Below are 57,671 nucleotides of genomic sequence, written 5' to 3' on the forward strand. Positions count from 1 at the left end.
ACCTTGGAAAGCAAATTATATTGTAGATCAAATTCATTATTTTAATAACAAAAACAAAGAATATCCTATATTTCTTGTTATTGGCTACTCTCCAGGAGGATATGAAACGGCGGGATGCAATATTTTACAAGCTATAGAGTATAGTAAAGCACCTGTTTACGTAGTCGTAAAATCATTCGCTGCTTCTATGGCCGCTTTGATTACTACATTAGCGCCTAAATCTTACGCTTATCCAAATGCTATAATTTTACATCATCATCCTGCTAGCTTTCTTTGTGGTAATTTTAATCTAAGGGCAACAAAAGAAGCTTATACGAATCTAGATAAAACATGGAAACGCTTAGGGGGAAGAGTAGCTAAAAAAATGGGCATATCTCTTGAAAGATTCAATAAAAAGCTCTATGAAAAGTCTATGTATGGAGATTGGGAAGAGTATGGTGATCAGGCCAAAAAGCTTAAATGGGTCGACTATGTAATCAATAGTATTCAAAATAGTGCCATTAGTAGTTTACCTGATTCAGCTGAGTATACTTTTGAACAATTCATAAAGCACTATTATAATGCTAATCCAACAAAAACAATAGAACTATCTGCAGAAGAGATAGCATACAATAAACTTGCTCCTCACGATGTAAACTATTCCTACAGACCTGATCACAAAGCTCAAATGATGGGTAAATAATAAATTTTATCGGTATGTATGATGGGATGGCTATTATTTAGTAACTAATTTACCATCACTAAATACCTCTTACAGTTTATATATTTTGCCAATGTAAAAACCAAATCTAATAAGCTAAAGCTATAAACCATCAAATAATTAAAATTACAAATAATATTATTTTCTAGGAGTATATCTATCGTTTTATTTAAATAATCCTAGCTGCATATAATATTTGAATTTTACTATCGTAGCTATCTGTGTATTATTTGTATAGTTTATTTTGTATATTATACTAGGTTTTCTAGTAATTTATTACACATGCACAATGCCATTCTATGCATTTTTTCTTATAGCATTATCCGTTTTACTATTCGTTTTAGTAATTGCTTTCTATTTGCATCTACCTGCTACTCCATTAGAGGCAGACCATTTAGATAGTACGCAATTTCCACATGAAATTAAAGCGATTCAACAAGCTATTAAAAGTAAAAAAGCATACATAAAAAATGTATTAAAGTTTATTTCTGTAAAAGAAAAATTAGCTAAACTGATACCAAGTGATGCGGTAATTGGATTGACAGGATGTTATGTTGTACTTACCACCGTATTAGATTGCATCAGTGGGAAGACTATTATTTACTGGTATATATTACAGTTTATTGTAGGTACCGGCCTTCTAAGCTATGCAATAGCGCCAAAAAGCAAAATACTACCTTGGAAAATTGGTGCGCTTTGGCTAGCATGCGCTGTTTTTTGCCTTCCTATAAATGTATTATGGCATTGGACAAAGCTGCAAGACCCTCAATTTGCACTAACTCTATCTATAGCACATTTATCCACAACTTTATTTGTATTGCCCCTTTATATAAGCATAAAGTTACTAGCTGGTGTATTGTGCATAATTTCTTATGAAATGTATAAAATAGGTCTAAATAACCTATTATCATTAAATGATCCTTTACTATCTCTACTAGGGTTTGGCCTAATAGTTTTTAATATTATCATTTACCATAAGCGCCAAATAACTTCTTATAAAATTTACAACCGTTACTTTAAAAACCAGCTAACTCGAGAAGAAAAAAAGCAAGGCAACTCCATAGCACCTAATCTAAATATTAGCTCAGAATCCAGTCATAAAAACATAAAAAAGGTTGAATCTTTTGTAGAAAAAGGGATGCAAGATGCCACTGAACTTATTTCATATTTAGATAATCGACCGTTTTACAAGCAAGATCTTCAAAGTATTATTAATAACTTCATCACTTTTACTACTTTTTTAAAACAACGTGCCAGATATGTAGAGCACATATTATTAACTCCAAACGAAATTTCTATAGATGAATTGATTGCTAAGCTAGAAGCTGTGCTAGCAACTAAAACATCACCAACTCCAAAACTAGCGATAGAAATAAAAGATAATACCATTCCTACAAGCATTACATGTGATATCAATCATATGATTCAATCATTAGTGCCCACTGTTTTACGTACTGCTAACCTAGATGGTTCAAAAAGTGAACGTATAAGAATTCAATTATATACTACTCAATTAAAATATGTGCAAAAGAACACACAAACAGGCGGATACCACTCGGAAATAAGCTTTCCAGCTATAGCAATGGTAATCAGCAACGCTACTACTCCTTTAATCATGTTGCCCAAGATTAAAAATTATTATGAAGATATTACAGAAGGTAGAGATCTTCAGTGGCACAGTAGTCATACAGATACAGAACGTATACATCTCGAAAAACGTATAATAGAACGAGCCATTCGTGCGCACTATGGCTACCTACGCTTTCCCATTGCTAAAAAAAGACCTATGTTAATGGTAGTACCTTGTAATGTAGTAAACGTTAGAGACGCAATGATTTCTAATCTACACCTTTTAAATGCCTCCATAACCCAACAAGAAATTGATCAATCCATAGAGGTTTTTATTAAATCTTACAACCAAATATTAGATATATCTGAAGCGCGTAGAGCAGTAATCGATGAAATAATCCTATTAACAAGGCGATGCTATGGTTTTCAGCGCCATCCATCTGGGCAACTATTGTATGTCCGTTCGATAGGTATTGCACAATTGGTTGCAGAATGGATCCGGTTTTATCCAGAACCTGTTTATGTTGCTTTACTATATGGTTTAGTGCATTATGCAGATTTACCTCTTTCTTATATTAAAGCCAATTATGATCTGAATATATACTCTTTTGTAGAAAGTGTTTTAGCAGTAAATGACCGGCAAAGCATGGAACCATGTGGGCTTTATATCAAGAATGCCTTTAAACAAGTAATCAATCGAGAACAACTTTTTATACTTTGTATTAAACTAGCTGAACGACTTTATGACCTACGCCATGCTAAAAGCTATATGTATTTAGATGAATTAAAATGCATGGCTGAAGAAACCCTTGCCATAGATATTGAACTCGCAAAAAAATATTTGAATGCTAAAATCGTAGAAGCATTAACAACCGCAGCAGAGCAGGCTATAGAGATTTGCGAAGAAAATAATGGTTAGCTAGTGGATTGTTGAAAATTTGCTTAAAAAAGATACTTTTAATCGGCTCAAATATCAATTTTGTTGAATATAATCGCGGACAAGCTCCTGAATACCGGCTTTCAACTGAATAGTTGGTGTCCAGCCTAATGTTTCTTTAATTTTTCTAGCATCAAGTGCATAACGTTTATCTTGTCCTATTCTTTCAGAAGTGAAATAAATAAGGGAAGTATAAGATCTTCCATATAATGGTTTCAATTGATCCAGTATTTGGCAAATCATTGACGCGATTTGAAGATTAGTTTGCTCTTCATGGCTACCAATATTATAAGATTGACCACTCTGGCCTTTATGAAAAAGGCAATCAATAGCTTTACAATGGTCTTCCACATGTAGCCAATCTCGAATACTACTTCCATCTCCGTGCAATGGAATAGACTGCGTTTGTAATGCATTTTTCAACACCATCGGAATCAGTTTTTCTGGATGTTGATACCGCCCATAATTATTGGTTGATCGAGTAATAACTGTATGAAGTCCATAAGTATGGTTATAAGACTTTACCAAGCATTCTGCTGCTGCTTTACTAGCACTGTAGGGATTACTTGGTGCGAGCGTAGCAGCTTCTGTAAACGGTCTATTATGTGCATCTAATGAACCATAAACTTCATCTGTAGAAACATATACAAACCTATGATTGGGATGTTGTGACTGCCTTGGTGCTTTAAACCAATGGTTATAAGCTGCATGTAACAGCACACCTGTTCCTTCTATATTGGTCTTTACAAAAAGAAGCGGATCGACAATCGATCTATCTACATGCGATTCAGCAGCGAAATGAATCACACCATCAAAGTTAAATTTTTGAAACAACGCTTCAACCAATAAAAAATTAGCAATATTTCCCTCTACAAAATAATAATTTGGTTTTTGTTGAAGTGCAAAAGATGTACGGGCTGCGTAGGTCAACTTATCTAGATTAACAATATAATAATTAGGATATTTTTTCAAAAACAATTGAATACAGTGTGCACCTATAAAACCAGCTCCACCCGTTATTAATAACTTTTGCATAGATATGGATACTTTCAAGGTAATACAATAGCTAGGTATACCCATATAAAACTATGCTTTAAAGGGCATACATAGGAATATAAAAATGATTTATTAGGTAAAAACTAACGAAAATAGTAGCGGCTCTATATAATTAAGCCAAAAGCGGAGTAGGAGGGATTCGAACCCCCGGTACCTCACGGTACATCCGTTTTCGAGACGAATACCTTCAACCACTCAGACACTACTCCAACAACCATATGAATAAAGTAATGAAAGGATTTTTTGGCTTATTTAGTTGACTATGATTTTAGCAAATTGTATCACTGCATGCAAGACAGAAGGATGTTCAAGCATGGCTTTATACTTTGGAACCGGTAGGTCCAAAACATGCGTACTATGAAAGGCGTCTTTGATCAAAATCCTTTTGAAATTGTACTTGCTTTTAGGGAGCATATTAAGCGCATGTTGGCTATAAAGGGGAATTTGCATATCATGGTACTGGTTAAGATGTTTTTTACCCACTACAAAAAAAGTATACATATCATTTAAAGCTTTGAAACGATGGCGCTTTCGCTTGGTTAGCAGCGCACTAAAATCAGTTTGTCCACCTCCTATGGCCAGTATAGGAACAGGTACATTGGGAAGTGATTGTTTCACCTCAGATAAAAAAGCACTACCTTCTATCAAGTCTTTAGCACCAGGACAAAGACATACTGCTTGATTGACTTGTACATTTAAGATAAGTTTCTTTTCAAGATCTGTTTCAGCATAACCAAGATCGACCGAAAGCTTACGTAAATCATTCAAAACAGGAACTGTCAAATGGTGGGAAAGCATTTCGGAATCTACCCTAGCTCCAGGAATGCCCTCCCATGGTGTAGCTAGGGCCACCAACCCTTTTATATTAAGGTGTCCATATTTTTTGAGGAAAGAATATGCACGGAGACCACCCTGACTATGACCTATCAGGATCATAGACTTCTGGTCTAAGTCTTTTACTTTAGCAGAAAGCTCTTCAAAATTAATTACAGTTTGTTCTTCTATAGAAGCGCTTATACTTTTCGTACCTTCCGTACTGGCCAAAGCCACCACAGAGGCAGTAGGAAAAGCTTGCTCAAGCTTCTTTTTCATCGTATTAAAAGAGGCCGCACGATTGCCCAACCCATGAAATAAGAGGATTAATGTATTCGACTGACTTTTTTCCAATTTTCCTTGAACAAAACTTGGAAAAAATAATAAAAAAAAGAGAACTGACTGAAATCTATAAAAAATGTAAGACATACGTTGATCAAAATTAATTTATAAATGGCAAATTACCCTAACAAAAATAAATTTAAAAAATAATAGGCATAATCAATAACAACAAATGCTCCTGTTTATTTTGTGCTTTAGGGAATATTAAAACTGCTTTATTAGCCCCCCAGAAAAAGAATTCAACTTCCTCTGTGGCGATACTAGCCAGCATATCTAGTAAAAGCTTTGCATTAAATCCTATTTCTAGCGGTAACCCTTCATATATACAAATAAGATTTTCTTGTGCTTCATTAGAGAAATCCAAATCTTCTGCTGAAATAGTCAATTCATTGGTGATAAGGGTCAATTTTACTTGATGGGTGGCTTTATTGGCATAAATAGCAACCCGCTTCAGGGCACTTACCAATGCAGGTTTATTTACAGTAAGCTTACTAGTATGCTCCTTAGGTATCACGTTTTCATAGTCTGGATATCTTTCATCCACTAACCTAGTGACCACACTAATATTATCGATACTAAATTGGATTTTATGCCGATCAAAAGTAAAACCCACCTGCTTATCTCTACTACTTATTAGCCCATTTAAAAGCATCAATGCTTTTTTAGGTACAATAATTGGACTTTGTGCAGATACAGTTACATCTTCACGAATATAACGAACCAACCGATGACCATCCGTAGCCACAAAAGTAGCCATAGCCTGTGTGAAGTCGATATATACACCCGACATAGCAGGTTTTAATTCATCATTACTAGTTGCAAATATAGTTTTTTGCAAAATATTTTTCAATACATCCACCTCTACCTCTAAAGCTATACCATCCTCTAAAGTAGTTAGCAGGGGAAAATCATTCGCACTTTCCCCTGCCAATTTATACTGCCCATTATCTGATTTAATAGAAACTGTGTAAGAATTAGGATTAATTTCTAACTTAATAGGCTGTTCTGACAAATTTTTAACTGTATCAAGCAACATACGAGCAGGTATGGCCACGCTTACTTGGGCATCCGATTGAATCGCTAAAGCAGCACTAATAGAGGTTTGTAAATCTGATGCTGTAACGACTAAATGATTATGCGTTATCTGAAAAAGAAAATTTTCTAAAATTGGAACAATTGGATTACGGGTGATAACCCCACTAATGGCCGTTAGCTGCTGTGAAAGCAAAGCTGATGATACCGTGAACTCCATAATTACTTTTTTATTTTTTTGATTTAAACATAGGAATCATGCTGGTATCTAAAGAGACCTTTACACACTTTTTAAAAATTTTATCTGTTTGCCCAATGGCGAAATCTATGTAGATATCTAAAGTTATAGACAAAAACTTCTGTTTCTGTATTTCAGAAATATTATTTAATAATATCTTAACTAGATTAAAACTAATCCTAGTGCAATTTAATAAAAAAACTTAAAAGGTTGTATTTTTGTTTATTCATTAAGAAATAATGGCTATTTGGTTTAATCCATATTACAAGAATAAAGATTTATCGTATTGTTTCTTTTTCTAATAGAATAAATTCATAATCATAAGGGTTTTTATGATCTGCTTTAAAAGAACCGATGGTACGTTCGACCCATTCGTCCCCTATCAAAGGGAAATAGGTATCTCCTGATACCATCAGATGGATTCTTGTCAGGTAAATTTTATGGGCTAAAGCTAACGTTTGTTCGTAAATTTTTTCCCCTCCAATGACAAACAATTCCGACGCGCCTTGCTCTTTTGCTAAGCTTATCGCCTCCTCAATACTGCGTACTACATGATAACCCACAACAGACCGATCCATTTTTGTACTAACTACTATACTAATCCGACCGGGTAAAATAGACCCAATGGAACGAAAAGTATGGCTACCCATTAGCAAATGATGTCCTAATGTTTTTTTTTTAAACTCTTTCAAATCAGCAGGAAGATGCCAAGGAAGCTTATTTTTCTTGCCAATCACCCTATTTAAAGACATCGCGACAATAATAGATATAATCATAATGTATCACAAAGAAATATACTTCAATAAAAAAAAGGATTTATTTTGACTTATTCAATAAACACTACTATATTTGTGTACAAAATACACTATCTCTAATAATAACTTAAAAAGAAGGGGGATTAGCTCAGCTGGCTAGAGCACTTGCTTTGCACGCAAGGGGTCATCGGTTCGAATCCGATATTCTCCACTTATTGAGGGGCTGTCATATTTCATCAGTTTACAAGAAAATGCTAAATCATGCACTCAAAATGCTATTAAGCGCTACACCGATATAAGCATATCTAGCTATCAATCAGAATAATAAAGCTTCAAAACAATTTTGAGCCAAGTTGGCCCAAAATTTGACTCTGACCGCTAGTCATGCTAAATTATGCTATATGATAAAAGTACGATCGCATATTGAACGAAAGCTGCTACAACAAGCAGGCCATATTGTGGCACTTTGCCATGATGTTTTAAAAAATACCGTCCAACCAGGTATTAGTGGTCTAGCGTTAGACGCCATAGTAGAGGAAATCATTCGAAGCAACGACGCAGATCCTATATTTAAAGGGTATTGTGGCTTTCCAAATGCTACTTGTATCTCTATTAACCATGGCGTGGTACATGGCATACCCAGCAATCAACTATTGGAAGAAGGCGATATTGTTGCCATAGATATAGGTGTAAAATATAAAGGATATGTTGGAGATAGTGCTTGGACCTATCCTGTAGGCAATATTGCTGATGAGAAAAAAAAATTATTGGTCCACACTGAAAAAGCTTTATGGGAAGGATTACGCGTCATTAAAGCAGGCATTCATCTATCTAACATTTCTCATGCCATAGGTCAATATACTACACAGCATAAGCTAAGCATTGTAAAAGAATTGGGTGGACATGGCGTAGGCACCACGCTTCACGAACCACCTGAAATTCCAAACTATGGTAAACCTAACCAGGGGCCCATTTTAAAAGCTGGTATGATATTGGCTATAGAACCGATATGCAATTTGGGCCATTCAGCTATTAAAACTTTACAAGATGGTTGGACCATTGTTACCAAAGATGGAAAAGATTCAGCACACTTTGAACATACCATTGCTGTTGAAGAAGAAGGATATACTATTTTAACTACCTTAATGCAAGACGCTTTTTAACACGTTACAAGTTTTAAGGTGGACAACCAAGCTTTCACCCTTACTAATCGGGTATATCCATGCCAACTAGTTGGCCCAATATGAGTCGATCGGTTGAACCATTCTTTTGAATGGTTGCTTAACCGTATCTATTTAAGCGTTATGCGCACTAAATAAAATTATGAGGCAGAAGCGCAAGCGTTTCGAGGCAAACAAATGGTTGAAACATCTTATAGAACCAGCACAACCGATTTATAATACTATTAAAGGTCAGTGGAATGATTTATATTTTCAAAACAATCATCCTATTACCGTAGAAATGGGTTGTGGACATGGTGCTTATACCATAGGATTGGCTAAAATATTTCCAGAAAAAAATTTTATAGGGATTGATATTAAAGGAGATCGGTTGTGGAAAGGTGCAGAAGAGGCCAAAACGTATGGCTTAAAAAATGTTGCCTTTCTACGTACGCAAGTAACCCACCTTTTGGATTTTTTTGCAGAGAATGAAGTGGCTGAGATTTGGATTACTTTTCCAGATCCTAGACCTAAAACTAGGGATATAAAACGTAGACTGACCAGTATTCGTTTTTTAAAACTATATGAAGTCATACTTACACAAGGTGGACTTATTCATTTAAAAACAGATAGCAACTTGCTGTTTAAGCACACATTAGATTGCCTACAAGAAAAGGGGATAGAACCCCTTCACTACACGACAAATCTATATAATTCTTCATTAATAGATCACCATTTTGGTATTCAAACTACTTATGAAAAGCGATTCATAGCACAAGGGATGCAGATCTATTATATATGTTTTACGCTAAAAAAGAAAACTATAAGTTGGACCAGCAGGCGTGCATGAACAGGAAGTTACGGTTTAAATTTGTGATCATACTTAGTCGGCCCTGGAATACCATATAATTATTTGTTAATCAGTAAATAATATGAATATTTTATTATCACTTCCTTTTTTTCATGATAGACACACCATGCGACAAAATCAAAATTATAGCAATTAGCTATAGGCAATCAATGTAGGGTTAAGCGTTTTTTTATTCTTAAAGTGACCAATAGAAAGCTGAACCGATGGTACTATCTTCCCTAATAAAGGGCTATATCCTATTGTACATGCTACTGTCGGCCATGACATACGGACATGTTCTAATTGTACGCCTACGCCATAGTTGTCTACCCAAGTCTCGTTCAATAGCTGATTGCTTTGATTGTATAGCCCAATAAAATGGGTAAAGCCAAGACAAACAAAACGGATAGTTTGTATGACAATTGGCTTATGCAAGGTGCTCTGTAACTGCACATTAAGCCGTCCATAAATAGGTTCTTGCAAACGGTTATCTTGTTCAAGTGGTGCCAATAATTCAGGGTCACGGGGCCGAATGCCTAGTACGCGTTCCTGAGGCATCCAGTAACCTATTATATAGTTTATGGCTACAAATTGGCGCGCCCCATTACAGGTTCGTATGGGTGGACCTGAATAGGCCAATATAAATTTAAGTATGGCTTCTTCTACTGTTTTTTTATATATAAAAGCTCCTGATTCAAAGCTTAAATGCAAATATCTGAAGGTAGGATGGACAATATTTTTAATCCCATTGATGCCTACATAGTGCCTGTTATTGCATGCGCCATTTTGGTAGCCATATAGGACTTCTATAGACCCACCGTTGGGTAGCTTTTCTAACACATTCAGTTGGTGCACACCTCTTATAGTCGTGTACCCATCCGCTACCCATCCTACCTTACCCAAAATAAGTCTATAATTATGGTAAGGATTATGGAGCGTATCCGAAACAGATGGAGATGCGCTAAATTGTTTTATATAGCCACTTAGTCCAGTGATCCAATAGTAAGGCAAAGAGGATGTCTTTGCTCGTATAGCGCATAACTTGCCCATCCATAGATTCCTGTAATTAAATCCATAGGTATCTTCTACCTGATCGTAAAACTGACCTCCCAAAAAATAATTTCCATGCAGCTTAGGTAATTCATATGTGCATCCGTATCCCCATCTTTTTTTTAGAAAAAACTCCTGGGTTAAACCATGTCCATGGCCCCATGCATTATGATGGGTTATGGTAAGCAAAGGTCCCTCATTTAGGTTTAAGTCAAAGATTATAGGAAATCGATCCTTGGTTTGTATGATTAGGTCCGATAAATGGCTGTTTCCGTTTGCATCAACCACTTTAGGGATAATAGATACAGTTGAAAAGTAAGGCAGTTCCATTAACCGTTTTTCGATAGATAATAGCATTTTCCGATCAAAAATCGCTCCTGCTTCCAAGTTGATCGCTCTATAAATTAATGAAGCATCAGTAGTAGGAGTAAGCCATTTAACCAAACGTAAGCAAGAATATGGCTTAGCACTTATTGGGTCTATAGCACCTGTAGATAAGATGGTTATGGTTCTAACGGCATAAGAAACAGGGGTAAAATCGCTGGCCTCTACCTTATATAGTACAGAAAAAGCAAGTGCCAGTCTAACGGTTAAACTTATATATTGACTTCTATATTTTTTACCCATCGATAGAACCCATTTAAAATATTATTGCCCTGTATGTACAGTGGTCGATATAAATCAAATCTAGGCTAAGAGGTTATGTACAGCATAACACCTTATTACCTAGAAATGACTACCACAATCACCTAAAATCGGTAAGATATTGATCAATATTCATCTTCATTAAAAATGAAATCATCACCCGTTGGATAGTCGGGCCATATTTCTTCAATAGATGTATATGGATAATCGTCGTCATCCAATTCCTCTAGATTTCTAATGACTTCAAAAGGGGCGCCTGACCGTTTGGCATAGTCTATTAATTCATCCTTAGTGGCTGGCCAAGGGGCGTCTTCTAAATGCGATACCAGTTCAAGTGTCCAATACATAATACAAAAAATAAAAAATAAATTAAATTTAAGCAGCATTGGTAGGTTTTAAACCAAGCTTTAAGCAGCCAAAAATAGAGTAATTTCTAAATTTATACAAGCAACTTTCTCTATGATCGCTGTTGCTATTTATTATTTAATTTTTGTTATCTTAATTTTAAGGCTAAAGCATTGAATTATATAATATAAATTATTGATTTTAGATGCAAATTTCTTTTTTTATTGCCAAACGTTACGTTAAAAAACAGAGCAAAATCACACTAATATATAGGTTATCCAGACTTGCTTGTTACAGCATGGTATTGAGTACGGCTATTTTATTACTCGTATTAGCTACTATGAACGGCATGCAAAAGCTATTATCCGCTTTATTTTATACCTATACACCTGCATTAAAAATAGAATGCCAAACAGGAAAAACATTTTTATCTAATAAAGAGTTAAAAAAACAAATTATGGATGTTGCTGGTGTAACCGATATAGTAGAAGTATTAGAAGTGACTGCACTCATGCGTTTGCTTGATCACCAAGCTATTGTAACCATTAAAGGCGTTTCGAATAATTTTACAATAAGTGATTTTTATAAAAATTCCAAGCGTATGGATGGGGTTGCTTTCTTAGGAGATGATAGGGCTAAAGCTATCGCAGGCATAGGCGTTGCTCAATTTGTACAATGGACTACTCATAACAATAAGGTAGAGGTTTTTTATCCAAATCAGAATGGCCACCATCTTAATAAGCCCTATAAGCGTACCACTTTAGAGATAGATGGCCTCTTCTCTATAGCGCCTTCAATAGATTGCAAATATATCATTGCGCCTATTCGCTTCGTGGAAGGATTGACCAATGGCTTAAAGAAACGTACGCATTGGGAAGTGGTCATAGAAGCTACATCTGAGGTTCAAAATATGCAAATAAACATAGAAAAACTACTGCCAAATGGCTATAAAGTAACCAATCAAACTGAACAAAATGCAACACGACGTAGGGCTATTTTCATTGAACGGCTTTCCGTTTGCTTTATTTTTGCTTTGGTATTGCTTTTAGCTTCACTGCATATTTTCTTTATGCTATGCATGTCCATACTACAAAAGCAAAAAAACATTGCAATACTTGTTTCATTAGGCGCTACGCCACGAGAAATAGGTAAAATTTTTTTCTACAATGGAATGCTAGTAGCCTTGAAGGGTATCCTATACGGCCTTATGCTTGGTTGGGGATTAAGCTTTTTGCAGCAAAAGTTTGGGATCGTTACTTTCACTAAAACAAGCCATAGGGTGGCTTACCCTGTAGAAATCCATGCGTTCGATTGCGTATACACCACTATTGTAACCATTTTATTTAGTTTATTGGCTACGCTTTGGCCGGTCAAACGAGCCATACAATTAGCGAAAAAATCACTAGATGGCATCCCTGCAGTCCAATAAATTGTTCTGTCGCGTTGTGTGTCGTAGATAGACATAGTGGAATGATTTTTACTGTCTGTAAGATCAAATCTTGACTTCTATAATCTATGGTTGCTATAGAAACCCTTTATCAGAAATATCTAACAGCGCGGTCTGTCACCACAGATAGCCGCTATTTTGCACCAGGTGCACTTTTTTTTGCCATTCGGGGCCCTCACTTTAATGGGAATGCTTTTGCTGCAGAAGCGCTAGCAAAAGGCGCCTGTTATGTAATTATAGATGATCCTGCCTATGCGAAGCCATCATCTGCTTATATCTTAGTTAAGGATAGTCTTGCTACGCTTATCCAATTGGCTGGTTACCATAGGGCTCAATATAGTCCTCTTTTTCCAGTTATAGCCATAACGGGCTCTTACGGTAAAACCACTACCAAAGAGCTTATCTATCACACCTTGCGGACCACTTACAGAACAGTAGCCACCAAAGGCAACTTAAATACCGCTATTGGAGTCGCTTTAACGATTTTGTCCCTACAACAGAATACACAAATAGCAGTTATAGAAATGGGTGCTACCCAATTAGGTGATATTACTTTATGTTGCAACCTAGCACGACCTACACATGGTATGATTACCGCTATTGGAGCTGCTCATCTTGAAGGATTTGGGAGTATAAAAGGTGTTATCCAAGGCAAAGGCGAGTTATATGATTATCTATATAATACAGGTGGTACTGTTTTTTTGAACACCTTAATGCCTCTATTGTCTAGAATAAGCAGACCATTTAATCAACCAATTACCTATCCCCAACCCAGTGACTTTGCACCACTGGAGTTGGTTGGTGAGAAGCCCTACCTACATTGTAAAACCTCAGAAGGGGAGATTTTTGCGACCCATTTATTGGGGAAAGCCCATATACACAATATAGCAGCAGCGCTCTGTGTAGCCAAATACTTTAATGTACCTACTGCAACAGCCCACGCAGCCATTCAAGCTTATGTTCCTACCAATCAACGGATGCAATTAGTGATTAAAGGAAGCAATCAATTAATTATAGATAGCTACAATGCCAGTCCTGCTTCTGTTCAAACGGCTCTTGATGCATTGTTGCAATTAAAGGTACCATACCGTATCGTTATATTAGGTGATATGACTGATTTAGGCAGTCAGACTACTGCTTGGCATAACAAAGTGGTTGAACAGCTTTGCCAACCCCATTATGATCGCGTACTACTATGTGGTCCTTTTTTAACCCTTGCAGCCCACCAACGACCCCATACGAAAATGTACTGTTTTCCCAATAAAGAAACATTGGCGGTCTATTTAGATAGACATACCTTTGAACATAGTGGTATTTTATTAAAAGCAGCCCATAATCTAGCTATGCATACACTGGCAGAACGGTTAAAAGAGCCATAGACCACTTAAAATTATCTTATATCGAATTCAGGCTATTTTTTATAAATTACATGCACGTTTTTACTATAATTTCACTAAATTTACTTAGTTTAATAGGTAAGGCGCTATAGGGATAGGTGGGTGAGTGGCTTAAACCAGCAGTTTGCTAAACTGCGGTATGGATTATTCTGTACCGGGGGTTCGAATCCCCCCCTATCCGCTTTTTATTTCGCTTGTAGATTCGGGGCGTAGCGTAGCTCGGTTATCGCGTCTGCTTTGGGAGCAGAAGGTCGCAGGTTCGAATCCTGCCGCCCCGACTGACAAGTCTAAATATCAACTAACTTCATGTAGCTTCTTTTTCATTTAGCTGCTATCTGTTTAGTACGGGAACGTTGCCAAGTAACTAAACTAAATAAATACATTTTAGGTTCCGTAGCTCAATGGATAGAGCAACTGCCTTCTAAGCAGTAGGGTGAAGGTTCGAGTCCTTCCGGTACCACTCTGTAAGGTTTTGGCTTTGTAGCGTCTGTATTTAATTTTGTATAGTTGTCTCCCTTGTCTTGAATTTTGGATATTATTCGGCCATAAGTTTAGCAAAGTTCTCAAAAGTAGATACCTGTTTTTTAGATCCGATTAATTGTCCTTTTTGAATGATTCTAATATTTTCTATTCCTGTAATGGTAATGTTAGCTGAATGGAAACTTTTAAATCCCAACATAGGTTTTATCCGTTTTTTGATAAACCTATGATCTTGTTCGACTCTATTGTTCAAATATTTATTTTGAAATATTTGAATCTTGTGACCTTGATCTATTTCTGTATTTAAAGCACCAAGCGCAGATTTATTACTACCGCTTTTGTCAATTACCACTTTGTATGGAGTGTTATTATCTTTGATAGCCTTACGAAAAAAAGAAAGAGCTAAAGACTTATCTCTACGTTCACTTAGAAAAAAATCAACTGTATCTCCATAACGATCTACTGCTCTATATAAATAAATCCACTTACCATTTAGTTTGACGTAAGTTTCATCCATTCTCCAGCTACTACCAACTGGGCGTTTTCTTTTTCTTACTTCTTGATCTATGAGTAGAATGAACTTAATGACCCACCTTTGTAAAGTAGAATGGTCAATCTTTGCGCCTCTCATATGCATCATTTCTTCCAAGTCTCTATAGCTTAAAGAAAAACGACATTTCATATATACAAAACATTTTAGTCAATTTTTGACCAAAATTAAATAACCGCTCCCTTAAAACAAACGCGACAGAACCAAGCCGAAGAGGTTAAACAGATGATGAATTGAAAAAATCCTTTGAAAGTTTTATATTTAGGATTTGTTGCTAACCCCGTTGCAAAATGCACATAGCATTTCCCCTTAATAAATGATCGTTCGCATACAACGCAGCAACTAAATACAAGGTTAGGTTATATACCTAAAAAATATATCTATTTGTATCGTGATACATTAGATATATAGATCAACTTTAATCCAAATTATCTATATCATTTATGGCTATGCAGCATAATACACTTTTATATCACTTTTTTTTTGATCCACTTGCACATGGTATAGTCTGCATGATGGTAGCTTATCTAGTAGCACCTGCCCAATTTATAAAAGTAGTCCACCAAGAAACGGGCGAATCCTATACCTCTATTATTAATAGATGTATACATAGTAGAAACATTAAATTGTTTTTTTCAGGTGCCCATATTTATGCATTTCGACAGGTTATAGCCGCTTTATCCTTTGGACTTTCCCAATGGCTCTTCCTTTGCTCTATTAACTATTATCCAATAACCTATTGTACCTTATTAGTTAGCTGGGAATCCTTCTTAGCGGGAATAGTTGAAACAATTGTCACTGTATACAGCGAAACAAAAGAAATTGCTGCCAATAAAGGTGATTTTATCAAACGAAAAGAAAGGATTATGGATATTTTTACGCCTGTTCTTTTAAGAAATATAATAAGTGCCTCACCATGTATATTAGCTTATGCGCTTACAAAGCATATAAGCGGAATAGGCATCAATATAATGGTGAATACTTTATTGGGTATAGCTGCATCTGCTTTAACCATTCCTTTTGATCTAATCGCCACACAAAATTGTGGTGCAGAGGTGCGTATGACTTGGATAGGTCGCTTAAAACATAACATTACAGTAGAAAAGAACTTTTTTGCCATCTTTAATGGATTAAGCATGCGCATTTTGCAAATCGTTCCCTATTCTATTGCCCACGGTCTTGTAATGCTTTTATTGAGCAAATTTTAGAGATTACCGTCCATCTGCGACACCAAGATTTTAATCTGTGCAATACATTTAAAAACCTAAAAATCAATATGAAAGAAGCAATCGCCTTATTAAAAAATTCGTATGCTACGCGCTGGCCTATTAAAAGCAGTAGGCTAAAAAAAAATTTTTCTATGGCCATCTTAATGTTTCTTATTCTACTGAATCAAAATTTAATTCGTGGCATAAAAGACAGTCTTGTCGTTACCTTAATAGGAGCAGAGGTATTGAGTTTTATCAAACTATTTATTGAAATGCCTGCAGGGATGGTATTTGTAGTGATTTATACTCTCTTATGTAATAAGACAACCACAGAAAAGATCTTTAGAGGGATTATACTTTTTTTTCTCTTTTTTTTCATCCTATTTGGCTTTTTTTTATTCCCTTATCAAGCGCTATTACACCCTGATCCTTGTATGGTAGATGGTTATATTAAGCTCCATCCCCATTTTAAATGGTTTTTTATGATGTGGGGAAAATGGACCTTGGTACTTTTCTATGTAATGGGTGAACTTTGGCCTATGATTGTTTTTACTTTATTATATTGGCAGCTGGCCAATACCATAACTAAAACAGAAGAAGCAAACCGGGTTTACTTTTTTTGGAATTTGGTTGGACAAGCTAATCTACTTATTTCCAGCAGTATTATGGTTTACTTTTCTCGTAGTGATCATGTTTTATTGCCCTTTCTAAGGGTACGTAAAACAGAAATAGAACTGAAAATAGCTGCTCTTATGGTGGTTATTATGCTCTTGTGTCTCTTTATACTATTTGTACACAAATATATTGAAAAGCATATCATCTATGGTAAAGCGGTGCCCCTTCGCATAAAGACCAAACTACAATTGGGTCTCTATGAAAGTTTTAAAGTAGTGGCCAAGTCTAAATACCTCGGCTTAATCTGTATATTGATGATTTCTTACTCCACAGTGGTTCATTTAATAGAAGGACTCTGGCTCCATGAAACCAGTCTTTTTTATAAAAAAAACCCTACAAATTTTATTAATTATCAAGGAAAAGTTTTATTCTGGACAGGCATTTGCACGCTTACTTGTTCTTGCTTCGGCAATACAATTATTCGGAAACTAAGTTGGCTAGGTGCATCACTGGTTACACCTATTACAACACTGGCAGTGGGCAGCTTGTTTTTCCTTTTTACAATAGCGACGAATTTGAATTTTTTACCAGAGACTATAATCGGTATATCCACTTTAACCATTATTATAGCTATAGGTGGTCTACAAAATGTATTGGCTAAAGGGGCTAAATATGCTTTGTTTGATGCAACCAAAGAGATGTTATACATTCCTTTAGACCGTGAGATGGGTACAAAAGGCAAAGCAGCAGTGGATATACTAGGTAGCAAAATAGGAAAATCTGTAGGTGCGATTGTACAAGTCATTAGTTATACCATTTTTGCTACGGCACAACCCAATCAACTGGCACCATTTTCAATGGTATTATTTATCTTAATTTGCATCACTTGGATTGCAGCAGTAGCCATGCTCTCAAAAAAATACCATAGACTAATAAAAAAGTCCGATTACCCTACTTTTAACTAAGTGGAGGATATAGTCGATTAACTATGAAGCAGTTGATTAAAGCAAAACTAAAAGGAGATCCCATTATATGGGGCATTGCTTTTATATTCTCCCACCTGAGTATTCTAGCGGTTTATAGCGCTTCTAGTTCTTTAGCCTATAGACAAATGCACCACAATACGGAATATTATTTGATAAGGCAGGCACTGCTTATAGGTGGCGGATTAGCTGCAATGTGGTTAAGTCACCGGATTGATTACCGCTACTATGCCGCTATCGCTAAAGTTGCACTTTGGATGTCTATTCCACTCTTGCTTGTAACCTGGCAGTATGGACTGAAATTAAATGAAGCTTCTCGTTGGCTGAATATCCCTTTTATCAACAAATCTTTTCAACCATCTGACCTAGCACAACTTTCCCTTATTATACGGATCGCCCATATGCTAGCCAAACAACAAAAAAATATTACTTGCTTTAGAGCTGCCTGTTTGCCTATGTTAATCTGGTCTGGCCTGATTAGTGGGTTAATTGCTTTAACCAATTTTTCTTGTGCGATTTTATTATTTGCCACCTGCTTGACCCTTATGTTCATTGGTAGAATCCCTATTAAGTATTTACTCATTATTGTACTTACTGGTATATTAGTTGGAGGCGGCGGATTAATCTGGGGCCAACGTGGGAGAACAGCCCTTAAACGAATAGAGGGATTTATCAAAGGTACTGTCTCCTTTCAAGCTGAACAATCTTACATTGCTATTGCAACAGGTGGACTTTTGGGTAAAGGACCTGGTAATAGCACCCAACGCAACTTCTTACCCCATCCCTATTCAGACTTTATTTATGCCATCTTAATTGAAGAGTATGGCCTTATAGGCGGTATATTTATCCTAGTGCTCTATTTGCTTTTACTATATAGATCGATTGCTTTATTGCCTACAGCTTCTAGTTATTATGGGGGAATTTTAGCTACAGGTATAAGCCTTTTAATTGTATTTCAAGCTTTATTGAATATGTCAATTGCAGTAGGTCTCGGCCCTGTTACAGGCCTTCCTTTACCATTTGTGAGTATGGGTGGCACTTCCGTTTTATTTACGGGTATTGCATTAGGCATTCTATTAAGCATTGGTCAAGGTGTAATCGATACAGAACTGATACATTTACAAAAAGCAGTGGCCGGCATTCGCTATAATAGATACAAAAAAAATGGCGGAGATGAATAGCTGATTTAAAGTTTATTTTACTATTTCTAAAAGAAGCTAAAAGGGTTTAGAGATATTTTTTTGTATATTGTGTGGGGTTGGATCTTACCGCTGTAAACTGGCATTATGTTAAAAAAATATAATTTTGTTGTGTAGGTTGCTACATGGTATCTATTTAGGATTAGATTTTTAGTTTAGGATTAGATTTTTAGTTACAGTAATATAAATTTATTATTTTTAATCCCCAGCATACATTATAATAACCTTTAATAAAAAAGTAAAACGCGTAACCTAGTTTTAGCCCTGGTAAAGCAATTTGTGTTGCAGAGGTGCGGTGTATGCTGCTTTTTGTGCATATTTTACCTTGATACGTGCTTATGTTTAGTGACACATGGATAATAATAAATTAGTAGAGTCATTTGCAGAATTTGCCAAATCTAAAAATATTGATCGCCCCACCGTCATACGTATTTTAGAAGATGTATTGCGTGCAGTTATGCTTAGCAAATTTGGGAATAGTGATAATTTTGATATCATCATCAACCTTGATAAAGGAGACCTCCAGATATGGCGTTTTCGTGAAGTAGTAACAGATGATGCAGCAGATAGATGCGCCCCTGATAAAATACCCCTTTCAGAGGCTAGAAAAATAGAGGCCGATTTTGAACTAGGAGAAGAACTATCTGAAGAAATTAAAATTTCCGATTTTGGCAGAAGGCTGATTCTGACTGCCAAGCAAATGCTGGTACAAAAAGTTCGAGAACTGGAAAAAGAATCGCTCTATAATAAATATGAACAACTGGTGGGTTGCCTAATTACAGCTGAAGTCAATCAAATTTTAAGCAAAGAAATTATTTTATTAGATGACGAATGGAATGAACTTTTCTTACCAAAATCAGAACAAATACCTAAGGATCAGTTTAAAAAAGGGGAGCATGTTCGTGCCGTTATCTCCAAGGTAGGGATTCATAATGCAATACCTCGAGTGATACTTTCTAGGACATCACCTATTTTTTTAGAAAAATTATTTGAAAATGAGATTCCTGAAATCCAAGATGGACTTATTGCCATAAAAAAAATCGTACGGGATCCCGGTGCGCGTGCAAAGGTGGCTGTTGAAACTTTTGACGACAGAATCGATCCAGTTGGCGCTTGTGTAGGTATCAAAGGGTCTCGCATACACGGTATCGTCAAAGAAGTTCAGTACGAAAACATTGACATTATTAATTATACTGATAATTTAGAATTGTATATTACACGTGCCCTGAGCCCTGCATGTATCAATCGAATCGAACAAAGAAATGATAGGATCTCTGTCTACTTGGATCCCAATCAAGTAGCACTAGCAATTGGGAAAGGAGGCCAAAATATTAAACTAGCGAGTCGGCTAATTGGCAAAGAACTAGATGTGTATAGGGATCTGCCCAGCCATTTAGAACAGCATGATATTCCACTTTCGGAGTTTAATGAGACCATTGAACCTTGGATTTTGGAGGAACTGTATAAAATTGGGTTAGACTCTGCTAGAAGTGTTTTAACCTTGTCCAAAACAACCCTTGAGGAACGTATAGATTTAGAACAAGAAACAATAGACGAAATCTATGCCATATTAGATCAAGCGCTTAATCGTTGACCTAAATAGATCCGCTAGGTAGCGTAATACACCCTATGAATCAAGAAAAAAACATGCGACTTAGCCAAGTGGCTCGAAAATTAAATGTAGGAACAGAGACCCTTGCTTCTTTTTTAGCTCAAAAAGGATTTGTGGTAGATAACAAGCCCAACGCTAAAATAACGATCGAACAATTTAACCTATTGGCTACTGAATTCGTCTCAGCTGGTATGGATAAAGAAGAAGCTGCACATGTAACCATTGGTAAAACCTATCTAAACATCGTTGCCCCATCTGAAGCGCCCCCTACTCCACCTGCTCATTATGAAGCTTCTGTTCCAGTTTTACCTGGGTTAAAAACAATTGGAAAAATTGACTTAACTACTGAAAAAACGAAAGCTAAAGTTCCTTCTATGGTTCCCTCTACTCCGGCTGAGACGGCAGAAATACACCCACCCATAACGGAAGCCGATGCGAAGGCAGATCAAGAAAGCGTCAAACCAGCCCCTCTTAAGCCAGATAAAATATCTTTCTCAGAACCCCTTAAAAGGCCTACCATCGTAGGTAAAATGACGCTATCTGAACCTACTTTTAGAAAGCACCACCAGAACAGTGGTACGCTATCCCAAAAATCCAACGGTGGCATCGGTACATCTAAAACAGGGCGTACAAAAGTACAAAATAGGTTCAAAAAGGGTATAGATAACGCTGCTACAGCTAGACCTATACATGGTAAAAAAATAGGATTATCTAATTTTAATGCACACCCAAATGATTTTCGAAAAGATCCCAAATTAAGCCCAAAAGAACAAGAAGGCGTATCCTCCCAAGAAATAGAAAGTCAAATCAAAAGAACCTTAGCAAAATTAAACCAAGGTACCGGCGATGGAACGCGCGCTAAATATAAAAAAGACAGGCGTACTGCCCACCTAAAAGCTGAAGAAAAACGTCAAAATCAAGAAAAAAAAGCAGAAAAAATCCTAAAAATCACGGAATTTATTTCAGCTAGTGAACTTGCCTCTTTTATGGACACTACGGTCAATGAAGTACTTTCTACTTGTATGTCCTTAGGTATGATTATATCCATCAACCAACGTCTGGATGCAGAAGCCATCACAGTAGTTGCGGATGAGTTTGGCTATAGTGTAGAATTTGTTGCCATACAAGAAGAAGAGGTCTATCAAGATATAGAAGAGGCCAGTGGTCCACTAGTAGAACGTCCTCCTATTGTAACCATTATGGGACACGTAGACCATGGCAAAACTTCATTATTAGATTACATTCGTACTACAAAAGTAGCTGCGAAAGAAGCTGGCGGTATTACCCAGCACATTGGAGCCTATGCCATTACGACCGATCAAAACAAAAAAATTGTCTTTTTAGATACACCTGGCCATGAAGCTTTCACAGCCATGCGTACCAGGGGTGCACAGGTAACCGATATTATTGTAATCTTGATCGCTGCAGATGATAGCATCATGAACCAAACTAAAGAGTCCATTAGCCACGCGCAAGTAGCAGGTTGTCCTATTATTATTGCCATCAATAAAATGGATAAACCACAAGCCAACCCAGAGAAGGTTAAACAAGATTTGGCCAATCTTAACATCTTAGTGGAGGATTGGGGTGGAAAATACCAGTGCCAAGAAATATCAGCTAAAACAGGGCAAGGCGTCAACGAACTGCTGGAAAAAATTCTGCTAGAAGCTGCTCTATTAAACTTACAAGCCACACCCTCTAGAAAGTCCAAGGGGACCATTATTGAGTCTTTTTTAGATCCCGGTAGGGGATATATATCTACTGCCATTGTACAAGATGGCACCTTACGGGTAGGCGATATTATACTAGCAGGTGTCTACTATGGAAAGGTTAAAGCGATGTTAAACCACCAAAACATAGCGCAAAAAATAGCGCCTCCCGGTACAGCTGTGCAAGTATTGGGATTAAATGGTCCCCCCAGAGCAGGAGATACTTTTCGTGTGATGGATACTATAAAAGAAGTAGGCGAATTGGCCCAAAAAAAGCAACAGCTGTTGCGCGAGCAGGGATTGCGCACAAAATCTCAACTTACCCTAGATGAAATTGGACGTCGTTTAGCGGTAGGGAACTTCAAGGAGCTTAATATTATCATTAAAGGGGATATGGATGGTTCCATTGAAGCATTGGCCGATGCACTGCTTAGCCTATCCCATGAAGAAGTAGGCGTCAATATTTTACACAAGTGTGTAGGAGCCGTCTCAGAGTCCGACGTGCTCCTTGCGGCTGCTTCTGAAGCTATTATCATTGCTTTTCATATTAAACCATCTGCACAAGCTAAAAAATTGGCTGAAAGAGAAGGGGTAGAGATTAAACACTATTCCATTATTTATAGTGTTATAGATGACGTACGCAATGCAGTACAGGGACTTTTGGTGCCCACTATCGAAGAAGTACCTACCGGTCGAGCAGAGGTTAAAAAGATCTTTACTTTTTCAAAAATCGGTAATATTGCAGGATGTCAAGTGCAAGCAGGTTTTATCAAACAATCTAACCCCATACGTGTCATTCGGAAAGAGGAAGTTGTATTTACAGGTCCCATTCAGACTATAAAGCATGGACTAGAAGAGATCAAACAAGTAAAATCTGTCTCTGAATGCGGTATACATATTAAAAATTTTGACGAAATTGAAGTAGGGGATATTATAGAGGGTTTTGAGCGAAAAGAAATCAAACGACAGCTTTAATAAGCGCCTTAGCGCTACTTTGTGGTGGATAAAAAGCCTATATTGCGCTTTTTATAGTAAATTGATCCATTACAGCTTCGTACGCAATACATTTTTGTTTATTTGTAAGGTCAACCAATGGATTTTTATACATTTCTATCTAAAGCAGCCTTTAAGATTCTTATAATTTTAATCTTTTCGGGTATCCGATGGCTCTATACCCATCGGAGGGATTCAGATAATACAATGTCCCATAACGAAAAATATGATTATGATGAAGAGGAAGAAGAGGACGATTATGATGAAGAGCAGGCCAAGCAGGAGGTAACGCATCAAGCCATCTCTTCTACTATAGCCAAGCCAGTGGTGCACAAAAAGCCTCAAGCGACACCTTTGCCGCAAGCAGCAGCCGCGCATCCTAGCTTATCCAAACCTAGCCCCAGCGTAGATCGAAAAGCCCACCTAGTCGGCAAACGAAAATTATTTAAAAATGGATTGCTGATGGATGCACTTATGAAACGAAAGGACTATGTAATATGATCCTAGCTATAGCAGATTGCACCAAGCCATTTTTCTCTTATACATGAAACCAGATCGCCCATTTCAAAGGCTTTTAAAGGCCCATCTAATGACCGTTACAAACGAAAATTGTAACTTGCGTATAGACAAATTTTTATCAGACTTTTTAAATATAAGTCGCCATAAAGTCCAATCAGCCATTGCACAGGAATGGGTTTCCGTTAATGGTCAGCCTATAAAATCCAATTATAAGGTTCAGCCTAAAGATGCAATCATAGCCCATATACCTACCGCCACGGAGGCAGCTACGCTGACGCCAGAAGCGATACCATTAGATATTGTATATGAAGATGACCACTTACTGGTTGTCCACAAACCAGCCCAGATGGTAGTCCATCCAGATACCGCCCATCAAACCGGAACATTGGCCCATGGGCTGCTCCATCGCTATAAAAATTTACCTTTAAAAGACGATATGCCGACCCGGCCTGGCTTGGTACATCGGATTGATAAAGATACATCTGGTCTATTGGTAGTCGCCAAAACAGCAGAAAGTTTGGCCCATTTGTCCCGTCAATTTTACAACCATACGGTCAAACGGATTTACCATGCATTGGTTTGGGGCAACCCTGAAAATGGATGCGGCACCATCGATTTAAATATTGGGAAAAGCCGCCGCCATCAAAAAAGCTTAGCTTTCCCAGATGGGAAAAAGGCTGTTACCCATTATCAGGTCATCAAGCCACTACAGCAGGTTGCCCTTGTAGCCTGTAGATTAGAAACAGGGCGTACCCATCAGATTCGCGTCCATATGCAACAGATCGGTCACCCCGTCTTCGGTGATCCGCAATATGGTGGTGATGCAATCGTTAAGGGTCAACGCTATGCTTCCTATAAGGCGTTTATACGCAACTGCTTTAAACTAATGCCTTACCAGGCACTCCATGCAGCCGTATTGGGCTTTAACCACCCGGTTACTGGCGCACCACTCTCCTTTGAAGCGGCTTTACCAGAAAATTTTGTTAAACTCATAGAGCAATGGGAAAAATACAACACCGCTCGTATGGACCATGTTGCGCAAGATAAAACATTTGATCAAACAAGTCTTCCACTTTTCCAATAGGGAAAGCAATAGCTTACTAGCTATGGTTACCTTTATGCTAGTGGCCGTTATAGCCCCTAAAGTAGTACAGCTATACTACAGCTATAAACCAGACCATGGTGCAGACACCGCGTTATTGGAAAAACAGCTGGCCTTATTGCAAGCCAATAGGGATAGATTGGTCCCATTGGATATAAACAGCACTACGGCAGAACCACTACTAGTCATAGAGGGGATAACCCAACCACTTGCCCTTAGAATCCTACGGTATAGAGACAAATTGGGTGGGTTTGTTTCCGTTGACCAATACAAAGAAGTATATGGCTTATCTGGCCGTCTGCGCGCCAAACTCATCCAGCGCACCACTATACAAACAGGCTATCAACCTAAAAAAGTATCCTTAAACCGGGCAACCCGTAAGCAGTTGGCTGCACATCCCTATATTTCATATGGTATGGCCCAAGCCATTATAGATTACAGAAAACGCGAAGGAAAATTTACTACCTTACATGCCATTCAAACACTACCGGGCTACCACCCAGATTGGGGAAAAAAAGTAATGCCCTATCTCTCCCTTTAACCATCCTTTACAACAGGTCCCTTTCTTCACTTTTGATTTCTAGATAAGAATTCGTATTATAAAGTGTAGCGCTACTGCTATGCCTATTTTTTAATTTTTTAACGGCTTGATCTTATGATATACTTTAATATGCCGTTATATATAGTGGCAGTCTTTTTGGGGTTAACCTTTATAATGGGTATTTATTTTAGTAGAAAAAAAACTACTTTCCGGGAATATGCAATCGGGAATAAACAATTCGGTACGGCTACTTTGGTATCTACGATATTGGCTACTGCTTTTGGAGGGGGAGGGTTGAAGCGTACTGTAGAGTCTACTTATGAACTTGGCTTAGACTGGATAATAATTCCACTCTCTTTAGGTATTAGCTTATGGATCATTGCTAAATTAGCCTTGCGTATGGGGCCATTTATGCAACACCTCTCTATGTCAGAGACTATAGATAGTGTCTATGGTAGGCACCCAATGATTATCGCTTCTATCGTTAATATCTGTACTGCTATCTTTGCTGTTACTATGCAAATCAATGTAATGTCTGAGGCGATTAAGATGTGTTTTCCATCGATTGAACCTCGTATTATTACTATTCTTTCCACTATACTTCTTATTTTTTATTCTACATTTGGGGGTATTCGGGCCATTACTTATACAGATATATTGCAGTTTATAACCTTTTCCATTATTATTCCGCTTCTGGCTTGGTTTATGTTTATACAAATAGGCAAACCAGTCACGGAAATAGTTCCTGTCCTACAAAATTATCCTAAATTTCAGTTTAACAACTTATTTCAGCTTAATAGCCATCTAATCGGGATAGTTCTAATTTTTCTATCTTGTGCGGTAGCTTCTATAGAGCCTAGTATTATACAACGGGTCTATATGGCTTCTAGTCTCATCCAAGCTCGAAAAGCTTTTTCGTATGCAGGTCTTTTTTGTTTTCCTATATTCTTTTTTATCAATCTAGTTGGTATATTTGTTTTTGTAGGAGCACCTGATTTACTAAAAGAAAATATCTGGGAATATATAACTACCAATATTCCTTCTTTATTCAAAGGCTTTCTTAGCATTAGTTTTCTTGCTATGTCGATGTCTACCGCTGATTCTTGGTTAAATGTTTCTGCTATTATGGTTAGCCATGATATCCTAAAAAACCTACACAAGACAAAAGAATCGATTGATGCCTATAAACTTAGAATAGCTAGATGGGCCACTCTAGTGATAGGTCTATTGGCTATGTTGATAGCTTTTCGTTGTAAAGATCTTGTACAATTACTGTACTGGACTCTTGATTGTGCTCTACCTATTATAACGGCCCCTTTTATCTTAGCCATTTTTGGTTTTCGGGGTACTTCTCGTACAGCTTTAATCGGTATGGCTACTGGTTTCTTCACTATTTTAGCGTGGAACAAGTGGGTTGCGCCGTCCACGGGAATGGATGGTTCCTTTCTGGCTATGGTGGCCAATGGCTTGGCGATGCTAGCAGCCCATTATCTACTGAAACAACCAGAAGGTGCCGGGTGGGCTAAACCAGATAATGAGCTCCAGCAGATGCAGCAAGCACGTGCGCGGAAGCGTGCGGAACGAAAAGAAGCCATTAAAATGGCCTGGGCCAATAGAAAAGTAACTTTGAGTAAATTGACGCCCAATGATGCTATGCTACGCTGCATAGGACTCTATATGGTGGTTACTTCTATTATGGATTATTGGTTTATGCAACCCACTTCCATCTCTTGGCCCATAATCCAAGTTTGTATAGGTACCCTGCTGATCGCTTCTAAAACTTTTTTTAGCAAAGTACTGCCGAACTGGTTGATTGGCCTAGGTGCACTTATCATCCTAACGGTTTATTTACCGCTAGATTTGCTTTGGCATTCTTGGTATTCATTAGACACGATTTTTACTGCATGCTTGTCTTTGGCCCATTGCGCCATTATTTTAGCGACATTACCCCTCTACCTAGGGATAAAAGTTGTAGCAGCGACGATATTATTGATGCTCCCTACTGCGATTCAATGCGCTTTGCCGGAATTAGTTGTCCTACTGCCGATATGTGGAGCGATGCTATTGGTATGCAGCATTATTATTTACCTTAAAGTCAGATTAAGCCATGCTACAACTAGAATTCTTTATCTTGAAAATAGAGAAAAGCTTAAAGAAGCGGAAAAAGTAAAGGCTTCTTTATATGATGCCGCTATAATGCCAGCTGCTTCAGCTGGACAGTGCAAGGGCTATGGCGCTATTCTAACAAAAGTCATTCAAAAAATGGAAGAATCTATCTCTTTCTTAGACCAAAATATGCCTCTCTATAAGCAGGATTTTCAAAGTATTATCAATAAGCTTTATGACTGGGTAGCCTATTTCAATAGAAGAGAAAAAGCCAAAAAGCATGCACTGCTCCAGCCTACTAAAATTCATGTAGAAGAGCTGATCCATAAGGTGGAATTTACGTTGTCCCAAGAGATGTCAGACCCGCCTAGGCTACTCGTAGAAAAAATAAACAATATGGGACCATTATGCCCCTATATCACCTGCGATATAAACCAAATAGTGTATTTATTGACTCAGGCTGTTTTACGGGTGGGTGGCCTAGCTAAGGCCCCTATTATCCGGCTACAACTGCAGGCTACCGCTTTACAATTTAAGCAAGCAGATCCTATTGAAAGTCACCGCCTACTATCCACTCATTTTCAAGCTACTGCCTGGGCAATAAGTGAAGTAGCTACCCCTTCTGAAGCGCTTCCGAAGGTGAAAAAATGCTATGAAGATAGGATAGATCTTATAAAACCTCAACAGCAATGTCCGCCACCGATAGACCTTCAGGAAGCCACTATATCCACTATTGTAACTGCCCACTATGGTTACAAAAAAATTTCTATGGATAAAAAACCACCAACTATTTTGCTGGTATTGCCTACTGATGTTACTGAACTCCTTAAGCATATGACGGCTGGACTACCTATAGATGCTTTAGCCACAGAGGGCCCTATCTCTCCTAAGGAGCAGGCCGATTCCATGATGGCTTTGATGCAATTCCATGACTATGTCTCCAAATCGGCTTATGAAAATGATCCCATCGATCTAGTCATCCTTTCAGGAGTGCTTCTACTGCTGCGCCAACGCTTTGCCCATAAACGGCATGCCTCAGGCAAACTGTTTTATGTACGGGCAGTAGGGATTTCCACATTAGTGGTAGAATGGGCTTTTCACTCTCCTAAAGTGATTTATGCTTCCTTGCTCTATGACCTGGTACGCCATACCTGTTTGCCTCTTTCTTACATAAAGGAACATTATAATTTAGGAATTTATGCTTTTGTATGGAATATAGTCAATACAGACAAACGACAAGAACTAGATCATCCTTCGTTGCTTTATGTACAGAACCGCTTGAAAGAAGCGATCAAGGAAGAACATGTACAGCTTTCGGTTCTATTTATCAAACTAGCCGAACGGCTCTATGATTTGCGCCATGCAGCTGGCTATGTGCATCTACCAGAGGTACACCATATGGCACAAGAAACACTAGCCATAGATATACAACTAGCTAATAAATACTTAAACCCAGAGATAGGCGCAGCCTTAGAAGAAGCCGCCAAAGCTGCACTAGCCATTTGTGCCGATAACCCATCGGATCAAGACCACCATACAGTTGGTTAGTAGTTTACACGCCTCCTTATACTACCTTACTTCGTATAAAGCTGCGTTAGCAAATCAACTGTTTTTTTAACTTCTGCAAAGGTAGTATTTTTACTAAAAGAGAAACGTATCGCATGGTTGGTTTCTTTTTGCAAAGCAGCTATAACCGCCGAACCTATATGGCTACCACTTGTACAGGCACTGCCTGTAGAAGCAGCTATACCATGAATATCTAAATGGTAGACAACCATATCGCGCCCATCTGAGTCAGGCAATGAAATATTTAATAGATTGGGACTGCTTTGGGTTAAGCTTGCACTCTGTCCATTAAAGGTTACATCGGGCATATGTGTTTTCAATAACTCGATCATATACTGCTTAATGGCTAACAAGTGTGCTACCACTTTTGTTTTATGCTCAAAAGCCATTTCCAATGCTTTGGCCATGCCAACAATATAGGCGACATTTTCAGTCCCTCCGCGCATATTTAACTCTTGCCCCCCTCCCGTAATCAGTGGTGCAACCGATACCTTAGCATCTATATAGACAAAGCCAATCCCTTTGGGTCCATGTATTTTATGGGCAGAACCAAGGGCAAGATGACAAGACTGAAAGTCAGCAAGGCCACAATAGATACTTTGAATGGTATCAGAATGAAAATAAGCACCATATGCTTTACAAAGCGCTCCGATGGCTACCGCATTGGTTATATTCCCTATTTCATGATTGACCTGCATAAAACTCACCAAAGCATGGGGATGGCCTTTTAACCATTCCGCTACTTCATCCAACATAAAGCCCCCCTCTTGGTCAACCTGGACATAGGATAAGGTAATCTTACCCTGTCTGGCCAAGGTTTCTAGAGGCATCCGAACTGAAAGATGCTCCAAGGGAGAAGTCAACACATGGGCTATTTGCATCGCCTCTATAACACCTCTTAACAACATATTGTTTCCCTCTGTACCACCAGAGGTAAAGAAGATTTCAGAAGGCGCCACATCCAATAAGGTCGCTATTTTTTTTCTAGCTTTTTCAAGCGCTGCTTTCGCACGGCAACCATAACGATGCACAGAAGCAGGATTGCCACAAAAATGGGCCATATAAGGAAGCATACTATCCAATACGGCTGAATCTAATGGCGTAGTAGCAGCATGATCTAAGTAGATATCCATAATAAAGTCTATAAGCCAGATGGGTCAACCAATGGTACTTTTTATCTTTGGGCAATGATGTCATTGCCCTTCCATACATCCCGTATAGTGCAACATCTGACTGGCCAATCTTTTGATATCTTCTACCGGAGTAGTCCGATTTACTTGGACCATTACTTCAAAGAAATTTCTGGACGTAGGATCAAAATGACCCACACGGCATTTGGCATGATGTTGGACTAAAATAGATGCCAATACTGGATGGATCGTCAAATCTAAATAAAACAAATAATCAAAAGAAGTTTTTATAAACTTTTGTATGCGGTCACTTTTTGCCTTCCCTAAAATAGTAATGGCACCATGGTCAAAAGCATAGCGCAAATGACTACTGGTATGGATACGATCTTTCTTTGTAGTGTAACAAAGCACACCAACTTGCTTATCCAAATTTTTTAAATCTCGAATAAAACGTTGTACCACCTCATGCTTGGCAGGACTTTCATAACTATAGAGTACACCTATAGTGGTTGCTTTGTTCAAGCCTACATTGCTGCGTGCCACCGTCTTATTTTTTGAGGCCAAGCGGGTTACAACGCCTAAAATAAAAAGCTTTGTACTTAAGTATAAACGGATCATGCCATCATCTTTATAAGCTCATCTTCTTCTAAAATCGGAATGCCCCATGCCATGGCCTTTGTCAACTTGGATGGACCAACTTTAGTGCCTGCTACCAAGTAATCCACTTTACTAGAAATAGCAGGCAACACCCTTCCGCCTGCTGCTTCTATTAATTTAGTACATTCTGCCCTTGTAAATTTTTGAAAAGTACCCGATATAACAAAGTTTTTTGAAGAAAATGGCAACAAAGTATCAACAGGCTCCGGCAAGATAAACTGCACCCCCGCAGCTTGTAGCCCATTAAGAATGGTTTGTTGGTAAGGATCCTTCAGGTAATCCAGTATACTCTGCACAATCTTCTCTCCAATATCTGGTAGCTGTAATAGCTCCGCTTCAGTGGCCCCTTGCAACCGTTCCATAGACCTAAAGTGTAGCGCTAGTTTCCTAGCTACCGTTTCCCCTACATGCTGAATACCCAAAGCAAACAATACCCTATCAAAAGGCCTTGTTTTGGAGCCTTGAATATTAGCCAATAATCTTTGCGTGGATAGCGCTTGAAAGCCCGCTAAGCCATTGACCGCATCATAACGCAATCTGTAAAGATCTGCTGCCGTTTGGACCAATTTAGCCTCCAATAAAGTATCAACCGTTTTAGGGCCTAAGGCATCAATATCCATCGCTTTCCGATGGGCAAAATGGAGTAAAGCACCTTTTAATTGGGGCAAACAGCCCTGCTTATTGGGGCAGTAGTAGGCAACGCACCCTGCTGCCCGGTGGAGTAGTGTCCCACAAGCAGGACAAGAACAGATAAAGCGAACAGGCTGGCCATCAGTATGGCGACGCGCCCTATCTATCCCCACGACCTTAGGAATAATCTCCCCACCTTTTTCAATAAAAATCGTATCGCCCAAATAAAGATCACGCCTAGCCAACTCATCTGCATTGTACAATGAAGCACGACGGACCGTAGTACCTGCCAATGGAACGGGACTAAAATGCGCAACTGGTGTCACTATTCCCGTTCTGCCTAGCTGAAAGGTTACCCTTTGTAGGGTAGAATGTGCCCTTTCTGGTTGATATTTATAGGCAATAGCCCAGCGCGGCGACTTAGAAGTTCTACCCATTCTATCTTGTTGAGCCAGCTTATTTACCTTGATCACCACTCCATCCACCTCAACCGGTAAATCCTTTTTATATTGCGCACAATAACGAATATACGCCATGATTTCCACACTATTATGACATACCTTATAAGTAGGTGGCACAGAAAAACCCAACGCAGACAGTAATGCCAACGCCGCTTGTTGCGTAGGACAAGTATAAGATGGCCCATAAAAACCATACCCATAAAATGCCAGCTGACGCGCTTTAACCCCCTCTACATCCAACGCCTTTAATGTACCCGCTGTAATATTACGAGGATTGGCCCACAAAGGTTCACCTTTTGCCTTTCGTGCACTATTTAATGCTTTAAAAACTGCCTTGGACATAAAGGCCTCGCCACGGACCTCAAATGCGTCACATGGCGGATTTTGAATATTTTGGGGCAAGGGCAAACATTGGGCCACATGGCGTGTGACATCATCGCCCTTTTCACCATCACCCCGTGTCACCACACGTACCAATCTCCCCTTTTCATAAAGGATGCTTAGTGCCACACCATCTATTTTAGGTTCACATATAAAATCTATCGTCGCATTTGGAAACATTTTTTTTGCCCTTTCCACAAATTGCACCACCTCTATTTCTGAATAGGTTTTAGCCAAAGAGAGCATAGGCGTCTGGTGATACACCACTTCAAAACCCTTTGAAAGTCGTTCTCCAACCACCTCAGTTGGAGAGTTAGGCCATTTTAAATGAGGATGGGCCTCCTCCAACCGCGTTAACCGTTCCAATAATTGGTCATATCCATAATCAGAAATTTCAGAAATCCCCTTTTGGAAATAACATTCATTGTAGTACCGAATTAAGTCTATCAAACGTTTGATCTCCTTACTGATATCAGATGGCTCCATAGACTATTTACTCCATATTATAAACCGAACCTATTTTTTTAGCAGCAAACCAACCCACTATAATACAAATTGGACCAATGCCGCCAATCCAGCCCCAAGTAAACTAACCCACAAAGTAAACTGGTTCGAATGATGATTGGGACTCGCTTCAAAAAGCATAGTAGCCGAAATGTACAAAAAATTACCGGTTACAATAGCACATAATACAACGCTACCACCATCAGAAATATAATGATGGGAATAGTCACCCAGCCACAACCCTACTGGAGAAGCCAAAGCAAATAGCACCAAATAGCGTAACATGTGTCTAATAGATAGGTTAAAACCACGCAACACACTGATTAAAGCAAAAGCTTCCAAAAACTTATGGAGCATCATACCCAGTAAAAGCCCTTTTTGGGTAGCATGACCAGGATGACCATGGGCTAAAAGGGTACCATCTAATAGCGCATGAAATGCAATAGAAGTTAAAAACGCAAACATTTTATAGTCTTTTAGACAAGCATGCCCTGAAGTTGGGGCCATAGAATGGCCATGCTCCACACCAGCAGTAAAGGTTTCAATAAAACGCTGCAAAAAAAATCCAATCATCATACACCCCCCTACATACAGCGGCACTACCTTGGACAGAAAAAGCTCAGGCATTAAATGCAAGAAAGTATTGGCCAATAAATAACCTCCCGAAAAAGTTAGCAAGCGTGGTAAAATGCGGATCGAACAGTGTGTAACCACCAAAAGTCCACCTAGTAATGCGGAAAGAAAAAGTGCAAAAAACTCGATAATCATTATCAATCCATAATGGTTAAAAACGACCCGTGCATACCGATTGGTTCCATAACGTTATGCAACACGTACTGCTATCCGTAACCGTGCGCTTCGCGCACGATTGTTTCTAGTTACCTCCTCTACAGAAGGCATAAAAGGTTTTTTTTGTAGAGGAACAAAAGGACGCAACAGATTGCCATAACCATCCTGCTGTACCTTGCCCCATACATTACCCGTATTGAAAAAGTTTTTAACCAATCGATCTTCTAAAGAATGATAGGAAATAATGGCCAAGCGACCTTTAGGTTTCATACATTCAACACTACGCTTTAGTAATTCCTCCAACGCAACAAGCTCATTATTTACTTCAATACGGATGGCTTGAAACACCTTTGCAAGATACTGATTTACTTTTATTTTAGGCGCAAATGGTTTAAGAATAGTGCTCAACTGATGGGTCGTTACAACAGGTGCACGCTTGCGTGCTTGTATAATAGCTTCAGCAACAGCCATCGCGCCTACTATTTCCCCATAACCATTCAATACATCGGCTAATTGTTCCACCGTATAGCTATTTACTATATGCTGAGCCGAATAAAGGGAATTTGGATCCATCCGCATATCGAGTGTACCATCAAAACGAGTAGAAAAACCACGCCCTGGCGTATCTATTTGGTAGGAAGAAGTACCTAAATCTGCTAAGATACCATCTAGTTGTGGAATACCGTAAAAATTTATAAACTCCTTTACAAATCGAAACGATGCCCTAATAAAGGTTAAAGGTTTACCAGTAAACCATTCGGCCATTTTAGCAGCCGCTGGGTCCTTATCAAAGGCAAATAAATGGCCACTAGATAGCGATTCTACTATTCTTTTCGTATGGCCTCCTCCCCCAAAAGTAAGGTCAGCATAGTGGCCTGTTGGTACGATAGACAAGCCCCTCACGACCTGATCTGGCATCACTGGTATATGATAGCGCTCTGAAACAGTTGTAACCATATATCAAAGATTGTAAACTTTCAACGCCTTTCAAAAATAACTAGACCACTTAAAAATACAAATAAACTACTAAAAGACATCCTAGTGGTTAGGAGTATATAAATTGCATCCGTATAAAATATTGTAAGATTAAATAAATTTTGAGGGCATGCTGTAGCATAAGCAAAAATATATTCCATAAACAAACTAAACAAAAGTATTTTTTTGCAAAACTAGTAATTATTTTGTAGAATATATATAATAATAATATGAATAACGTATTATTTTATGAAAATAATATGCATTATATGGATTGGTTTTGAAGTATTGCTATTGCTATAAGTGTTTATTTTTGCGCTTGGAACGATAAGTTCGTAACTTACGAACAGAGAATTTACCTTAATGGGTAAACCCTAGTCTTAAACATATAAGCTTATAGATCCAGTTAACCCAATAATTTTTTGATTGTATCAAATGATAAAAAAACACGAAATCCCTGATGTAAATAATTGGAATTTACATCAACTTGCAAGAGCAGTAAGCAAAGACCCAAACGATACGCAACAAGCTTGCTCTACGATTCAAACAGCATATGAATGGGCAGAGCAGTTTGAACAAAAAATGGATAAAGCAACATGCAAACGTTGTGTAAAGGATTCGATACAAATAGCCATGATTGCTGCTACAGAGATGTCTTTAGATCTTCCTACCGTTGTAGTGGCCCTCTTAACACCAGCTTTTTTAAAAAAATTTATTGAAAAAGAAGCTGTTGAAAAACATTTTGGTTCAAAAACAGCTTCCATACTAGAGGCAGTGGCCATGTTAAAGGATTACAGATTACGTAACGATACCATTCGTAACTATCCAAATCATCCTAATATAAATTGCCACCATATTTTAGCCATTTTGCTACAAATGTGTGAGATTATTCACCTACATTGTAGTGGCGTAATATTCGAAAATCTGGATACAGAATTGGTCCCTTCTAACGCCCAACTGCTACTTGAACTCAAACATTTTTATATCCCATTATCTCATAGAATGCGGTTATATGATATTCAAACCAAGTTGGCAGATTTCTGGTTAAAGCATACAGACACATTGAGTTACTATGCCATTACCGCCAAACTTGGCATGACTAAAATAAAAAGGCAGCAAAAATTAAATTTTGTTGCTGAAGAAGTGCAAGCAGCTATAAAAGAACGCAACATTGATTTTATTATAAAAAAAAGGATTAAATCGGTTTATTCTATTTGGCATAAAATTCAAAAACTAAAGATTGATTTTGATCAAGTCCATGACCTTACCGCTATTAGAATCATTTTAACCAATATGGATGGCAAAACATTGCAAGAAGAAAAAGTGGCTTGTTGGAAAATACTTAGTATCATTAGCAATCTGTACAAACCAATATGTAACATTATGAGGGACTGGATCAGTATACCAAGAGATAGTAGATATGAGTCGCTCCATCTTACCTTTGAAACCTATAAATATGGGCAATTAGAGATACAAATACGTACAGAGCGCATGGACTATATAGCAGAATATGGTGAGGCAGCACACTGGAAATATAAGTATACCAGCCTATAATCACCTGTCAAACGCAGGCCTATACCATTTGAATTGACAGTTATTTTATTAATGAATAACCCATGCATGGTAAATCTTTCTTTCGTTTACGCTTTTTTGTTAAAAACAAAGCGGCAGTGGCAATGGATAATTGGGGTGGGTGTTTTAATTTGCATTATCTTATATGCGATACTGGCATTTCCTAACACACACGCACCCAATCGTTTGCTGGTGATTCCAAAGGGATGTACCCGTTACCAACTCAAAAGTAAACTAGAAAATGAAGGATATATAAAAAATGGAACCACTTTTTTATGGGCAACCTATTTATTGAGGTATTATCCTGAAAATAGGCCTGGCCAATACAAAATAATGGCTCATATGAATAATTGGCAAATGATTAGAATGCTACGTGGTGGCATGCAACATCCCGTTAAGCTTACTTTTGCTACTGCGGCCAATAAAGCTTCCTTAATAGATCAGCTGGTCCGTCCTATAGGTATCACCAAAGCGCCACTATGGGCACTACTAAATGATGCAGAAAAGTTATCAGCCTATGGCTTTACGCGAGAAAATGTATTAACTATGTTCATTCCAGATACCTATGAAATATACTGGACGATTACAGCAGAACAGTTGATATCAAAAATCCATTTGGCTTACCAACGTTTTTGGCATACAATACGTCTGAATAAAGCGAAAAAAATAGGCTTAAGTCCAACAGATGTCTCCATTTTAGCCTCTATCGTTCAAGCAGAAACAAACGACCCACAAGAAGCTGCTAAGATTGCAGGAGTCTATTTAAATAGACTCAAACGCCATATGCCCCTTCAATCTTGTCCAATGCTTGTCTATGCGCTAAAAGAAAAGCAATGTGGTATTAAAAGAGTCTTGCAAGAGGATACCTATATGGATTCTCCCTATAATTCCTATCGCAGAAAAGGGTTGCCACCTGGACCTATTGGTTTGCCTAGCGTGGCAATGATTGATGCAGTACTGAATTATATACCACATGATTACCTTTTCTTTTCAGCAAAAGAGGATTGGTCAGGGTTGCATTACTTTGCCTGTTCTTATACAGCACATTTAAAAAATGCCCATAAATATAGAAAAGCACTGAATAAGCTAAAAATTATGCGTTGAGGCCACCCAGTATATCTTGTTCAACCCTATACCGAGCAGCTCCTTTATGGGCCTACTTTAGGCAACCATGCCAACAGATACTAGATATAGTGGGTTTATAGATAGCTTTGGTATCCATAGACCCACATGTGTATGGAGCACCATTTTACATTTCCCCTATCCTACAGCGGCCATGCACAGCATAGGCCCCCTATTTGTCCTCCGGTAGTATATTTAGGGATAAAAAAGTGTGGGATGTCCTTTTCAGAGCATCCTTCAACTCTTCAGGAAAAGTATAAACATGATCTTCTTTATCATGTTGTATCATGGAATGGTTATCATCATGCTGAATTTGATTGTTCTCAACACGATCAGACGATTCACTAAACAAATTTGATAGTCTATCAAGTAGTATCTCATCAACAATAGAACCGTCATATTCATCTTCAAAAGAATAGGTATCAATATCTGTATCAAAGGAATGATCCCAGGCATCATCGGGAAATTCATCTTTATGACCATCACAATCAGCCTCTTCTAACAAACCATTTGTTTGATTCGCTATAATAGAAACTTCAGCATGTTCTTTATCTATTTGGATCGATATACTAGACGTTGCAGCATGGTGATCATCTGTTTGGATCGATACACTAGAAGTTTCAACATGTTCTTTAACATGATCTGTAACTGCTACTACTGCTGGGGGCATCTTACTTGGAGTTGAGTCAACTACTTGTTGTATGGAACCATTATAGGCAGTCCATCTATCTTGATCGTTTTTTATAGAAGAGGAGTAACTAAAATAATCTGCTGATGGGTCATTTAATACTCTAAAATCGGGATGTAAACGATTTTGAATTGCTTTTGTACGAAAGGTATGGGCATCTTTATTACAGTTAAAAGCAAATAAAAATGTACCCATAGTAGATAAAAATAGGCTTCTGCGCATATTTCCTTTGCATATTAATTTTACTTTGTTTATATTACGGTGCATACGTAAATTTGTTTTGTTGTTAACAATAAAATTTTAAACCAACCCCACACAAGCTAAGGTTTTTCTAACCATCATTATGGAAATCGCATGGTGCCATTGGGTGAATAGTCCATTTGCAGTATGTAAGCTGGAATTAAAAACAAACGGATCAAAAATGTATAATATATAGCGCGCCATACAACACTGTATATAAAAGCGATTACTTGTATAAAAAGTAGGTCGCAAGCGCGCCAATAAAAAAGGTTATATTAAATTCTCCCAAATAACCTAAAAAATCTAGAAGCTTGAACTTGTGCCTGATCTTCCTAGAGTGCACTACCTTTCATTCGAAAAGGCGACTGTTTAAATGGTATTAAAAAAAATTAGAACATACAAATTTATAGCTTTTTTCTAAATCTAAAAGCTTGCCCAGCGTTTCATAGGATGGCATAGTAGCCAACCATAACCATTGAAACAAGCCATCCAAAGGCTAACCTGATAAAATTTGTTTTAATAGCACACATATCCTTCATCCTATTCGATTACTACCATGCATACCATTCACCTGCTCTCTGACTTACTGATTAATCAAATAGCAGCTGGAGAAGTAGTGCAACGCCCTGCTTCTGTAGTCAAAGAACTACTAGATAATGCAATAGATGCAGGAAGCAACAACATAAAAATTATTATAAAAGACGCTGGTAAACAACTTATTCAAGTGATTGACGATGGCATAGGAATGGATAAAGTTGATGCTCGAATGTGTTTTGAAAAGCACGCCACATCCAAGATTGCCCATACAGATGATTTATCTAAAATCCAAACCATGGGTTTTAGAGGAGAGGCGATGGCCTCTATTGCAGCAGTAGCACAGGTAGAAATGGAAACCCGCTTACACGAAGCAGCTACTGGCGTTTTCATTGCTATAGAAGGATCTAAAATCAAAAAACAAGAAGCAATTTCTACATCACCAGGCACCAAGATCAGTGTAAAAAATCTATTTTATAACGTTCCAGCACGAAGAAACTTTTTAAAATCTAATCCAGTAGAATTCAAACATATCCTAGAAGAAGTCCAACATGCAGCACTTGCTAGAACAGAAATTGGATGGAGGCTCTACCACAATGATATAGAAATATATAATCTATCACCAGAAAAATTAAGCCATAGAATGGTGCATCTGTTTGGCGAAAGTTATAAAAAACAGCTGATTCCCTGTAAAGAGACTACCAATATGGTGGCAATACAAGGCTATATCGGGAAACCAGAACAAGCAAAAAAAACAAGAGGAGAACAATTTTTATTTGTAAACCAACGCTTTGTAAAAAGTCCATTTTTAAATCATGCCATTAAACATGCATACGATAGACTTTTAGCAACAGATAGTTTCCCCTTTTATGCCATCTATTTAACCATTGACCCTAAATTGATTGACATAAATGTACACCCTACTAAAACAGAAATTAAATTTCAAGATGAAAAAGCGCTTTATGCGATTTTGCAAGCGGCGATTAAGAAAAGTTTAGCTACCCATCATGTAGTCGATTCTTTAGATTTCGACCAAGATACCAATTTTTCTTTGCTGCGTTTTAGCAATCCTATCCAAGTACCCCCCCCCCATTCAACAAAAGAACGAAACTATACACAGTTTAAAGTAGATAAGTCTACTACATCCCTTACATCACCTAAAGATTGGCAAAGTTTATTTCCGGACCACAAAGCAGAGCCTGAAACCTTTCCTTTAAGCCAAAACGTTGGAACCGTCCATTACGAAGAAGGGGCAGGAAGAGCTGTACAACTGTATACCAGCTATATTATTGTTCAAGTACAGTCTGGTGCACTGTTAATTGATCAACAAGCCGCTCATGAACGGGTGCTGTATGACAAGTTTATGGACCACTTTCAAAATAAAAATGGTGCATCACAACAGTTACTTATGCCAGAATATCTAAGTGTAAACGGTGTAGATTATATGGTTATATTAGAAAATAAAGCTATTTTGCGTTCATTGGGCTTTATCATTGACCCATTTGGGGAATCTACTATTATTATTCATGGCTGTCCAGCAGAACTAAAACACCATTCACCAAAGCAATTATTGGAAGGCGTAATAGAACAACTTAAATGGAACAACAACAAGCAAAAATTAGAAACTTCAGAATGTTTTATCAGGGCATTGGCGAAAAAAGCGAGCATACCACATGGTATAAAACTAAATGGAATCGAAATAGATGCACTGTTGGCACAACTATTTTCATCTACTAATACCATGTATACACCAGATGGAAGAAAAATATGTACCAAGTTATCAAAAGACAATTTGGTAAGTTTACTTAAATAACCGCTGCATGGTATCCACCGATGTCAATAGTGGTCAACCAATTACTACATACGATCCTATGCGTTATAGAAACATTGATACAAATCTATTCATAAAGAATAGAAAAAAATTAGAACCCTATCTTGATCCCAATAGCTTAGTAGTATTGCATGCCAATGATTTGATGGCCAAAAATACAGATGGAACGATGCCATTTGTGCAAAATAGTGATCTTTTTTATCTTTCTGGCATTGACCAAGAAGAGACTATTCTACTGCTGTATCCAGATGCCATTAAAAAGGAATGGAAAGAAATTTTATTTATCAAAGAAACCAATCCGGTAGTGGCTGTTTGGGAAGGAAGCAAATATACTAAAGAAGAAGCAAGTCGTGTAAGTGGGATTGTGACGGTGCACTGGTTGAGTGAATTTAAGCGAATTTTTCATACGTTAATGGGTTTGGCCCATCATCTATACCTTAATACGAATGAACATCCAAGGGCAAACTTCCCTATAGCCACTAGAGACAGACGTTTTATTCGCTGGTGCCAGCACCACTACCCCTTGCATGCATATGCGCGGCTAGCGCCGATTATGCAAAAACTACGTGGCATAAAAGACGAGATAGAAATTGCCCTTATACAAACGGCTTGTGATATTACAGCGGCTGGGTTTCTATCTACTATACCAATGGTCCATCCTGGATTAATGGAGTATGAAATAGAAGCATTGTTCTCATATGAGTTTCTTCGAAGGGGTTCAAGGGGGTTTGCTTATGACCCTATTATTGCCAGTGGTGCAGATAGTTGCATTTTACACTATACCAAGAATGATAAGCCTTGCCCACCAGGCGAATTGTTATTGATGGATATAGGTGCAGAATATGCTAATTATGCTGCTGATATAACACGCGTTATACCTATTGATGGGAAATTTACAGCCAGACAACGAAAAGTATATAATAGTGTACTGCGTATATTACAAGCTGCAGAAGGGCTGTTGCGGCCAGGGCTATCTTTTTCAGATTATCATAACGCAATTGGTGGGTGGGTAGAAGAGGAACTGGTTGCACTCAACCTTATAAAGACTGCAGATATTAAAAACCAGCCTAAAGGCGCACCAGCTTACAGAAAATATTTTATGCATGGCATCTCACATCATCTTGGACTAAGCACGCATGACCTAGGCGATACCCATGGCACTATGCTACCAAATATGGTTTTAACAATAGAACCAGGTATTTATATTAAGGAAGAAAAGATAGGTATACGGCTAGAAAATAATGTTGTGATCACAACAGATGGCGTGCAAAACTTAACACAAAACATTCCTATAGAAGCGGAAGCCATAGAGGCATTAATGTCTAAAAAGTAAATTATAAAGCAATCATAAAAATCCTATATTAGGCTTTGTTTTGATAAGAAAGCAGCATACAATATGCTTCTACTAATCTGTTCTGCAAGTTAGCCAATTAGCATCTCCCCCTACTCCATCTAATAAAACGCACTTTTTGCTTAGCTTACAGAACAGACTGACCTACAAGAACCTTTAGGTATTACGACTTCTTGCTTGCGCTACCTGCGTCTTGATCTTATCTGCGTCACTACCATAGCGCTGCCTATTGATATGGTCCCTTACCATACCGCGCAGCTTTGCACCAAGTTGCTTACTGATTACACAGCTATCTTGAACTTCATCAATTTCGTGAACGATAGTAACAAGCTGTATAGTGGACCGAAAAAATCGGACAGAAAATTAGATACTTTGTTTCGTATTGTACTAGTTTTATTGTTTCACAAACGAGTTTATAAAATGGGAAGAAAAAAGGTTAGAAAGTTTAGTTCAGTAGAGAAGACTAAAATAGTCTTAGATTTATTAAAAGAAGAATTGACGTTAGTAGAGTTATCGTCCAAGTATGGAGTAACTAGCAAAACACTTCAAAATTGGAAACATCAGTTTATGGAGCATGCTTATTTAGCTTTTGATCCATCCAAAGTTGTTAGTGCATACAAAGATGAAATAGCTCATTTAAAGGATGAAAATGATTCCTTAGCCAAGACATTAGGTAAAACTACAGTTGAGCGGGACTGGGCAGTGGGAAAGCTAAAGAGCTTGGACTTATTAAGTAAAAAAGGTCTTGTCGAATCCAAGCTTACTCATTTACCTAAGGCAAGACAATGTAAATTATTATCGATTAATCGTTCTTTTTTATATTATAAATCTAGTATAGAAGATAGTTTTAATAAGGAGCTATAGTGGACCGAAAAAATCGGACAGAAAATTAGATACTTTGTTTCGTATTGTACTAGTTTTATTGTTTCACAAACGAGTTTATAAAATGGGAAGAAAAAAGGTTAGAAAGTTTAGTTCAGTAGAGAAGACTAAAATAGTCTTAGATTTATTAAAAGAAGAATTGACGTTAGTAGAGTTATCGTCCAAGTATGGAGTAACTAGCAAAACACTTCAAAATTGGAAACATCAGTTTATGGAGCATGCTTATTTAGCTTTTGATCCATCCAAAGTTGTTAGTGCATACAAAGATGAAATAGCTCATTTAAAGGATGAAAATGATTCCTTAGCCAAGACATTAGGTAAAACTACAGTTGAGCGGGACTGGGCAGTGGGAAAGCTAAAGAGCTTGGACTTATTAAGTAAAAAAGGTCTTGTCGAATCCAAGCTTACTCATTTACCTAAGGCAAGACAATGTAAATTATTATCGATTAATCGTTCTTTTTTATATTATAAATCTAGTATAGAAGATAGTTTTAATAAGGAGCTATAGTGGACCGAAAAAATCGGACAGAAAATTAGATACTTTGTTTCGTATTGTACTAGTTTTATTGTTTCACAAACGAGTTTATAAAATGGGAAGAAAAAAGGTTAGAAAGTTTAGTTCAGTAGAGAAGACTAAAATAGTCTTAGATTTATTAAAAGAAGAATTGACGTTAGTAGAGTTATCGTCCAAGTATGGAGTAACTAGCAAAACACTTCAAAATTGGAAACATCAGTTTATGGAGCATGCTTATTTAGCTTTTGATCCATCCAAAGTTGTTAGTGCATACAAAGATGAAATAGCTCATTTAAAGGATGAAAATGATTCCTTAGCCAAGACATTAGGTAAAACTACAGTTGAGCGGGACTGGGCAGTGGGAAAGCTAAAGAGCTTGGACTTATTAAGTAAAAAAGGTCTTGTCGAATCCAAGCTTACTCATTTACCTAAGGCAAGACAATGTAAATTATTATCGATTAATCGTTCTTTTTTATATTATAAATCTAGTATAGAAGATAGTTTTAATAAGGAGCTTATCAATAAAATAGCTGATATTTATATCGATCATCCAGAATACGGATACCGTTATATATATAACCAGTTATTAGAAGATGGTTTGTCTATAGGAAAAAATCGTGTGCTACATTATATGCGTAGAATGGGCTTATGTGCTGTTTATCCGCGTAAAAAAGTTTTTACTTCTTTTAAGTCTTCTAAATATAAAGCACATGGTTATTTACTAGATAAGTATTGGTTTTCCTCTGGTCAGACCAGGCGTCTTTATGTACCTAAATCAAATCAGGTTTGGAGCGGGGATATAACTTATATTAAAACTAATAATGGATTTATCTATTTTGCAGCTATAATAGACTGGCATAGTAAGGCTATATTGAGCTATAAAGTATCTAACAGTATGGATACAACACTTGTAACAGATATTTTAGAAGAAGCTCTTAGCAAATATCCTGCTCCAGAGTACTTTAATAGCGATCATGGAAGTCAATATACCAGTCATGGTCACATACAATTGTTAAAAAAGTATGGTATTAAAATATCAATGAATGGGCAAGGTAGAAGTATTGATAATGTAGTTATAGAGCGTTTTTTTAGAACAATAAAATATAACTGCTTGTTTATAAATGACTTTAAAAATATTAAAGAGATTAAACAGGGCATTAACGATTACATGCATAAATATAATTACAACAGATTTCATTCTAGTATTAAATATCAAAAACCTATGAACGTCTATCTTACACATGTAAAAAATCAATACGCTAAAGCAGAAATAACACGGAAACAAAATTTATAAAACTTTGTCCGATTTTTTCGGTCCACTATAAGCTTATCAATAAAATAGCTGATATTTATATCGATCATCCAGAATACGGATACCGTTATATATATAACCAGTTATTAGAAGATGGTTTGTCTATAGGAAAAAATCGTGTGCTACATTATATGCGTAGAATGGGCTTATGTGCTGTTTATCCGCGTAAAAAAGTTTTTACTTCTTTTAAGTCTTCTAAATATAAAGCACATGGTTATTTACTAGATAAGTATTGGTTTTCCTCTGGTCAGACCAGGCGTCTTTATGTACCTAAATCAAATCAGGTTTGGAGCGGGGATATAACTTATATTAAAACTAATAATGGATTTATCTATTTTGCAGCTATAATAGACTGGCATAGTAAGGCTATATTGAGCTATAAAGTATCTAACAGTATGGATACAACACTTGTAACAGATATTTTAGAAGAAGCTCTTAGCAAATATCCTGCTCCAGAGTACTTTAATAGCGATCATGGAAGTCAATATACCAGTCATGGTCACATACAATTGTTAAAAAAGTATGGTATTAAAATATCAATGAATGGGCAAGGTAGAAGTATTGATAATGTAGTTATAGAGCGTTTTTTTAGAACAATAAAATATAACTGCTTGTTTATAAATGACTTTAAAAATATTAAAGAGATTAAACAGGGCATTAACGATTACATGCATAAATATAATTACAAAAGATTTCATTCTAGTATTAAATATCAAAAACCTATGAACGTCTATCTTACACATGTAAAAAATCAATACGCTAAAGCAGAAATAACACGGAAACAAAATTTATAAAACTTTGTCCGATTTTTTCGGTCCACTATAACTGAATAAGGACAACTTACCTGCTCCATTAGCCATACCTAGCCTTAAAAAGGCTCTACATGTTTTAGATACTTTAAACTTCACAGATGAAGAAAGAATGGCTTATGAGGATCACTTGAAATGGTTACTCATAGAAGCCAATACAGTCGAAAAATATAGACAAGAAGGTGAACAAAAAGGTAGACAAGAGGGTAGAGAAGAAGGTAGACAAGAGGGTATCCGAATAGGGGAAGAAAAGGGTAAGTTAGAGGGTAAGATGGAAATCGCCAAGGATATGCTTAAAGATGGATTTCAATTAGATAAAGTAATATTATTTACTGGACTATATAAGTCTGATATTCAGTCTATTATATAGATATTGATAGTACGCTATAACATAAAAATAAGAATTCATAACTAATCTAAAATAGAATTAAATCTAGTAGTCAATTGTAGGGTTCTGTCGCATCTGTTTTAAGGGATAGGTTAATTTAGTAATTTTAGTTAAAAATTGACTAAAATGTTTACTATTACACCGCAATTATTTCCCTATTTTAAAGGATTTTGTTCATCACTGGAGTTAATCTTGTGATTTGTCGGCTCTGTCCATTTAACCATACACGTCAAGTTAAGGATATAGTCGTGATATTAAATGATTTTAAGTACGATAAAAATATTTATATGCGTCTGTTTTTTGGAATATAGGTGTGAAGTTAAAGATATGATTTTGATAAAAATAAACACAAGATAAAATTTTTATGAATTTTGATTATGGTATAGGATAAAAAAAAGTTAAAGTATAAGTTCGATTAATTTCATGAACTAAATCAAGGAACTTATACTATGCACAAAGTATCAAAATTATCCGTAGTATTTAAAGAATTTTTTATAAAAAAAGCAAATGCAGTATCCCATATTACCGGTTTTATTAAAAGAAATAGGAAACTTACAGGTTCTTCTTTTATTAAGACATTAGTCTTAGGTAATATGGGAGGTACGGATTTAAGCTTAGAAAACATGTGTAGTTTGTTGCATGAGGATCATGTAAATATTACAAAGCAAGGTTTATATCTAAAATTCAATTCAAATTCTGTTACTTTCATGCAAGTAATGTATAAAGAATGTTTACAGATATTTAAAAGCAATTTGCGACTTGATTGTAAAATTCTTGAACAATTTAATAGTGTAAGACTGCTTGATAGTAGTCAAATAGGCTTACCTAACAGTATGGAAAGTATTTATAAAGGCTGTGGATCTAGTTATAAAGGACGACCTAATAAGGCAAAATCTTCTATTAAATTACAGGTACTATTTGACTATCTAAATCAAAGAGTAGATAGGTTAGAGGTAACTGAAGGTATTAGGTCAGATCAAGGCTACCGAAACTATTTGGAAGATATAAAAAGTAATGATCTACTATTAGCAGACTTAGGATATTTTGTTCCTAATAGTTTTAAACAAATTAATGAAACAGGTGCTTACTTTATCAGCCGCTATAAGTCCGACACTAATATATATGCTACGCATAATGCATCAAAGATAGATTTAATAACCTTGTTAGATCACAAGATTTTCTTAGAAAAAGAGGTTCTTCTAGGAAAAGAATTAAAGCTACCGGTAAGAATGATCTGCCATAAATTAACAAGTGAACAATCATCCAAAAGGAGAAGAAAAGCTAATATGTTAGCTCAGAGTCGTGGATACACCTCTTCCCAAAAAAACCAACGATTACTTGATTGGACAATAATGATTACCAATATTCCAGTTAGTAAGATATCTAGTGAATATATAAGGTCTATTTATCGAGTTAGATGGCAAATTGAGCTGTTATTTAAGCTATATAAAAGCCATGTTAGACTCTTGAAAGTATTAAAGGTAAAATAAACTCTGCAAGAATATTATGTGAATTATATGCAAAATTCTGTGTAATACTTATTTTCCATGGCATAGTAAGCTGTATAAAACTGGAACCTGATAGAGAAATTAGTTTAACTAAAGCGTTAATTGAACTCAAAAGAAGGAGCAAAGAACTATTTGTGATCGTAAATAACAGGTTAGATGATTTACAATATTTTTTAAAAAATTACTCTTAAACTGGTCAATATTTTGCCTGAAAGACAAGTATAGAAAAAAAAGAATATCAAATCTAAATATGATAAAAAAAATAGCTATTAATCCTTAACTTGACGCGTATGCTTATAAAGACAGACTCGGGTAATAGTAAACATTTTAGTCAATTTTTAACTAAAATTAACAAAATAACCGATCCCTTAAAACAGATGCGACAGATCCGCCATTGATTATGACTTATTTATTACTACCGATTATTTATAACGATAGATTCGTTAATAACAAATAAGCATTTACACAATTTTATTTACAAACTCTATTTTGTATACTTAAAGCTTTGTTATACTTTTAGAAAGTATTAGTGGTCAATTAGTTAGTAATCTAATGTCACTAATCTCAATTTATACAAATTATGATTAATACATATTAAAAATTAATCTGTAGTTTCTGTACTTTTTATATCTGTTTTTTAATATAAATAATTTATACAATCATGAGAAAAAATATATTTTATATGGTCAATTTATTCGCTTGTGTGGGAATCGGTGCTTGTAATGGGGTGAATTTTAATAGGATGAATAAGCGTGATAAAAATTTAGGATCCACTTCTAATAGTTCTGTAAGTAGAAGTTTAGTAAAAAATCATGTTGCTGTGAAGAACGATAATAAAACAATAAGGAAAAAGTTTGTAGTTGCTCTTGAAGAGAGAATAAAAGATAAGTTTAATGTACTTTTACCTGAAGCATATAAATCATTTTTGATTGAGCAAAGTGAGAGTATTCTAGATGAAAATTCATTGGGTCCATTTAACATATTTTCTTTTGTAACTCCTAAAAGCGAATCTGATATAAATCCTATGGTGTCTCAGATATTGAAATATTGGCTAGCTGCTAGAAATTCCATGTTAGCAATGGAAAGGTTTACAGAGAAAAAAAGCAGGCAAAAATTTTGGTGTGTAGCTTCCCAGGATGTGAACGGTGTATATATGTATTATTGTATAGACCTAAAGGACAAAAACAATCAATTGCCAGTTTATAAAGTGGATACTGATGGTACGAGACATACTATTCTTAATAGTATTGGGGAGTATGTGCAATACTGTAAAGATCAATACAGTCTTATGAAGAGGTAATAAAAAAGAAAAATTTAAAATAAACGTTTCATATAGACAAAGTATAGCATATGACTATTAAAATTTTTATTAAAAGTTAGATATTTAGGTTGTTTTTTCATTATCAATAAAATAAATAAATAAATAAATAAATAAATATAAAAATATATGTTACTGTATATTCTTCTTATTAGCTTTATGTCGTTTACTAGTTGTACATCTAAATTGAAATATGGTGTGCGGGATGGTATAGAGATAACTGTTCCTTCTTTGAAGAAAAGTTTTAATGAAATAGTTATGGACTATAATGATATGATTTCACAAAATCAGTGGAATCCAGTTCGTACGTATGGTTTTGCTCGTTCTTCGCTCAGTAGTATTACTAAAAATTTTAACCCTGTAGTAAATAATAATTTAGAAGCAGGACTAGGGTATATATTTTTTAATACTCTTTTTTTTGAGCTAAATGAGAAGATAAATAGACAAGGAAATAGTTTTAAAAAAGTTCAGTGGAAGAATAATAGGGAGAAAGAAACGGATAGTAATGTCGAGTATCTTGTATGTCCGAGACCTTGGAAGTATAGAGTGCAGAAAGTTAATAATATTGATTATAAAGTATTTTATTTACCATCTATACAAATGGGTGAGTATTACATGATGCAAGGTGTTCCTAATAGAAATTATAATATTATTGATAATGAAGGACATAGTAATCAAAGGGCTCCTTATGTGACATGTTTTATGCAAGATGGTACTCAAGAAGATCAGCTTCCTTATCCAGTACAAATTGATCACTTACTTAGAGACAATAAGTATTTGATAGAACTTCCTGATAGTTTACATTCAAGAAAGACAAGAGTATTAGATCCTTTTATTCCTTTTTCTGAAACGCAAACTAATAGGAAAGCGTTTTCTTCCAGCGATTTTTGGAGAGATAGGCCAGAGTGGGATAATGTAAAGAAGGAATTTAAAAAATTAAGGAGAATAAGAAATGAAGAGGAAAAAGAGAGGAAGAAGAGAAGTATTGAAGATAATATGCTGAAGAAATGTGACTGTGGAAATAATTTTGATGAGCCACGAGATGGTATAATTCAAGATCATGAACATGGTGATCGTAATGATTTTAGGACAAAATGGGAGGCTAAATTATTGCCTATCAATTTTAGCTAATTGCTGTAATTTTACAGTAAGTGATATAGGCAGATATTAGTTCATATTCCAGGTTGTCTTCTGAAATGTTCGGCTATATTTATATCTTTACAGATATTGTTAATTGAGATGTATTAAGTCCAAATAAAATTTATAATTTATAATTAAATAACTTTACACGTTTTTTTGAAAGTAAAATATGTATTTTTCTTCTTTAAATACGGTGATTTTTGAGTCTGTCTTTATAAGTGTGTAAATATTTTTAGGGTTTATATTTACCTAAATGATAACACTTAAAATAGATAAAAAAAAAGATATATGTAAAGACGGAATAATCAAGGCGATAGAAGTGCTTATAGACTCAGGTGTAGACCTATCGACTCTGTTTGATCAAGGCGGTTTACTGAAACAATTAATCAAACGTCTTGTAGAAAAAGCGTTAGAATCAGCAATGGATAGCCATTTAGGTTATACCAAATATAGTCGTAGTGATTCAGCAAATGCTCGTAATGGTTTATCTAGTAAGCAAGTTATAACTGATAATGGTGTTATATCGGTTGAAGTCCCCAGAGACAGATCATCNAGTTTTGAACCTGTTTTATTACCTAAACGTCAAACAAGAATCCCTGGTTTAGATGATAAGATTTTATCTTTATATGCTAAAGGGATGAGCCTATCAGATATTCAACTTCAAATACAAGAATTATATAGAGCAGAAGTTAGTGAAAGCTTGATCAGTAAGATCACAGATTCTATTATTGAAGATGTTAAGATATGGCAAAATCGTCCCTTAGAATCAGTTTATCCAATTGTTTTTTTTGATTGTTTTGTAGTTAAGGTTAGACAAGATAAACGCATCATGAATAAGTCAGTCTATGTTGCGTTAGGTATAGATCGATTAGGGATAAAAGATGTTTTAGGACTATGGATGAGTGAAAATGAAGGATCTAAGTTTTGGTTAGGTAATTTGACAGAGCTCAAAAATCGTGGTATGCAGGATATGCTGATTGCTTGTACAGATAATTTATCAGGTATGTCTGAGGCAATCGGTGCTGTATATCCTAAAACAGACCACCAACTCTGTATCGTTCACCAAATTAGGAATAGCTTCAAGTATGTATCCTATAAAGATAGGAAAGCATTATCTGCTGATTTAAAGCCAATTTATACATCAGTAAATGAAGAAAAAGCACTAATGGCATTAGAAACTTTTGCCAACAAATGGGATAAACAGTACCCACAAATAGCCAAGGCTTGGTATGCAAATTGGAATAATCTGATGGTATTTTTACAATACCCTAATGCAATACGTAAAGTTATTTATACAACAAATATTGTTGAATCTGTAAATAGTCAATTCCGTAGAGTTACTAAAAATAAAAGAGTGTTTCCTAACGATTTAGCTGTTTTTAAAACCTTGTATCTAACTATTAACTACATAACCAGAAAGTGGACCATGCCTATGCATAATTGGAGTGAGGCTATAGCACATTTTTTAATTAAATTCGAACATAGAATTTAAAACACATAAAAATATTTTACACACTTAAATGGACAGAGCCAGATTTTTTGTAATTTTTACTCTTATATTAATATTTAAATTATTAGACCTTCTGCGAAAGAATGTACTCATTACGAATGATGGCTATAGGATAGATTTTTAGGTAGTTTTTAAGGAAAATGGTTTAATAAAACCTAAACTTATTTATAAGTCTAACAAATGAATTAAAATCACCCTAAAAAGCATATTTTATTTGGTACGTACATAAGTATCAAGTTTCGCAGAAGGTCTATTGAGTAATTAATCAATCTTTATATTGAAATATCATGAATACAAGATTAATTTATATTTTAAATCTATTCGTTTATATGGGAATAAGTGCTTGCAATGGAATGATTCATATGAATAATATGGATAGTGATGAAGGTGAAGAACAATCGTCTCAAAGAAAAAGGGAAGCTAGTACTTCTCCTCAAAGTGGCGTTTCTCCAAAAAAAATAAGCACTAATCCTAGTACTTCAACTTCAGGGGATATTATTAATATAAATGTAAAAGATATAAGGGAAAAGTTTGTAGTTGCTCTTGAAAAGAAAATAAAAGATAAGTTTAATATACTTTTACCTGAAGCATATAAATCATTTTTGATTGAGCAAAGTGAGAGTATTCTATATGGAAATTCATTAGGTCCATTTAACATATTTTCTTTTGTAACTCCTAAAAGCGAATCTGATATAAATCCTATGGTGTCTCAGATATTAAAATATTGGTTGTCATCCAGAAATTCTATGTTGACAATGGAAAGGTTCATAGAGCAAAAAAGCAGACAAAAATTTTGGTGTGTGGCCTCACAGGATATAGACGGTGTATATATGTATTATTGTATAGACTTAAAGGACAATGATAAACAACTTCCCGTTTACAAAGTAGGGAATAATGGAACAAGGTATCCAATATATAAAAATATTGTGGAGTTCGTTCAATATTGTAAAGATCAATATACTAGTATAAAAAATTACAATGATAAAAATAATAAAGGGTCTGAAATAACAGAAAACTTACAAGACGGTGATGTGCTTATGCATGAGTTAGAGAAAATAGAATTTTCAGAAGGTAATAATACGTCATGTCTAAGAGAAAAGTATATCGCTAAATTTAAAGAAAGAGTAAAGAATGAGTTGGGAATAGATCTTCCTGGAGCATATGAATCTTTTTTGATTAAACAAGATGAGAGTATTTTAAAAGAGGAAGAATTAGGACCATTTGAGATCTTTTATTTTGCAACTCCGAAGTTTGATAAAATAGAAAATGATACGATAGATAAACTGTTATCTAATCAAATTGATACGGAATTGATAGTATCAAAGATGCAAGAGTTTACTGAGGAAAGTGATAGCCAAAAATTTTGGTATGTAGGTTATCAGAATGTGAATGACATATATAATGTCTATTATTGTATAGACTTAAAAGATAAAAATAATCAATTACCAGTTTATAAAATAGATACTGATGGTACAAGGCATCTAATTTTTAAGTGCATTGAAGAATTTTCTCAATATTGTAAAGATGAATATAGAAATATGATAAAGTATAATGAAAATAAGCTAAGAGTTTGTAAATAAAATTGTGTAAATGCTTATTTGTTATTAACCAATCTATCGTTATAAATAATCGGTAGTAATAAATAAGTCATAATAAATGGAATCACAACAAATAAATATAGATCCAAATCTACTAAAAGGGGTCATTTGACTCAAAAGCCCGGTTTGTCTGATTTTAGTTATTAAACCCTTGTTACCCAATTGCTTCTGTATGATCCTGACTTTTATTTTCCTTATTAATTTTTATATAATCATTTGAATATCAATTACTTTATATTTTCTATAAAATTCATAATTTTGTATCAAATAATTTTCGTTTGTTAATATATGTGTTTAGTGAGATATGGTTTTTATACTTCAACAAATTAGCTATTTTTCTAACGGACACACCCAAAGTAAGTAATTCGATAATTTTCTCTCGATCCACATCAAACTGACTTTTTTGCAGTGTTCCTTTTGCTTTTTTTGAGGCTAATGCTTCTTTTGTTCTTAAGCTGATAAAATCTCGTTCAAGCTCCCCAAACAATGAAAATAAGGTAACAATCACTTTTGAATTCAGGTCATGTCTATTAAAATCTAGATGCTGCTTTATAATGATAATTCGTACTTGTTGGTTGATTAAGGTATTAACCAGATCAACCACTTCGGTTGTACTTCTCCCTAACCGGCTTAGTTCAGTAACGATTAATGTATCATGAGGGGATAATTTTTTAGTTAATTCATCAATTCTTCTTTGTTTACTATTTTTTGTCGATGATATAGTCACTTCAATATATTGATCAACTCTGAGATCATTCCCCCGTGCATATTCCAGTATTTCATACTTTTGGTGCGTCACATCTTGTTTATCTGTTGAAGCCCTTAAATAAGCTAAAATTTTGCATCTGTTATCTTTTAACATAAATTATACCGTAAGACTTAACATTTTGTAGTGGTTTTATATGGTATATAATATAACCAAAATATTAATCATTTAACGTTCGTTAATAGATATACAAATTATGGCACGGTTATCTATATTAACCAATGATGAAATTAATGCATTATACAAGCTCCCTATTTTAAGTGATGAAGAGAGACCCTACCTGTTTGACCTGGATGATCAAGATAGGGTATATATTGATTCAATAGATAATATCGCTCAGAAAATTAATTACATTTTACAGTTAGGATACTATCGATCAGTCAGTTATTTTTTTTGCTTTACCTTCCATCAAGTTAAAGAAGATGTTCATTTTATATTGCAACACTACTTCCCAATCGCATCATTTCCTAGGAATGGCCTCTCAAAGCACTTTCGTTATAAAAATCGGCGCCAGATATGCAAAAAATATGGTATTAAAGATGTCAATCCCGACTTTTTACGTGAATTAGATAATGAGGCTAAGCGGTTAGTAAAGATTCATATGTTACCTAAATTTGTGTTAACCAGTCTGTTGTCTTTCTGTCAGCATAAATTTTTCATTAAGCCAGCTTATTCCACATTTCAAGATATTGTTTCCCGTGCATTAGCATTCGAAAAAAATCGGCTAAGCAACAAACTCTACTTGTTGTCGGATAAATCGTTACGTGCTCAATTGGATAACTTGCTGAAAAAAGATAATATTATTTACGCCCTTACGTTACTCAAAAAAGAACAGTTGAATTTTAGTACAACGGAGATTAAGCAGACTATTAATAAACAAAAGAGTATTTCTACTTTATATGAATCGTCTAAGCAGTTAGTGAAAAAATTGGGGATTTCATAACAAAATATCATCTATTATTCAGATCTGGCTCAATTTTATACAATTCAGAAACTTCGAACCTTGCGATCGAAAAACCAATCTCGCCTTTATCTTTTTTGTTATGTAAATCACCGGTTACGTAAGATTAATGATCATCTTATTGCCAGTTTTATTCAAAAGGTATTGGTATACCAGAAACAAGGGGATTCATACCAGAAAAAGCAAATAGAATCTCTTGCTTCAACAGATAAACAGTTACGAAACCAAGCATATAAAATCATGCTTGTTAATGTAAATGATAAAATTCCAGATGCTCAAGTCAGATCAAAAGCATTTGAAATTGTGCCCAAGGACGAGTACAGGAAATTTTTATCAGAATTTAAAAAAACAAACTTTTCACGCGACTTTGATCGTTGGCAATTCTATGGTCAAATTACTCAAAAGATAAAACGTAATCTTCGTCCTATTTTTAGGGTTATTGACTTTTCATGTGCTAATGAAGCCCTTCATAATGCAGTTCAATTTCTTCATATGTTTATTGGTACCAATAAACCATTTCAGGATTATTCTATTGAAGATATTCCAGTCGACTTCTTTCCTAAATCATTACAACGATTCATCATGACAAAATCCCATTACGACCCCAAGAAGTGTATTGACTGGGATCGCTATGAATTTATGGTTTACTGGCAATTACAAAAAGGGCTTAATGACACTTCAGTTCATATTCGTGATAGTTATTGTTATCGCCCATTAGAGGATGAATTGATCGATATTGATCACTGGGAAACCCATAAAAACCAGCTTTTAAAAGAGTTAAATATGCCCCTGCTTTCTACCAGTATTGTTGATATTCTATCCACTCTTGAGACCGATATTGAAAATAAATATCAGATAGTTAATCGTCGTATTGTTACTGGAGAAAACACTAGTATAAAATTGAAATATAACAATCGAGGTGCAGTAACCTCTTGGACATTACCTTATGATTCCATAGATGATGGTACCAATAACCTGTTTTTTCAAAAACTTCCTACTCAGAATATTAGCCATATAACTCGATTTGTTGATGGCGTGACAGGATATAGTCGTGCGTTTACGCATCTTCAACCTATCTATTCCAAAGAGCAACCTGAGATAGAAATTATTCATGCCTGTGTTATTGCCAATGCAACGGGAACAGAAATTAAAAAATGGTGGATATCAGTGATATTGACGGTAATGCATTGAAGAAAACGCAAAAAAACTTTATTCGGCCCCAAACATTAAGCCAGGCTAGTGATATAATTATCAATCAGACAGAGCAATTATCTATTTTTAAAGAATATAATCTTTCGGATTATGGGGTTCATGCCAGTGTAGATGGGTAAAAGTTTATAACCCGTTTTAATACTATTAAATCAAGATATGCCAAAAAATACTTTGGTTTAAAAAAGGGAGTTGTTGTTATGACACTTAATGCCAATATGTTACCAATATGCCTTAAGGTGATTGGGGCTAATGAGCACGAAAGTCATTACTTATTAGATTTAGTTGAAAGTAATAATTCCGAAATTAATATTTCGGGAGTTTCTGGGGATATGCATAGTATCAATCGAGTCAACTTTGCATTGATGTATATGTTTGGTTACCAATTTATGCCAAGATTTACCCATTTAGCGCATACTTCGTCTCAAAAATTGGTATGTTTCGGAAACCTAATAGACTATGAAAAAAGTATTATTCGACCAAAAAAAAGAGTCTGTAAAAACCAAATTATCAGTGAATGGGACAAAGTTCTAAGGATATTAGTCTCATTAGCATTAAAACAAACAACACAAGCTAATATCGTTCGTAAGTTATCAACCACCAAGTCAACCAGTCCAACATTAAAAGCATTAATAGGGCTTGATGAGATTATCATGACTGATTACTTACTCGGTTACATTGATGATAAGGAACAACGCTCAGTAGTTCAACGTAGTTTGAATAGAGGAGAATCCTATCATCAATTAACTGCAAGTATTGCAAAAGTGAATGGAGGTAAACAACTTGGCGGTAAAAAAGATATTGATCTAACGATAAATGCAGAGAGTATCCGTTTGATAGCCAATATTATTATTCACCATAATGGGGGTCAACTTGGATATGGGGAATTATTGTACGTCGTACGTTTGTATTAAATAAGACTATCTTATTAAAGAGCTGGAATAAGGTCGCATTGTACCTGGTATTAGATACCGCGCTTAACGTTTAGCCCCCAGCTCTTTTCATCTTAAAAACTGAATAGTTCGCTGGCCATTAAAGCCCGTGTGTGCGACGATAGTTCATGAGATGAATCAATTTAATACAAACATCTAATGATATGAAATACATAGGCATCGATATAGCAAAAAGTAGTTTTGTAGCTGCTTTCCCTAAAGGTAAAGGCTATACTACGGCTACGTATAAGAACGATCCAAATGGCATTGCAATCTTTTTGTCTAAACTTGATAAATGCTTAGATCACTGTGTTTTAGAGGCGACTGGCAACTATGGTTGTTTATTAGTAAAGATGCTTTTAGAAGCTGACCTATCTGTTTCAGTTATTAACCCTAAGCAGATCAAACACTTTACTAAGGTAGTGAACCATATAACGAAA

Annotated in this window: 44 protein-coding genes, 5 tRNA genes and 3 pseudogenes (2 of these 52 running past the window's edge); 37 read left to right on the forward strand and 15 right to left on the reverse strand. The window is 36.1% G+C overall.

Annotated elements, in window-relative coordinates; all coding sequences use genetic code 11:
- Together AL022_RS03570 and AL022_RS03575 are read left to right on the forward strand one after the other, a co-directional pair.
- Positions 1 to 682, forward strand: the 3' portion of a protein-coding gene (locus tag AL022_RS03570; RefSeq protein ID WP_014934916.1) for an ATP-dependent Clp protease proteolytic subunit. It extends 668 nt beyond the left edge of the window; 682 of the gene's 1,350 nt are visible here — the last part of the coding sequence; its start codon lies beyond the left edge, outside the window; its stop codon occupies positions 680 to 682.
- Positions 683 to 989: 307 nt separating this feature from the next.
- Positions 990 to 3,188, forward strand: a complete 2,199-nt coding sequence (locus AL022_RS03575) for an HD domain-containing protein (RefSeq protein WP_014934917.1) — start codon at positions 990 to 992, stop codon at positions 3,186 to 3,188.
- A 54-nt stretch (positions 3,189 to 3,242) separates the two neighbouring features.
- Here the strand turns inward: AL022_RS03575 and rfbB are convergent, their stop codons facing one another.
- The 5 genes from rfbB to AL022_RS03600 all read right to left on the reverse strand — a co-directional run bounded on the left by rfbB (position 3,243) and on the right by AL022_RS03600 (position 7,463).
- On the reverse strand, positions 3,243 to 4,241 hold the full coding sequence (gene rfbB, locus AL022_RS03580) for a dTDP-glucose 4,6-dehydratase (RefSeq protein WP_041546332.1): 999 nt from the start codon (positions 4,239 to 4,241) through the stop codon (positions 3,243 to 3,245).
- 145 nt (positions 4,242 to 4,386) lie between these two features.
- Positions 4,387 to 4,471: transfer RNA gene (locus tag AL022_RS03585), tRNA-Ser, on the reverse strand.
- Between the two features lie 43 nt (positions 4,472 to 4,514).
- Complete coding sequence (locus AL022_RS03590; RefSeq protein WP_014934919.1) at positions 4,515 to 5,504, reverse strand: esterase/lipase family protein; 990 nt, start codon at positions 5,502 to 5,504, stop codon at positions 4,515 to 4,517.
- Positions 5,505 to 5,556: 52 nt separating this feature from the next.
- On the reverse strand, positions 5,557 to 6,669 hold the full coding sequence (gene dnaN / locus AL022_RS03595; RefSeq protein ID WP_014934920.1) for a DNA polymerase III subunit beta: 1,113 nt from the start codon (positions 6,667 to 6,669) through the stop codon (positions 5,557 to 5,559).
- Positions 6,670 to 6,965: 296 nt separating this feature from the next.
- On the reverse strand, positions 6,966 to 7,463 hold the full coding sequence (locus AL022_RS03600) for a dihydrofolate reductase (RefSeq protein WP_014934922.1): 498 nt from the start codon (positions 7,461 to 7,463) through the stop codon (positions 6,966 to 6,968).
- A gap of 116 nt (positions 7,464 to 7,579) precedes the next feature.
- On the opposite strand from AL022_RS03600, the gene AL022_RS03605 reads away from it, so the two are divergent.
- The 3 genes from AL022_RS03605 to trmB all read left to right on the forward strand — a co-directional run bounded on the left by AL022_RS03605 (position 7,580) and on the right by trmB (position 9,452).
- Positions 7,580 to 7,653 (forward strand) — tRNA-Ala (locus AL022_RS03605).
- 190 nt (positions 7,654 to 7,843) lie between these two features.
- Positions 7,844 to 8,605 carry a type I methionyl aminopeptidase gene (gene map, locus AL022_RS03610; RefSeq protein WP_041546333.1) on the forward strand — a complete coding sequence of 254 codons (762 nt, stop codon included), beginning with the start codon at positions 7,844 to 7,846 and terminating at the stop codon, positions 8,603 to 8,605.
- 160 nt (positions 8,606 to 8,765) lie between these two features.
- The gene (trmB, locus tag AL022_RS03615) at positions 8,766 to 9,452 is read left to right on the forward strand and encodes a tRNA (guanosine(46)-N7)-methyltransferase TrmB (RefSeq protein ID WP_014934924.1); all 687 of its coding nucleotides are present in this window, start codon (positions 8,766 to 8,768) and stop codon (positions 9,450 to 9,452) included.
- Between the two features lie 153 nt (positions 9,453 to 9,605).
- Here trmB and AL022_RS03620 read toward each other — a convergent pair whose 3' ends face one another.
- Positions 9,606 to 11,129 (reverse strand): BamA/TamA family outer membrane protein, encoded by a 1,524-nt coding sequence (locus tag AL022_RS03620; protein ID WP_014934925.1) that lies wholly within the window; start codon positions 11,127 to 11,129, stop codon positions 9,606 to 9,608.
- 143 nt (positions 11,130 to 11,272) lie between these two features.
- Positions 11,273 to 11,494, reverse strand: a complete 222-nt coding sequence (locus AL022_RS03625) for a DUF2795 domain-containing protein (RefSeq protein WP_034576849.1) — start codon at positions 11,492 to 11,494, stop codon at positions 11,273 to 11,275.
- A gap of 203 nt (positions 11,495 to 11,697) precedes the next feature.
- Here AL022_RS03625 and AL022_RS03630 point away from each other — a divergent pair, with 203 nt between their 5' ends.
- From AL022_RS03630 to AL022_RS03650, 5 genes are all read left to right on the forward strand, one after another.
- A complete protein-coding gene (locus AL022_RS03630; protein WP_014934927.1) occupies positions 11,698 to 12,921 on the forward strand; it encodes an ABC transporter permease in 1,224 nt (407 codons plus the stop codon).
- Positions 12,922 to 13,007: 86 nt separating this feature from the next.
- The gene (locus AL022_RS03635) at positions 13,008 to 14,318 is read left to right on the forward strand and encodes a UDP-N-acetylmuramoyl-tripeptide--D-alanyl-D-alanine ligase (protein WP_014934928.1); all 1,311 of its coding nucleotides are present in this window, start codon (positions 13,008 to 13,010) and stop codon (positions 14,316 to 14,318) included.
- Positions 14,319 to 14,428: 110 nt separating this feature from the next.
- A tRNA-Ser gene (locus AL022_RS03640) sits at positions 14,429 to 14,517 on the forward strand.
- A 22-nt stretch (positions 14,518 to 14,539) separates the two neighbouring features.
- Positions 14,540 to 14,614 (forward strand) — tRNA-Pro (locus AL022_RS03645).
- Positions 14,615 to 14,723: 109 nt separating this feature from the next.
- Positions 14,724 to 14,796, forward strand: a tRNA-Arg gene (locus tag AL022_RS03650).
- Positions 14,797 to 14,871: 75 nt separating this feature from the next.
- Here AL022_RS03650 and AL022_RS03655 read toward each other — a convergent pair.
- Positions 14,872 to 15,498, reverse strand: coding sequence for an IS6 family transposase (locus AL022_RS03655; protein WP_014934929.1), 627 nt, complete (start codon positions 15,496 to 15,498; stop codon positions 14,872 to 14,874).
- 317 nt (positions 15,499 to 15,815) lie between these two features.
- On the opposite strand from AL022_RS03655, the gene AL022_RS03660 reads away from it, so the two are divergent.
- The 9 genes from AL022_RS03660 (at position 15,816) to AL022_RS03700 (ending at position 29,501) form a co-directional block, all read left to right on the forward strand.
- Positions 15,816 to 16,574, forward strand: a complete 759-nt coding sequence (locus AL022_RS03660; protein ID WP_148269059.1) for a hypothetical protein — start codon at positions 15,816 to 15,818, stop codon at positions 16,572 to 16,574.
- Between the two features lie 68 nt (positions 16,575 to 16,642).
- A complete protein-coding gene (locus AL022_RS03665; protein WP_014934931.1) occupies positions 16,643 to 18,154 on the forward strand; it encodes an Npt1/Npt2 family nucleotide transporter in 1,512 nt (503 codons plus the stop codon).
- Positions 18,155 to 18,177: 23 nt separating this feature from the next.
- Positions 18,178 to 19,353 (forward strand): FtsW/RodA/SpoVE family cell cycle protein, encoded by a 1,176-nt coding sequence (locus AL022_RS03670; RefSeq protein ID WP_014934932.1) that lies wholly within the window; start codon positions 18,178 to 18,180, stop codon positions 19,351 to 19,353.
- A gap of 370 nt (positions 19,354 to 19,723) precedes the next feature.
- A complete protein-coding gene (nusA, locus tag AL022_RS03675) occupies positions 19,724 to 20,965 on the forward strand; it encodes a transcription termination factor NusA (protein WP_014934933.1) in 1,242 nt (413 codons plus the stop codon).
- A gap of 35 nt (positions 20,966 to 21,000) precedes the next feature.
- Positions 21,001 to 23,667, forward strand: coding sequence for a translation initiation factor IF-2 (gene infB, locus AL022_RS03680; RefSeq protein WP_014934934.1), 2,667 nt, complete (start codon positions 21,001 to 21,003; stop codon positions 23,665 to 23,667).
- 117 nt (positions 23,668 to 23,784) lie between these two features.
- Positions 23,785 to 24,186, forward strand: coding sequence for a hypothetical protein (locus AL022_RS03685; protein ID WP_014934935.1), 402 nt, complete (start codon positions 23,785 to 23,787; stop codon positions 24,184 to 24,186).
- A 43-nt stretch (positions 24,187 to 24,229) separates the two neighbouring features.
- The gene (locus AL022_RS03690) at positions 24,230 to 25,288 is read left to right on the forward strand and encodes an RluA family pseudouridine synthase (protein WP_014934936.1); all 1,059 of its coding nucleotides are present in this window, start codon (positions 24,230 to 24,232) and stop codon (positions 25,286 to 25,288) included.
- Positions 25,257 to 25,847, forward strand: a complete 591-nt coding sequence (locus AL022_RS03695) for a ComEA family DNA-binding protein (protein WP_158309917.1) — start codon at positions 25,257 to 25,259, stop codon at positions 25,845 to 25,847. The genes AL022_RS03690 and AL022_RS03695 overlap by 32 nt, the downstream gene beginning before the upstream one ends.
- A 129-nt stretch (positions 25,848 to 25,976) precedes the next feature.
- Positions 25,977 to 29,501, forward strand: coding sequence for a sodium:solute symporter family transporter (locus AL022_RS03700; protein WP_041546142.1), 3,525 nt, complete (start codon positions 25,977 to 25,979; stop codon positions 29,499 to 29,501).
- A 26-nt stretch (positions 29,502 to 29,527) separates the two neighbouring features.
- Here the strand turns inward: AL022_RS03700 and AL022_RS03705 are convergent, their stop codons facing one another.
- The 5 genes from AL022_RS03705 to rsmH are packed head-to-tail and all read right to left on the reverse strand — an operon-like array spanning position 29,528 to position 35,028.
- Positions 29,528 to 30,652 carry a cysteine desulfurase family protein gene (locus AL022_RS03705; RefSeq protein WP_014934939.1) on the reverse strand — a complete coding sequence of 375 codons (1,125 nt, stop codon included), beginning with the start codon at positions 30,650 to 30,652 and terminating at the stop codon, positions 29,528 to 29,530.
- Between the two features lie 60 nt (positions 30,653 to 30,712).
- Positions 30,713 to 31,267: a DUF6913 domain-containing protein gene (locus AL022_RS03710; RefSeq protein ID WP_014934940.1), complete on the reverse strand. Its 555-nt coding sequence runs from the start codon at positions 31,265 to 31,267 to the stop codon at positions 30,713 to 30,715.
- The gene (gene ligA / locus AL022_RS03715; RefSeq protein WP_014934941.1) at positions 31,264 to 33,264 is read right to left on the reverse strand and encodes an NAD-dependent DNA ligase LigA; all 2,001 of its coding nucleotides are present in this window, start codon (positions 33,262 to 33,264) and stop codon (positions 31,264 to 31,266) included. The genes AL022_RS03710 and ligA overlap by 4 nt, the downstream gene beginning before the upstream one ends.
- A 57-nt stretch (positions 33,265 to 33,321) precedes the next feature.
- On the reverse strand, positions 33,322 to 34,050 hold the full coding sequence (locus AL022_RS03720; protein WP_014934942.1) for a ZIP family metal transporter: 729 nt from the start codon (positions 34,048 to 34,050) through the stop codon (positions 33,322 to 33,324).
- A gap of 54 nt (positions 34,051 to 34,104) precedes the next feature.
- Positions 34,105 to 35,028: a 16S rRNA (cytosine(1402)-N(4))-methyltransferase RsmH gene (rsmH, locus tag AL022_RS03725; protein WP_014934943.1), complete on the reverse strand. Its 924-nt coding sequence runs from the start codon at positions 35,026 to 35,028 to the stop codon at positions 34,105 to 34,107.
- A 453-nt stretch (positions 35,029 to 35,481) separates the two neighbouring features.
- On the opposite strand from rsmH, the gene AL022_RS03730 reads away from it, so the two are divergent.
- The gene (locus tag AL022_RS03730) at positions 35,482 to 36,600 is read left to right on the forward strand and encodes an HD domain-containing protein (protein WP_014934945.1); all 1,119 of its coding nucleotides are present in this window, start codon (positions 35,482 to 35,484) and stop codon (positions 36,598 to 36,600) included.
- Positions 36,601 to 36,666: 66 nt separating this feature from the next.
- Positions 36,667 to 37,722, forward strand: coding sequence for an endolytic transglycosylase MltG (mltG, locus tag AL022_RS03735; protein WP_014934946.1), 1,056 nt, complete (start codon positions 36,667 to 36,669; stop codon positions 37,720 to 37,722).
- 190 nt (positions 37,723 to 37,912) lie between these two features.
- Here mltG and AL022_RS03740 read toward each other — a convergent pair whose 3' ends face one another.
- The gene (locus AL022_RS03740; protein ID WP_148269063.1) at positions 37,913 to 38,623 is read right to left on the reverse strand and encodes a hypothetical protein; all 711 of its coding nucleotides are present in this window, start codon (positions 38,621 to 38,623) and stop codon (positions 37,913 to 37,915) included.
- Between the two features lie 601 nt (positions 38,624 to 39,224).
- On the opposite strand from AL022_RS03740, the gene mutL reads away from it, so the two are divergent.
- From mutL to AL022_RS03800, 12 genes and pseudogenes are all read left to right on the forward strand, one after another.
- Positions 39,225 to 41,015 carry a DNA mismatch repair endonuclease MutL gene (gene mutL / locus AL022_RS03745; RefSeq protein WP_014934948.1) on the forward strand — a complete coding sequence of 597 codons (1,791 nt, stop codon included), beginning with the start codon at positions 39,225 to 39,227 and terminating at the stop codon, positions 41,013 to 41,015.
- 7 nt (positions 41,016 to 41,022) lie between these two features.
- Positions 41,023 to 42,366 (forward strand): aminopeptidase P family protein, encoded by a 1,344-nt coding sequence (locus AL022_RS03750; RefSeq protein ID WP_014934949.1) that lies wholly within the window; start codon positions 41,023 to 41,025, stop codon positions 42,364 to 42,366.
- 438 nt (positions 42,367 to 42,804) lie between these two features.
- A complete protein-coding gene (locus AL022_RS03755; protein WP_014934951.1) occupies positions 42,805 to 43,248 on the forward strand; it encodes a transposase in 444 nt (147 codons plus the stop codon).
- 82 nt (positions 43,249 to 43,330) lie between these two features.
- Positions 43,331 to 43,774, forward strand: a complete 444-nt coding sequence (locus tag AL022_RS03760; RefSeq protein ID WP_014934951.1) for a transposase — start codon at positions 43,331 to 43,333, stop codon at positions 43,772 to 43,774.
- 82 nt (positions 43,775 to 43,856) lie between these two features.
- Positions 43,857 to 45,074 (forward strand): IS3 family transposase, encoded by a 1,218-nt coding sequence (locus AL022_RS03765; protein WP_014934521.1) that lies wholly within the window; start codon positions 43,857 to 43,859, stop codon positions 45,072 to 45,074.
- Between the two features lie 35 nt (positions 45,075 to 45,109).
- The gene (locus tag AL022_RS03770; protein WP_420888366.1) at positions 45,110 to 45,886 is read left to right on the forward strand and encodes an IS3 family transposase; all 777 of its coding nucleotides are present in this window, start codon (positions 45,110 to 45,112) and stop codon (positions 45,884 to 45,886) included.
- 31 nt (positions 45,887 to 45,917) lie between these two features.
- A pseudogene (locus AL022_RS03775) lies at positions 45,918 to 46,271 on the forward strand (Rpn family recombination-promoting nuclease/putative transposase); the annotation flags it as partial.
- Positions 46,272 to 46,738: 467 nt separating this feature from the next.
- Positions 46,739 to 48,077: pseudogene (locus AL022_RS03780) on the forward strand (IS4 family transposase).
- A gap of 381 nt (positions 48,078 to 48,458) precedes the next feature.
- Positions 48,459 to 49,097 (forward strand): SMI1/KNR4 family protein, encoded by a 639-nt coding sequence (locus tag AL022_RS03785; RefSeq protein ID WP_014934955.1) that lies wholly within the window; start codon positions 48,459 to 48,461, stop codon positions 49,095 to 49,097.
- A gap of 177 nt (positions 49,098 to 49,274) precedes the next feature.
- Positions 49,275 to 50,246: a hypothetical protein gene (locus tag AL022_RS03790; RefSeq protein WP_148269065.1), complete on the forward strand. Its 972-nt coding sequence runs from the start codon at positions 49,275 to 49,277 to the stop codon at positions 50,244 to 50,246.
- A 277-nt stretch (positions 50,247 to 50,523) separates the two neighbouring features.
- Entirely contained in the window at positions 50,524 to 51,747 is a 1,224-nt protein-coding gene (locus AL022_RS03795; RefSeq protein ID WP_420888367.1) for an IS256 family transposase, read from the forward strand.
- 347 nt (positions 51,748 to 52,094) lie between these two features.
- Positions 52,095 to 53,345, forward strand: coding sequence for an SMI1/KNR4 family protein (locus tag AL022_RS03800; RefSeq protein WP_014934958.1), 1,251 nt, complete (start codon positions 52,095 to 52,097; stop codon positions 53,343 to 53,345).
- A 268-nt stretch (positions 53,346 to 53,613) separates the two neighbouring features.
- On the opposite strand, the gene AL022_RS03805 is transcribed toward AL022_RS03800, so the two are convergent.
- Positions 53,614 to 54,225 (reverse strand): recombinase family protein, encoded by a 612-nt coding sequence (locus tag AL022_RS03805; RefSeq protein ID WP_014934959.1) that lies wholly within the window; start codon positions 54,223 to 54,225, stop codon positions 53,614 to 53,616.
- Between the two features lie 100 nt (positions 54,226 to 54,325).
- Between AL022_RS03805 and AL022_RS03810 the strand changes: the two genes are divergently transcribed.
- The 4 genes and pseudogenes from AL022_RS03810 to AL022_RS03825 all read left to right on the forward strand — a co-directional run.
- The gene (locus AL022_RS03810) at positions 54,326 to 55,072 is read left to right on the forward strand and encodes a DUF4158 domain-containing protein (RefSeq protein WP_014934960.1); all 747 of its coding nucleotides are present in this window, start codon (positions 54,326 to 54,328) and stop codon (positions 55,070 to 55,072) included.
- Positions 55,073 to 55,330: 258 nt separating this feature from the next.
- Entirely contained in the window at positions 55,331 to 56,281 is a 951-nt protein-coding gene (locus AL022_RS03815) for a hypothetical protein (protein WP_148269067.1), read from the forward strand.
- A pseudogene (locus AL022_RS03820) lies at positions 56,245 to 57,213 on the forward strand (Tn3 family transposase). Before AL022_RS03815 ends, AL022_RS03820 begins: the two are co-directional and overlap by 37 nt.
- A gap of 182 nt (positions 57,214 to 57,395) precedes the next feature.
- A protein-coding gene (locus tag AL022_RS03825) for an IS110 family RNA-guided transposase (RefSeq protein WP_014934881.1) crosses the window boundary here: on the forward strand, positions 57,396 to 57,671 show its start. Its footprint extends 699 nt past the window's final position; only the first 276 of its 975 coding nucleotides appear in the window; the start codon lies at positions 57,396 to 57,398; the stop codon falls past the right edge of the window.

It is taken from the genome of Cardinium endosymbiont cEper1 of Encarsia pergandiella, from assembly GCF_000304455.1.
Lineage (GTDB): Bacteria > Bacteroidota > Bacteroidia > Cytophagales > Amoebophilaceae > Cardinium.

What these genes read in the sequence shown, in the direction of transcription:
- AL022_RS03730 (WP_014934945.1), top strand. Translation starts at nt 35,482, where the DNA reads ATGATAAAAAAACACGAAATCCCTGATGTAAATAATTGGAATTTACAT.
- AL022_RS03705 (WP_014934939.1), bottom strand. Translation starts at nt 30,652, where the DNA reads ATGGATATCTACTTAGATCATGCTGCTACTACGCCATTAGATTCAGCC.
- trmB (WP_014934924.1), top strand. Translation starts at nt 8,766, where the DNA reads ATGAGGCAGAAGCGCAAGCGTTTCGAGGCAAACAAATGGTTGAAACAT.
- nusA (WP_014934933.1), top strand. Translation starts at nt 19,724, where the DNA reads ATGGATAATAATAAATTAGTAGAGTCATTTGCAGAATTTGCCAAATCT.
- AL022_RS03740 (WP_148269063.1), bottom strand. Translation starts at nt 38,623, where the DNA reads ATGGGTACATTTTTATTTGCTTTTAACTGTAATAAAGATGCCCATACC.
- rfbB (WP_041546332.1), bottom strand. Translation starts at nt 4,241, where the DNA reads ATGCAAAAGTTATTAATAACGGGTGGAGCTGGTTTTATAGGTGCACAC.
- infB (WP_014934934.1), top strand. Translation starts at nt 21,001, where the DNA reads ATGAATCAAGAAAAAAACATGCGACTTAGCCAAGTGGCTCGAAAATTA.
- AL022_RS03690 (WP_014934936.1), top strand. Translation starts at nt 24,230, where the DNA reads ATGAAACCAGATCGCCCATTTCAAAGGCTTTTAAAGGCCCATCTAATG.
- AL022_RS03590 (WP_014934919.1), bottom strand. Translation starts at nt 5,504, where the DNA reads ATGTCTTACATTTTTTATAGATTTCAGTCAGTTCTCTTTTTTTTATTA.
- AL022_RS03815 (WP_148269067.1), top strand. Translation starts at nt 55,331, where the DNA reads ATGCTTGTTAATGTAAATGATAAAATTCCAGATGCTCAAGTCAGATCA.
- AL022_RS03700 (WP_041546142.1), top strand. Translation starts at nt 25,977, where the DNA reads ATGCCGTTATATATAGTGGCAGTCTTTTTGGGGTTAACCTTTATAATG.
- AL022_RS03800 (WP_014934958.1), top strand. Translation starts at nt 52,095, where the DNA reads ATGGGAATAAGTGCTTGCAATGGAATGATTCATATGAATAATATGGAT.
- AL022_RS03655 (WP_014934929.1), bottom strand. Translation starts at nt 15,498, where the DNA reads ATGAAATGTCGTTTTTCTTTAAGCTATAGAGACTTGGAAGAAATGATG.
- AL022_RS03630 (WP_014934927.1), top strand. Translation starts at nt 11,698, where the DNA reads ATGCAAATTTCTTTTTTTATTGCCAAACGTTACGTTAAAAAACAGAGC.
- AL022_RS03670 (WP_014934932.1), top strand. Translation starts at nt 18,178, where the DNA reads ATGAAGCAGTTGATTAAAGCAAAACTAAAAGGAGATCCCATTATATGG.
- map (WP_041546333.1), top strand. Translation starts at nt 7,844, where the DNA reads ATGATAAAAGTACGATCGCATATTGAACGAAAGCTGCTACAACAAGCA.
- AL022_RS03765 (WP_014934521.1), top strand. Translation starts at nt 43,857, where the DNA reads ATGGGAAGAAAAAAGGTTAGAAAGTTTAGTTCAGTAGAGAAGACTAAA.
- AL022_RS03805 (WP_014934959.1), bottom strand. Translation starts at nt 54,225, where the DNA reads ATGTTAAAAGATAACAGATGCAAAATTTTAGCTTATTTAAGGGCTTCA.
- AL022_RS03665 (WP_014934931.1), top strand. Translation starts at nt 16,643, where the DNA reads ATGAAAGAAGCAATCGCCTTATTAAAAAATTCGTATGCTACGCGCTGG.
- AL022_RS03755 (WP_014934951.1), top strand. Translation starts at nt 42,805, where the DNA reads ATGGGAAGAAAAAAGGTTAGAAAGTTTAGTTCAGTAGAGAAGACTAAA.
- AL022_RS03785 (WP_014934955.1), top strand. Translation starts at nt 48,459, where the DNA reads ATGAGAAAAAATATATTTTATATGGTCAATTTATTCGCTTGTGTGGGA.
- AL022_RS03760 (WP_014934951.1), top strand. Translation starts at nt 43,331, where the DNA reads ATGGGAAGAAAAAAGGTTAGAAAGTTTAGTTCAGTAGAGAAGACTAAA.
- AL022_RS03810 (WP_014934960.1), top strand. Translation starts at nt 54,326, where the DNA reads ATGGCACGGTTATCTATATTAACCAATGATGAAATTAATGCATTATAC.
- AL022_RS03710 (WP_014934940.1), bottom strand. Translation starts at nt 31,267, where the DNA reads ATGATCCGTTTATACTTAAGTACAAAGCTTTTTATTTTAGGCGTTGTA.
- dnaN (WP_014934920.1), bottom strand. Translation starts at nt 6,669, where the DNA reads ATGGAGTTCACGGTATCATCAGCTTTGCTTTCACAGCAGCTAACGGCC.
- ligA (WP_014934941.1), bottom strand. Translation starts at nt 33,264, where the DNA reads ATGGAGCCATCTGATATCAGTAAGGAGATCAAACGTTTGATAGACTTA.
- AL022_RS03790 (WP_148269065.1), top strand. Translation starts at nt 49,275, where the DNA reads ATGTCGTTTACTAGTTGTACATCTAAATTGAAATATGGTGTGCGGGAT.
- AL022_RS03600 (WP_014934922.1), bottom strand. Translation starts at nt 7,463, where the DNA reads ATGATTATATCTATTATTGTCGCGATGTCTTTAAATAGGGTGATTGGC.
- AL022_RS03720 (WP_014934942.1), bottom strand. Translation starts at nt 34,050, where the DNA reads ATGATTATCGAGTTTTTTGCACTTTTTCTTTCCGCATTACTAGGTGGA.
- AL022_RS03635 (WP_014934928.1), top strand. Translation starts at nt 13,008, where the DNA reads ATGGTTGCTATAGAAACCCTTTATCAGAAATATCTAACAGCGCGGTCT.
- rsmH (WP_014934943.1), bottom strand. Translation starts at nt 35,028, where the DNA reads ATGGTTACAACTGTTTCAGAGCGCTATCATATACCAGTGATGCCAGAT.
- mltG (WP_014934946.1), top strand. Translation starts at nt 36,667, where the DNA reads ATGGTAAATCTTTCTTTCGTTTACGCTTTTTTGTTAAAAACAAAGCGG.
- AL022_RS03625 (WP_034576849.1), bottom strand. Translation starts at nt 11,494, where the DNA reads ATGTATTGGACACTTGAACTGGTATCGCATTTAGAAGACGCCCCTTGG.
- AL022_RS03685 (WP_014934935.1), top strand. Translation starts at nt 23,785, where the DNA reads ATGGATTTTTATACATTTCTATCTAAAGCAGCCTTTAAGATTCTTATA.
- AL022_RS03575 (WP_014934917.1), top strand. Translation starts at nt 990, where the DNA reads ATGCCATTCTATGCATTTTTTCTTATAGCATTATCCGTTTTACTATTC.
- AL022_RS03750 (WP_014934949.1), top strand. Translation starts at nt 41,023, where the DNA reads ATGGTATCCACCGATGTCAATAGTGGTCAACCAATTACTACATACGAT.
- AL022_RS03660 (WP_148269059.1), top strand. Translation starts at nt 15,816, where the DNA reads ATGCAGCATAATACACTTTTATATCACTTTTTTTTTGATCCACTTGCA.
- mutL (WP_014934948.1), top strand. Translation starts at nt 39,225, where the DNA reads ATGCATACCATTCACCTGCTCTCTGACTTACTGATTAATCAAATAGCA.
- AL022_RS03620 (WP_014934925.1), bottom strand. Translation starts at nt 11,129, where the DNA reads ATGGGTAAAAAATATAGAAGTCAATATATAAGTTTAACCGTTAGACTG.